Source organism: Micromonospora sp. NPDC005215 (assembly GCF_040607915.1).
Taxonomy (GTDB): domain Bacteria; phylum Actinomycetota; class Actinomycetes; order Mycobacteriales; family Micromonosporaceae; genus Micromonospora.
Map to the genome: position 1 here is coordinate 1 of NZ_JBEXHQ010000022.1, position 57671 is coordinate 57671.

Sequence of the window (57671 nt, forward strand, 5' to 3'; positions counted from 1 at the left end):
TCGACGTCGCGCAGGAGTCGGCGCGGCACCTGGACGTCACCACCATCCCCACCAAGATCGGTCCGCAGGACATGATCGACGCGCTGCCGACGATCGTCTGGCACCTGGACGACCCGGTGGCCGACCCGGCGCTGGTGCCGCTGTACTTCGTGGCGAAGAAGGCCGCCGAGCACGTCACTGTGGTGCTCTCCGGTGAGGGCGCGGACGAGTTCTTCGGCGGCTACACGATCTACCGGGAGCCGTTGTCGCTGGGCACCGTCAACGGCCTGCCCGGCGGGGTGCAGAAGGGTCTGCGCGCGGTCTCCAAGGCGATCCCGCAGGGGGTCAAGGGCAAGAGCTTCCTGGAGCGTGGCACCACCCCGATCGAGGAGCGCTACTACGGCAACGCGCGGATGTTCACCGAGGAGGAGAAGCAGCACCTGATGCGCCGCTACGACCCCTCGGTGCGCTACACCGACGTCACCGCCCCGATCTACGCCGAGTGCACGGAGCTGGACGACGTCACCAAGATGCAGTACGTCGACCTGTACACCTGGCTGCGCGGGGACATCCTGGTCAAGGCCGACCGGATCTCGATGTCGCACTCGCTGGAGGTGCGGGTGCCGTTCCTCGACCGCGAGGTCTTCGACGTCGCGGCGAAGATCCCGGTGGACCTGAAGCTGCCGCCACGCTCCGACGCCACGAAGTACGCGATGCGCCAGGCGTTGCAGGGTGTGGTGCCGCCGGCCATCGTCAACCGCAAGAAGCTGGGCTTCCCGACGCCCACCCGGGTCTGGCTGCGCGGCGAGATGTACGAGTGGGCCCGGCACGTGCTGAGCACCTCCGGCGCCGGCGACCTGCTCGACCTGTCGTACGCGCTGCGGCTGCTCGACGAGCACAAGCGGGAGGAGGCCGACCACTCCCGCAAGGTGTGGACGGTGCTGATCTTCTGCATCTGGCACGCCATCTTCGTGGCCAAGACCCTCGACCCGGGCATCCAGCGCAACCAGTCCGCCCTGCTCACGAAGCCGGTGGTCGGTTCCATGGTCCGCTGACACCCAAATTGATCAAGAGGTTTGCGTCACCGGGAGCTGCCTCGGTGACGCAAACCTCTTGATCGACTAGCGGGTGGTGGTCAGCGGCGGGCGCAGGTGACCGTGGGGATTCCGTTCGTTCCCGTGGTGCTGGCCAGGAAGCCGAACGTGGTGGTGCCCTCCGGTGCGACAGTGCCGTTGTAGGCGACGTTCGTCGCCGTCACCGACGAGCCGGACGACGTCTGGGTGGCACCCCAGATCTGACTGATCGACTGCCCGTTGGGCCAGGCCCAACTCGCGGTCCAGCCGGAGAACGGCGTACTGCCGTGATTCATGATCGTGACTTCGCCCTGGAAGCCACCCTGCCAGGCGCTTGTCACCTTGTAGACCGCCATGCAGTCACCGCTCGGCGGCGGCGTGGTCGGGTTCGGCGGCGGGGTGGTCGGGTTGGGCGGCGGCGTGGTCGGGTTGGGCGGCGGGGTGGTCGGGTTCGGCGGCGGCGTGGTCGGGTTCGGCGACGGCGAACCGGTACCCGGACCCACCCCGGTCACCTGGCCGTTGCCGCCGTCGAAGGTCACGTCGGAGCAGCCGAAGAAGTTCTCCTGCGAGTCCGAGCGCACCCAGCGGGAGTAGATGATGTGCTTGCCGCTCTTGCCCGACGGCAGGTTGCCGCTGAAGTAGTAGTGCCCGTCGTTGGTGCCGACCGCGCCGCGCTGCGGCGGGTTGGTCACAGTGAGGAACGGCTCCTCCAGGTCACTCCAGGCCAGCGCCCGGGTCGGGCTCCAACTGTCCTTTGTCACGTAGAAGTAGAACGTGCCCGGGTGGTGTGCCCAGTTGCTGTACCGGAAGTCCAGCCGGGAACCGGACGTCAGGTGGGTCAGCGGCCAGTCGGTGCGGGGCAGGTCGTAGCCGCGGTAGCCGGTGTTGCCGCCGCTGCACAACTGCCCGTCCGGAATGAAGCCGGTGGTCCGGCCACCGGCGTCGGAGCGCAGCACGCTGAACCAGTTGTAGAGCGAGTTCGCCCCGCTCTGGCCCACGGCTGCGGCGCACGCCGGGTTGTTCGGCTTGATCTCGCCGGTCTGGCTCTTACCGTCCTGCCAGCACAGGTAGGTACGGCTGCCCGGGGTCATCGCCGCGCCGTGCGCGGCGGCCGGCTGGGGACTGGACGCCAGGGCGACAGCGCCCAGCGCGAGGGTCATGGCCGCGGTGAGCAACGCGGCCATACGGGAACGGTTCACGGGTTCTCCTGACTCGCGAGGCGCGCCGCCCGAGCCGTCCCACCGCAAACCGGGTGGGACGTGGCCTGCTCGCCCCGCTGATGTGAGCGGTGCGACGATCACGGCGACGTGCCCCGGCGGAAGAATGGCCGGTGGACGCGCGCCATCAACGGTCCTGTCAGGGACCGGCGCCCTCGCGTGTGACGAACCCGGCAACCGGTGGCGCGGCAGCCCTCGCACCGCCCGGTACCCGCCATCCCATCACGCCACGCCGCCGCTGCGCAATAGCTGTTCCTCGATGGATGAGTTGACCCACCGGCCGCCGTCGAACGCCATATCCTGCGGACGGGGACGACGGAACGGAGAGGCGGCGGCCGGTGCCGGAGGTATTCGACGAGGTGCACCGCCGGTGCCGCGCCGGTGAGCCGGTAGCGCTGGCCACCGTCGTGGCCACCTGGCACTCCGCGCCGCAACCGCCCGGCGCGACAATGGCGGTGGCGATCGACGGCACTGTCACCGGCAGCGTCTCCGGCGGCTGCGTCGAAGCTGACCTCTACGAACGGTCCCGCCGCGTGCTCGACACCGGCGTAGCCGAGCTGATCCGGTACGGCGTCAGCGACGACGACGCGTACACCGTGGGTCTGACCTGCGGTGGCATCCTCGACGTGTTCGTGGAGCGCGTCGACGGCGGCGCCCTGCCGGAGTTGGCGGCGGTCGCCGCCGCCCGCCGAGGCGGCCAACCGGCGGCAGTGGTCACCTGCGTGGCCGCCGATGCCGGCGATCCACCGGGCGCGGTGCCGACCGATCCGGCGCGGCGGCTGGGCCGGCGGCTGGTGTTGACCGGCCAGCGGTCGATCGGCTCGCTGGGTGACGAGCGGCTCGACGACGCCGCCCGCGTCGACGCCCGCGGGCTGCTCGCCGCCGGGCACAGCGGGGTGCTCCGGTACGGCTACCACGGGCAGCGGCGCGGCAGCGGCATCACCCTCTTCGTGACCGTGTACGCCACCCCGCCGCGGATGATCGTCTTCGGGGCGATCGACTTCGCCGCCGCGGTGGCCCGGATCGGTGCGTTCCTCGGATACCGGGTGACCGTCTGCGACGCCCGAGGAGTCTTCACCACCGCACGGCGCTTCCCCGAGGCCGACGAGGTGGTGGTGCAGTGGCCGCACCGCTACCTGCGGACGGAGTTGGACGCGGGCCGCACCGACGGGCGGACGGTGGTGTGCGTCCTCACCCACGATCCGAAGTTCGACGTGCCGGTGCTTGAGCTGGCGTTACGCCACCGGTTGGCGTACGTCGGCGCGATGGGCTCGCGGCGCACCCACGACGAGCGGCACAAGCTGCTGCGCGAGGCGGGGCTCAGTGCGGCGCAGCTGGGCCGGCTCGCCTCCCCGATCGGGTTGGACCTCGGTGGTCGTACCCCGGAGGAGACAGCGGTGAGTGTGGCAGCGCAGATCGTCGCGGCCTGCTGGGGCGGCAGCGGTCGTCCGCTGGCGGCGCTCGACGGGGCGATCCACCGACCGGGGTAGCGCGCGCCGGTGCGCCGCCTTCGGCGCCCACCGGGCCGTGCGCTGTGCCAGCCTGGTGGCACGGCGATCGGCTCGGCGTGCGACGGCCGGTGGTTGGTGACGACGAGAGGATCGGCATGGGGTACGCGGTGGTGCTCGGCGAGGCGCTCGTCGACCTGCTCGACAGCGAGCGCGACGGGGAGCGGGTCTACCGGCAGGCGATCGGCGGCGGGCCGCTCAACGTCGCCGTCGGGGTGGCCCGCCTCGGCGGTGCGGCACAGTTCGTCGGTTCGCTCGGCGACGACGTGCTGGGCGGCCGGATCCGCGCCTTCCTGACCGCGGCCGACGTCGGGGTGGCCGGTGCGGTGACGGTGCCGGCGCCGACCACGCTCGCGGTGGTCACGTACGCCGGACCCGAACCCGACTTCCGCTTCTACGGCGAACCGGCGTCCTACGGCCTGCTCGGCCCCGACGATCTGGATCTCGCGCTGATGGAGGGCGCCGACGTGCTCTCCTGCGGCTCGATCGCGCTGCTCCAGCCCGGCCCGCTGGCCGCCGCCCGGCGCGCCTGGTCGCTCGCCACGGGTCTGCGGGTCCTCGACCCGAACGTGCGCCCCCGAGTGCTGGACGGTCCGGCCGCGCTGGACGGGCTACGCCAGGTGGTGGCCGAGTTCGCCGCCGGCGCGCACCTGGTCAAGCTGAGCGCCGCCGACGCCGGGCTGCTCTACCCGGGTGAACCGGTCGAGGGGGTGGCCGCGTACCTGCGCGAGCTGGGCGCCGCCACGGTGGTGGTGACGCTCGGCGCGGCCGGTGCGGTGCTGGCCGCCGCCGACGCCGACCCGGTCCGGGTGCCGGCCCCGAAGGTCGACGTGATCGACGCCACCGGTGCCGGCGACTCGGTGCTGGCCGCGCTGATCGCCGACCTGCTCGTCGACGGCGAACCAGACTCCCCGCACGGTTGGGTCGAGCGGGTCGCGTTCGCGCTGCGGGTGGCCGGCCTGGTCTGCGAGAGCCCCGGAGGGGCCACCGCGATGCCCACCCGCGCCGACGTCGAACGCCGCTTCGGGGCCTAGACCTCGCCGTTCAGCTCGGCGTAGCCGCGGCGGGCGGCGATCAGGGCGGCGCGGGCGCCGAAGGGACCCTCCGCGGCCACCCTCTCCGGCGGCGCGCTGCCGGTGTGCGCGGCCCGGATCAGCCAGGCCAGCCTCGCCAGCTCGGCATGCTGGGCGCGGACGAAGTCGACGTCCACCGGGTCACCGTGACCCGGCACCACCACAGTGCGCGCGGTGGTCAGCCGCAGCAGGTCCGCGACCGCGTCCGGCCACCGCAGGGGGTACGCGTCCTCGAAGGCGGGCGGCCCGCTCTGCTCCACCAGGTCTCCGGCGATGAGCACATCGGCGTCCGGCACGTGCACCACCAGGTCCGCGTCGGTGTGGCCCCGCCCCGGGTGACGCAGCAGCACCCGCCGGCCACCCAGGTCGAGCGACGTCTCGGTGTGCACGGTATGCGTGGGGGCGAGCAGTGGGGTGTCGGCCAGCTCGGCGGCGAGCGCCGGATGCTCCTCGCGCAGCTCCGCGTACGCCTCCCGGCGCAGCCGCTCCGCATGCGTGCGCAGCGCCGTCGCGGCCAGCTCGTGCGCGTACACCGGGCGGGGCGGGTCGCCGGCCAGGACGGCGTTGCCGAAGCAGTGGTCGTAGTGGTGATGGGTGTTGACAAGCGTCAACGGGCGGTCGGTGACCGCCCGGACGGCGGCGGCCAGCTCGGCGGCCTGAGCGGCCGAGGAGAGCGTGTCCACCAGGAGCGCCTCGTCGTCGCCGACGACCAGTGTGACGTTGACCCGCAGCAGTGGTTCGCGAAGCACGTGCACCCGGTCGGCGACCTCGGCGAAACCGGCGGTCACGACGACCGCCCGGCGCGCTCGACGAAGCGTTGCCGGTCCACCAGGATCCGGTCCACCCGGCCCCGGGCCACCGTCTGGTCACCGTCGCTGACCGTGACCTCGAACGACAGCCGGCGGCCGTCGACTGTCGCCAGCAGGGCCTGCGCCCGGACCGTCCGGCCGACCACGGTCGGCGCCAGGTGCTCCAGCTCGACACGCGTCCCCACTGTCGTCGACCCCGCCGGCATCCCGGTCGCCGTCGCCGCGACGGTGGCGGCCTCGGCCAGCGCGAGCACCCGGGGAGTGCCCAGCACCGGTACGTCCCCGGAACCGACCGCCTGGGCGGTGTCCGTGTCGGTGACTGTCAACTCGACCTGGGCGGTCAGACCCGGCGCGAAGGCCGGCTCGGGCTGCTCCTGCATGGTCGTCAGCCTAGGTGCTCGCTGGAGGCGTCGGGCACGCGCCCGGCGATCCGTGCGCACCCGCCCCGAACGACCGACGGGTGGTCCCCGTCGGTCGATGCCGTACCCGTCGTTAACCTTGACGACGATGGCCGTCGTGACTGACCCCCAGCCCCCCGCCCGGACCGACCCGCCCGCGTCCGGCGACGGGGGTCGTCGGCGCGTCGTCGCCATGAGCGTGTGGGGGGTCGCCTTCGTCACCGCGTGGCTGGCGATCGGGTTGCCCACCGACCCCGCGTACGCCTTCGTCTGGATCTGGGCGGCGACCATCGCCTGGAACAGCGACCGGCCGTGGCGCAGTCACCTGCGCTTCGCCCGGGACTGGGTGCCGGTGGTGCTCCTGTTCGTCGTCTACAACCTCTCGCGCGGGTTCGCCGACAACGGGGCCACCCCGCACGCGATGGAGTTGATCGTCGCCGACCGGTTCATGTTCGGCTGGGCCACCGGCGGCGAGGTGCCGACCATCTGGCTGCAGCAGCACCTCTACCAGCCGCAGGTGCAGTGGTGGGACGTCGCCGCGAGCTGGGTGTACTTCTCCCACTTCGTTGTCGCGTTGACCGCCGCCTCGGTGCTCTGGCTGCGTGACCGCCACCGCTGGGCGGCGTACATGCGGCGCTGGGGTTTCCTCTGCGCCGCCGGCCTGGTGACCTACTTCATCTACCCGGCCGCCCCGCCCTGGTGGGCGGCGCAGAACGGGCTGCTCACCGAGGTCGCCCGGATCTCCACCCGGGGCTGGAAGGCGTTCGGCATGCACGGTGCCGGCAACGTGCTCAACGCCGGCCAGATCGCGTCCAACCCGGTCGCCGCGATGCCGTCGCTGCACACCGCGTGGGCGCTGTTCGTGGTGCTGTTCTTCCTGACCACCACCCGCCGCCGCTGGTGGCCGCTGCTGCTCGCGTACCCGCTGGCGATGACCTTCACCCTGGTCTACTCGGGTGAGCACTACGTGATCGACGTGCTGGTCGGCTGGACGTACGTGGGGCTGACCTTCCTGGTGGTCGGGTTGGCGGAGCGCGGTTGGGCGGCCTGGCGAGCCCGTCACCCAAAGGCCGAACCGCAACCGCCCACCGAGCCCCCATCACCACCCCAGGCACCAGACCCCATCAGCGACCACCCCCACGTCCCCGCCGACCACTAACCCCCACCCCGACCCCCGTCCCGCCGACCCTTGCCCCGCCGACCCTTGCCCCGCCGACCCTTGTTGATCAAGAAGTTTGCGTCACCGCACCCCCGATTCCTGACGCAAACCTCTTGATCAACAGGCGTCGGCGGGACGGGGGCGCGGGGTGGGGGTGGGGGTGGGGTTAGGGGTGGGGGTGGGTGGGGTGGTGGGCTTGGTGGGCGCGGGCGTTCAGTTCGGCTGCCATCGCCCACGCCTCGGCCAGGTCGCGGTCCTGGGCGGTGGCACCCGAACCGCCAGCGGTGTCCGCGTGCACGGAGGCCAACCCGAGGCGGCGCTGCACCGGCCCCTGCACCACCCGCACACTCTGGATGCGGGCGTACGGCAGGATCACCAACTGCCGGGTGAGCCGCCCGGAGCGGGTGACGAACACCTCGTCGAACAGTCCCGCACCGAACGCGCGACGGCCCAGCGGGTGCAGCCATCGGGTGCGGGTCGGTGGAGGGGTCAGCGGCAGGTTGTCGAGGCGTACCCCGGGTAGCACCTCGGCGACGATCATCGTCGCCGTCGGCAGGTCACCGACCGGCAGGAGCCGGTCGGGCCGGTTGCGGTCGTCGGCCTCGGCGAGGGAATACCCCGCCACCTCCAGGCGCAGCCGCAGCCAGCCGTTCACCCGCCAGAGCAGCGGCCAGGTGGCCCGCACGGTCTGTACCCGCGCCAGCGGCACGGCCTGCGCCCGCGTCTCCAGCAGGCCGTTGTGCACCCGCAGCGTGCCGCCGTCGCGGGCCAGCCGGAAGTTCCAGTCGTCGAGGACCCGCCGGACCGGTTGCAGCAGCACGCCCGCCATCGCGGTCAGCGTGCTCGCCACCGCGACGAACGACCACGACCCCGCGGTGACGAACTGCACCACGACGAAGGCCACCCCGAACGGGAGCAGGAACGCCTGCGGGGTGAGCAGTTGGCTGACCAGCAGGCTCTGGTTGCGTACCGCGTGCAGTGGCCGGCCCGGCGCGGCCGTCATCGGTGGCGCCGCCGCCCCCGGGACCACAGCGGGCGCCGCGTGGCCCGGCACGGTCGGCTGCGTCACCCGCCCGGCCAGCGCCAGCAGCCGCTCGCGCAGCCGGGCCGCGTCGGCCACCGCGAGGTACGCCAGCGGCGCCTCGGTCTTGCCGCCGCCGACCACCTCCAGACGCAACTCGGCCAGACCGCTGAGCTGGGCCAGCAGTGGCCGGACCACCTCCACGGCCTGTAGTCGCTCCAACGGGATGGCCCTGGTGCGCCGCCAGAGCAGCCCCTCGTAGACCCGCAGTTCGCGGCCCACCACGTGGTAGCCGGTGTTGTACCAACTGATCACCGACAGCACTGTCGCGCCGAGCGCCAGCACCGCCACCATGGCGGCGAACCAGCCGAAGCCCACCCGGGACAGCGTCGACCACGACAACCCGGCGATGACCACGGCCAGGGACTTGGCGCCGTGCAGCAGCGGGCTGAGCGGATGCAGTCGCTGCCGGGGCTCGCCCTCGCCCGGGGGCGCCGGCCAGGCGGAGGGCTCCGCCGACGGCACCGGCCCGTGCGGCGTCGCGTCGGTGGGTGGCACCGGTGCGTGCGGTGCCGAGTCGGCGGGTGGCACCGGTGCGTGCGGCGTCGCGTCGGCGGGTGGCACGGTGCTCCACTCGGCGGGACCGTCGCTCATCGGGCCGGTCCCGAGCCCGGCCGGTGCTCCGCTCCGGACGTGCCAGGTCTGTCGCGGTGCGGCCCGCAGCGCCACCCCGACCAGCCCGCTCCAGCGTTCACAGCCCCTCCGCCCGGTCTTCGCCGAGCGCGGTGAGCCGGTCGCGGAGCCGGGACGCCTCCGCCGGGCGCAGTCCGGGCACCCGGGCGTCGCTCGCCGCCGCGGCCGTGTGCAACTGCACGGTGGCCAGGTCGAAGGCGCGCTCCAACGGCCCGGCGCTGACGTCGACGAACTGCATCCGCGAGTACGGGACGATGGAGAGCCGGCGGACCAGCAGCCCGTGGCGGACCAGCAGGTCGGTGTCCCTCTCGGCGTACCCCCAGGCCCGGACCGCGCGGACCACCGCGACGGCCCGCCACCCGCCGAGCACCAGCACGACGGCGAGGGCGAGCCCGAACAGCCAGTGGCCGCTCAACGCCCAGCCGACACCGGTTGCCGCCAGCCCGATGGCGACAACGACTGCCAGCCGGATCAGCTCCACCCAGATCAGGTCGGTGGAGATCGGCTGCCAGTGGACCGTGTCGGGCCAGGGCTCCAGCGGCCCTCGGCCCGCCGGTGCGGCCGTCGAGGCGTCGTATCCGGGAGGCGGTGGGGCGCCGGGGGTGCTCACGTGTCGAGCGTAGGCGATCCGGGCACCGGAGTGACGGCACGCAGAAAGCCGCGAGCGTCCAGGAAGTCACCGAGGCTGGTCCGGTGCTCGGCGCAGGCCAACCAGGTCTTGCGCCGATCGGCGTCGTGCAGCCGGGGATTGTTCCACTCCAGGGCCCAGAGAGCGGAGGCGCGGCAACCGCGGGCCGAGCAGACGAGGGGCTCGTCGGCGCTGGAGGGGATGCTCATCCGGGCCAGTCTAGGGCGGCCGGACGGAAAGTTTGATCGCCGGGCGACCACGGGGGGAGCCGCCCGGCGACGGGGTGAATCGTACACGCGGCAGGCCGGTCCTTGTACACCCTCGTCGGGCGATTCTGCTGCTGAGGGCGGCGCGGCGAAAATCGGCTTCTCCCCACCTCGACACTCAGCAAGGCATGCGAGTCTGGATACCGCACGAGCCGCGACGACCGACAAACGCTGTGGAGGACCGGTGGCCCAGCCGACCATGCCCGACGCCCCGACGCCGAACGGGGCGGCACCGCAGACGCCCGCGGCGGTGACCACACCCGCGCAGGACGCCACAGTGTTGGAGCGGGCGCTGTTCGAGATCAAACGTGTGATCGTCGGGCAGGACCGGATGGTGGAGCGGATGTTCGTCGCGCTGCTCGCTCGCGGTCACTGCCTGCTCGAAGGGGTCCCCGGGGTCGCCAAGACCCTGGCGGTGGAGACCCTCGCCAAGGTCGTCGGTGGGTCCTTCGCCCGGGTGCAGTTCACCCCGGACCTGGTGCCCTCCGACATCATGGGCACCCGCATCTACCGGCAGTCCAGCGAGAAGTTCGACGTCGAACTGGGCCCGGTCTTCGTCAACTTCCTGCTCGCCGACGAGATCAACCGGGCGCCGGCGAAGGTGCAGTCCGCGCTGCTGGAAGTGATGAGCGAGCGGCAGGTGTCCATCGGCGGCGAGAGCCACCGGGTGCCCGACCCGTTCCTGGTGATGGCCACCCAGAACCCGATCGAGCAGGAAGGCGTCTACCCGCTGCCGGAGGCGCAGCGGGACCGGTTCCTCATGAAGATCGTGGTGGGCTACCCGACCGACGCGGAGGAACGCGAGATCGTCTACCGGATGGGCGTGTCCGCGCCCGAGCCGACCGCGGTCTTCGACACACCCGAGCTGGTCGCCCTGCAACGCAAGGCGGACCAGGTCTTCGTGCACAACGCCCTTGTCGACTACGCGGTCCGGTTGGTGCTGGCGACCCGCGCCCCCGCCGAGCACGGCATGCCCGACGTCGCCCAACTGATCCAGTACGGGGCCAGTCCACGCGCCTCGCTGGGCCTGGTCCGGGCGACGCGTGCGCTGGCGTTGCTGCGCGGGCGCGACTACGCCCTGCCGCAGGACGTGCAGGACATCGCGCCGGACATCCTGCGGCACCGGTTGGTGCTCAGCTACGACGCGCTCGCCGACGACGTGCCCGCCGACCACATCGTGCACCGGGTGATGTCGACAATTCCCCTGCCGGCGGTCGCGCCCCGGCAGCAGGCCACCCCGTCGCCGACCGCGCCGCCGCCGGGCGCTGGCTGGCCCGGGCAGCGGCCGTGACCTCACCCACCCCTCGTCCCGCCCCCGACCGCAGCGAGGCCGTGCTGTCCCGGCTGCAACTGCTCGTCACCCGCAAGCTCGACGGTCTGCTCCAGGGCGACTACGCCGGTCTGCTGCCCGGGTCGGGCAGCGAGGCCGGCGAATCCCGGGAGTACCGCCCGGGCGACGACGTGCGCCGGATGGACTGGCCGGTCACCGCACGGACCACCACCCCCCACGTGCGGCGTACTGTCGCCGACCGGGAATTGGAGACCTGGCTGGCGGTGGACCTCTCCGCCAGTCTGGACTTCGGCACCGGGCAGTGGCTCAAACGGGAGGTGGTGGTGGCCGCCGCGGCCGCCATCACCCACCTGACCGTGCGCGGCGGCAACCGGATCGGCGCGGTGATCGGCACCGGCGGCGGCGTGTCCGCACCGGCCCGCCGCTGGCGTGCGGCACCACCGCCGGCCGGACCCGGGGTGCTCACCCGGCTGCCGGCCCGCTCCGGTCGCAAGGAGGCGCAGGGTCTGCTGCGTACCGTCGCCGGCACCACCATCCAGCCGGGCCGTGGTGACCTGGGCGCCCTGATCGAGATGCTCAACCGTCCGCCCCGCCGGCGCGGGGTGGCCGCGGTGATCTCGGACTTCCTCGCGCCGGCCGAGCAGTGGGCCCGGCCGATGCGCAAGCTGCGGGTCCGCCACGACGTGCTCGCGATCGAGGTGATCGACCCGCGCGAGCTGGAGCTGCCCGACGTGGGTGTGTTGCCGGTGGTCGACCCGGAGAGCGGCGAGCTGCACGAGGTGCAGACCGCCGATCCACGGCTGCGGCAGCGCTACGCCGACGCAGCGACCGCCCAACGGGCCACGATCGCCGCCGCCCTGCGCGGCGCCGGCGCGGCCCACCTGCGTCTGCGTACGGACCGAGACTGGCTGCTGGACATGGTGCGATTCGTGGCCGCGCAGCGGCACGCTCGTACCCGGGGGACGACACGATGATCCGTTTCATGCAACCGTGGTGGCTGTTGGCGGTTCTGCCGGTGCTCGCACTCGCGGCGTTCTACGTCTGGCGGCAGCTGCACCGCCGGGCGTTCGCGATGCGGTTCACCAATGTGGACCTGCTGCGTACGGTGGCGCCGAAGGGGCTCGGTTGGCGTCGGCACGTTCCGGCGACGGCGTTCCTGCTCTGCCTGCTGGTGTTGGCCACCGCGCTGGCCCGGCCGGCGGTGGACACCCGGGAGCCGCTGGAGCGGGCCACCGTGATGCTCGCCATCGACGTGTCGCTGTCGATGCAGGCCGACGACGTGGCACCGAACCGGCTGGAGGCGGCCCAGGAGGCCGCCAAGCAGTTCGTCGGTGAGCTGCCGGAGAGCTACAACCTGGGTCTCGTGTCGTTCGCCAAGGCGGCCAACGTGCTGGTGCCGCCGGGCAAGGACCGGGACGCGGTGACCAGTGCCATCGACGGTCTGGTGCTGGCCGAGGCGACAGCGACCGGCGAGGCGGTGTTCACCTGCCTGGAGGCGATCCGGTCGGTGCCGGCCGACGGTGCGGCGGGCATCCCGCCGGCACGGATCGTGCTGCTCTCCGACGGGTTCCGCACCTCCGGGCGGGCGGTGGAGGAGGCGGCGGCGGCCGCGCAGGCTGCCAACGTGCCGGTCTCCACCATCGCGTTCGGCACCGACACCGGTCAGGTCGACATCGGCGGGCAGTTGCAGCGGGTGCCGGTGGACCGGTTGGCCCTGGCCGAGCTTGCCGAGACCACCGAGGGCTACTTCTACGAGGCGGCCTCGGTGAGCGAGCTGAAGCAGGTCTATCAGGACATGGGCAGCTCGATCGGCTTCCGGACCGAGCCACGAGAGGTGACCCAGTGGTACGCCGGGTTGGCGCTGCTGCTGGCGCTCTGCGCCGGCGCGCTCAGCCTGCTGTGGTCGTCGCGGATGCTCTGAGCGGTGGACCGGCGGTGGTCACCGACGGCCGCCGGTCAGCACGACCTCAGTGGCCGCCGCCGGCCAGCACGACCTCAGTGGCCGCCGCCGGCCAGCACGAAGACGATGGCCACCCAGACGGCGGCGAGGGTGAAGCCCAGTGGGGCGACGTAGCGGCTCATGGACGGCTCCGGGTGGCGGCTGGACGGTCCGCGTGCGGGGGCGGACCGCAGGGGGTGGGGACGCGCACACGAAGTCGTGACCGGGCGGCTCCCGGCGACCGCCCGAAATCGGACGGCGCGACACACACCTCGGCGTGTGCCGAGGGGCGGGGGAGCGGAGCGGGGTCAGCTCACCAGACTGAGTCGTGGCTCAGCGGGGCTGACCATCGGCCCGGCCACGACTGGGAGGATCGCTATCTCGCACAGCGATCACCTCCTGCAAGTCGGGCGGGCCGGAACGTCGATGATCGTACACCTGCGGCGCCGGCGAGACGCACTCGGCCGACCGGCCGGCGACCCCTCCACCGCCCGGTTGGCGCCGCGCCCGCGGCTGGCCCGCCCGCACGACCGTGACCAGCACCGCGGCGAGCAAGGGCAGCCAGCAGAAACGCGCCAGCACCCAGCCCGGGTCGTCCGGCACGGTGTGCAACCCCGGCAGCGCCAGCCCGCCGCGGGCGGTGAGCGCTGTCACCCCCACCAGTATCGGCTGGTGGCACAGATAGATCCGGAACGCGCAACGGTTCACCTCGGTCACCGCTCGGCCCGGCAACGGCCGGGCCAGCAGCCGTTCCAGCGCCGGCCGGGCGAGCAGGCCCAGCCCGACCTGGGTCACCGCCAGCGCCACGGCCAGCAGCGACGGCGGGTTCAGGTTGGACACCCCGGCCCCGGGCACGCCGACAGCGCTCACCGGGTAGCCCACGGCCAGCAACGCGGTCAGCGCGGCCACCCCGCCGGCCGCGAGCGTGCCCGCCGCCCGTCGGCCGGCCAACCGCCCGTCGGCGTGCGCCACGCCCAGCAGGTACGGCACCGACCAGGCCGCCACCACGCTGACCGGTGGCAGGTGGCTGCCCGCCGGCAGCAGCCGCACCGCCAGGTCCGCCGCGGCGACCACGGCCACCGCCGGTACTACGCAACGGCCCAGCCCCCACCGGCGTACGGCGGTGCGCAGCGGTCCGGTCACCGCGATCAGGAACACCAGCGGCACCAGGAACCACAACGGACTGACCGCGAGCCGCAGCGCGACGGCGAGCGTGTCGTCCGGGGTGCCGACGACGGTGGCGGCGAGCAGCACGGCGGCACCCACCCCCAGCAGCGCCACCGTCGGCAGCAGCAACCGGCGCAGCCGACCGGCCAACCAGCCACCCGGACCGCCCCGGTGGCCGGCCAGCGACCGGGCCGAGCCGAAGCCGGCGGTGAAGAAGAACAGCCCGAGCGTCTGCAACACCCAGGTCACCGGGGCCAGAGCGGGCAACGCGGTCAGCGGGCTGGCCTGGTGCAGCCCGCCGTCGCCGGTCAGCACCAACCCGGTGACCAGCCAGTGCCCCAGCACCACCCCGCCGATGGCGTACGCCCGCAGCGCGTCGACGGTACGGTCCCGGTTCACCGCGCGTCCCCGACCCGGTCGGCGTCGACACCATCCAGCACGACCCCCGCCACCGCCACCAGCGTGGCGCTGCCCGGAGCCAGGTAGCCGTCGTGCCCGGCCACCCCGCCCACCGGCAGGCTGCGGGCGCCGAACGCCGGGTCGCCGGGGCGGCGGCCGAAGCCGAGGCCGAGCAGTCGCACCGGCGGAACCCGACGGATCCAGTCGGTGGCCGCCTCCGCCGCCCAGAACCGCTGCCCGCCCGGCAGATCGTCGGCGCGCTGCACCCCCGCGCCGACGCCGCCGAGGCTCACCACATCGGTGACCTGGGCCGGGGCGTCCGCCGCCGCCAGGGCCACCACCAGCGCCCCGTAGCTGTGCCCGACCAACGTGATCGTCGCCGCCGGACGGCGTGCGGCCAGTTCCCGCAGCAGCCCGGCCAACCCGGCCGCGCCGCGCCGGGCACTGAGGCCACCGGCGGCCGTCCACACCCCGTCGGGCGGGTCGTAGCCGAGCCAGGCCAGCACCGCGACCCGCGCCAACGGCTCGCTCGCCCGCAACTCCCGGTAGAGCTGCCCGGCCTGCACCGCCGGTGCCCGGCGGACCACCCCGCCCAACCCCCTGTCGAAGTCGGCAAGGGTGCTGCCCACCCCCGGCACCAGCACCGCGATCCGGTCCGCGCCGGCCAGGTCGCCGAGCACCTCGACCGCGCGGCCGTCGCCCCGCCTGTCGAACGACAGGAACCGACGCCCGTCGGCCGCCCAGTCCGCGTACGGCGGGCCCGCCGCGCGCATCGCCGCCGCCGTGACCGGGTACGCCTCCACGAACCCCGTCGCCGCGACCGGCTCGGCTCGGGTCGGCAGGACCAGGTTCACGCCGAGCAGCGCGGCCAGCGCCACTCGGCTGGCACCTCGTCGTCGCATCTCGTTCTCCCTCCGGAATGTCGTCCGGAGGCACAGTGCGCGGGTGGGCGGTGCGCGGTCATCGTCCCGGGGAGCCGTGTGCGGGGTGGCTCCGCGGGGCTACTCGCCGGCGGCCACCAGACCCGTCTCGTACGCCAGCACCACGGCCTGGGCCCGGTCGCGCAACCCCAGCTTGGCCAGGATCCGCCCGACGTGCGTCTTCACTGTCTGCTCGGCGACCACCAGGTCACCCGCGATCTCCGCGTTGTTGCGACCCCGGGCGATCAACCGCAGCACCTCGGTCTCCCGGGGGGTGAGCCCGGCCAGATCGGTGGGGCGGGGCCGGCGGCGGTCCGGGCGGGCCGCGAACTCGGCGATCAACCGGCGGGTGACCGCCGGGGCGAGCAGCGCGTCCCCGGCCGCCACCACCCGCACCGCCTGCACCAGATCGGCCGCCGGGGCGTCCTTGAGCAGGAAGCCGCTGGCCCCGGCGCGCAGCGCCTCGTACACGTAGTCGTCGAGGTCGAAGGTGGTGAGGATGAGCACCCGGGGTCGCTGCGCCGACCGGTCGCCGAGCAGCTTGCGGGTGGCGGCCAGACCGTCCATGACAGGCATCCGCACGTCCATCAGCACCACGTCCGGGTCGAGCCGGCGGGTGGCGGCGACGGCCTGCGCGCCGTCGGCGGCGTCACCCACCACCAGCAGGTCCGGTTGGGCGGCGAGCAGCGCGCCGAAGCCCTGTCGGACCATCGCCTGGTCGTCGACGATCAGCACCTTGATCACGCGTCCCCGCCTTCCGCGTCGTACGGCAGTTCGGCCACCACCGCGTAACCCCCGTCGGGCAGCGGCCCGGCGGTGAACGTACCGCCCAGTGAGGTGGCCCGCTCCCGCATGCCGGTCAGGCCGTGCCCGGCCCCGGCCTCGGTGGCCCGGGCGCGCACGTCGTCGGGCGGCGCGTTCCGCACGCGTACCGTCAGGGTGGACCCCTCGGCGCGGACGGTGACGCGCACCGCGGCCCCGGCCGCGTGCCGGGCCGCGTTGGCCAGGCCCTCCTGCACGATGCGGTACGCGGCCAGCCCGACCGGCGCGGGCACCCGCCCGTCGTCAGCGACCGTGGCGTCGAGGGTGACCGGCAGGCCGGCCCGGCACGCCGCGTCCACCATCGCGCCCAGGTCGCCCAGGTCGGGCTGCGGAGCGACCTGCGGGCCGGTGGACTCGCTGCGCAGCACTCCCAACAGTCGCCGCATGTCGGTAAGCGCGTCGCGAGCGGAGGCGGCGATCGCCACGAACTCGGCGGCTGCCGGCGCCGGCACCTCGGTCAACCGGTACGGCGCGGTCTCCGCCTGCACCGCGATCAGCGACATGTGGTGCGCCACCACGTCGTGCAACTCCCGCGCGATCCGGGTGCGTTCCTCCAGCACCGCGCGGCGCTCCTGCTCCCGCTCGCTCAGCTCGGTCTGCGCGGCAAGTGCCCGCCGGGACAACCGGTTGCGCCGGATCAGGTCACCGACGATCGCCAACGCGCCGAGCAGCGCCAGCACCGCGGCCCGGTTCTCCGGGTGCACCAGGATGAGCACCGGCACCGCGGTGATCGCCACCAGCCAGGCCAGCACCGGACGGTCGACCCGCGCGACGACCACCGCGACCACCGCGACCGACCCGAGCGCCAGCGGCGGCGTCCACGGTCCGGGCATGTCGGTCGGCGCGTTGAACGTGCACACCAGCAGGGCCAGCACGGTCAGCCGCCAAGCCAGTAGGGGACGCCGGGGCAGCGCCAGCAGCGGCGCCACTGTCATCGCCGCGAACAGCACCGCGATCGGCGGCGGCAGGCCCCAGTCGCTCTCCACGCTGAGCGTGATCCAGAAGAGGCCGAGCGCGGCGAGCAGCCCGACCGGGGCGGCGGGTCGGGCCAGCCGGGGCCAGCGGGCCAGCAGCGGTCGACCGGGCGGGGCGTCCGGGCCCAGCAGGGTCTGTCGCAGGGCCCGCAGGGCCACGACGATCGGTTGCCGGTTCACCATCGGGAGGCTACGGGCCGAGCCCGTCACGGGGCGTGCCACCAGGGGTTGATCCCGGTGTCGTACCTCAGTGTGACGCGGCTACGGTTAGCGCTTACCTGCCGGTAACGCCTAGGCTCCGACGCGTCCGTGCTGAGCATTCGCAAGGGGGAACAGTGGCCCGTACCGTGCTGGTCACCGGGGGTAACCGGGGTATCGGCCTGGCCATCGCGCAGGCCTTCGCCAAGCAGGGCGACCGGGTGGCGGTCACCCACCGCAGCGGCGAGGCGCCCGAGGGGCTGTTCGGCGTACGGGCCGACGTCACCGACGCGGCCTCGATCGACGCCGCGTTCACCGCCGTCGAAGCCGAGTTGGGGCCGGTCGAGGTGCTTGTCGCGAACGCCGGCATGACCGCTGACACGCTGCTGCTGCGAATGACCGAGGAGCAGTTCACCGGCGTGGTGGACACCAACCTCACCGGTGCGTTCCGGGTCGCCAAGCGGGCCTCCGGGAAGATGCTCCGCGCCAAGTGGGGCCGCATGATCTTCATCTCCTCGGTGGTCGGCCTCGCCGGCGGTGCCGGGCAGGTCAACTACGCCGCCAGCAAGGCCGGTCTGGTCGGCGTGGCCCGCTCGATCACCCGGGAGCTGGGCAGCCGCAACATCACGGCCAACGTGGTGGCGCCCGGCTTCATCGACACCGACATGACGGCCGGCCTGCCCGAGGACCGCAAGGCGGAGATCCGCAAGTCGATCCCGGCCGGCCGGATGGCCAGCCCGGACGAGGTCGCCGGGGTGGTCACCTGGCTGGCCTCCGACAGCGCCGGGTACGTCTCCGGCGCCGTGATCCCGGTCGACGGCGGCCTCGGCATGGGCCACTGACCCATTTTTTGAGTACGGAGGAAAACTGCGATGTCCGGACTGCTCGCCGGTAAGCGGCTGCTCGTCACCGGTGTCATCACCGACGCCTCGATCGCCTTCTCGGTGGCGAAGCTCGCCCAGGAGAACGGCGCTCAGGTCGTGCTCACCGGCTACGGCCGGCTCTCCCTGGTCGAGCGGATCGCCAAGCGGCTGCCCGAGCCGGCCCCGGTCATCGAACTGGACGTCACCGACCCGGCGCAACTCGCCGGGCTGGCCGACCGGGTACGCGAGCACGTCGACGGCCTCGACGGCGTCGTGCACTCGATCGGCTTCGCCCCGCAGAGCTGCCTGGGCGGCGGCTTCCTCGACGCCCCCTGGGAGGACGTCGCGACAGCGCTGCACGTCTCCACCTTCTCGTACAAGTCGCTGGCCATGGCGGCGCTGCCGCTGATGTCGCCCGGCGGCGCGGTGGTCGGCCTGACCTTCGACGCGACTGTGGCGTGGCCGGTCTACGACTGGATGGGCGTGGCAAAGGCCGGTCTCGAGTCGGCGTCCCGCTACCTCGCGATGCACCTGGGCAAGCAGGGCATCCGCAGCAACCTGGTCGCCGCCGGGCCGCTGCGCACCATCGCCGCGAAGTCGATCCCCGGCTTCGACGAGTTCGAGGACGCCTGGTCCGGGCGGGCCCCGCTGGGCTGGAACCTCAGCGACCAGGTGCCCGCCGCCAAGGCCTGCCTGGCGCTGCTGTCCGACTGGTTCCCGGCCACCACCGGCGAGATCGTCCACGTCGACGGCGGCTACCACGCCATCGGCTCCTGACGTTCCCCCGACGACGCCCCCGACCGCCGCCGACGTGACCCACGCGTCCGGACCAGGGGGCGTCGCCGGGTGGTCCCGGCCGACCGGCAAGAATGACCCCATGTCGTACGACGCGGTGGTGCTGGTGTCCTTCGGCGGGCCGGAGCGGCCCGAGGACGTGATGCCGTTCCTGCAGAACGTGACCCGGGGGCGAGGCGTGCCGCCCGAGCGGCTGGCCGAGGTCGCCGAGCACTACCAGCACTTCGGTGGGGTTTCCCCGATCAACAAGCAGAACCGCGAGCTGTTGGCCGCGATCCGCGCCGACTTCGCCGCGCACGGCCTCGACCTGCCCGTCTACTGGGGCAACCGCAACTGGGACCCGATGCTCGCCGACACCGTGACCCAGCTGCGCGACGACGGGGTCACCCGGGCGCTGGCCTTCGTCACCAGCGCGTACGGCGGTTACTCGTCCTGCCGGCAGTACCAGGAGGACATCGCCGCCGCGCGGGCCGCGGTAGGCCCGGACGCCCCGGTGATCGAGAAGCTACGCCAGTTCTGGGACCACCCTGGCTTCGTCGAGCCGCACATCGACGCGGTCCGGGCGGCCCTGAGCCACCTCGACCCGGCGCGGCGGGACACCACCCGGTTGGTCTTCACCGCCCACTCCGTCCCCACCTCGATGGCGGCGAACGCCGGCCCGCACGGCGGCCGGTACGAGGCGCAGCTGCACGAGACCGCCCGGCTCGTGGCCGCGGCCGCCGCCCCCGACCTCGCGTACGACCTGGTCTGGCAGAGCCGCTCCGGCCCACCGCAGATGCCGTGGCTGGAGCCGGACATCAACGACCACCTGGCCACCCTCGCGCAGGGCGGCACCACCGCGGTGGTGGTCAGCCCGATCGGGTTCGTCTCCGACCACCTGGAGGTCGTCTGGGACCTGGACACCGAGGCGCTGGAGACGGCCAAGCAGCTCGGCCTGGACTTCGTCCGGGCCGCCACCCCGGGCACCGACCCGCGCTTCGTCACCATGGTGCGGGAGTTGGTCACCGAGCGGACCGACCCGGACGGCGCGCAGCTGCGCCGTCGCCTGGGCGAGCTGCCGATGTGGGACAGCTGCCCGACCGTCTGCTGCGTACCGACCCGCCGTCCGACGCCTGCTGGGAGCACCGATGCATGACCGCAACCCCGTACAGAGTTGGCTGACCGACATGGACGGCGTGCTGGTGCACGAGGGCCAGCCGGTGCCCGGGGCGCCGGAGTTCATCAACCGGATGCGAACCTCCGGCAAGCCGTTCCTGGTGTTGACAAACAACTCGATCTACACCCCGCGTGACCTGACGGCCCGCCTGAGCCGGATGGGGCTGGACGTGCCGGAGGAGTCGATCTGGTCGTCCGCGCTGGCCACCGGCCAGTTCCTCGCCGACCAGCGGCCGGGCGGCACCGCGTACGTCATCGGTGAGGCCGGGCTGACCACGGCGCTGCACGCGGTCGGCTACGTGCTCACCGACTTCGCCCCGGACTACGTGGTGCTCGGCGAGACCCGCACCTACAGCTTCGAGGCGATCACCAAGGCGGTCCGCCTGATCAACGACGGGGCGCGGTTCATCTGCACCAACCCCGACGTGACCGGCCCGTCCGTGGAGGGTGCTCTCCCGGCCGCCGGCTCGGTCGCCGCGATGATCTCGAAGGCGACCGGGGTGGAGCCGTACTTCGTCGGCAAGCCCAACCCGATGATGATGCGCTCGGCGCTCAACACGATCAACGCGCACTCGGAGAGCACCGCGATGATCGGCGACCGGATGGACACCGACATCCTCTGCGGCCTGGAGGCCGGGTTGGAGACCATCCTGGTGCTCACCGGGATCAGCAGCCGTACCGAGGCGGAGCGTTACCCGTACCGCCCGTCCCGGATCATCAACTCGGTCGCGGACCTGCTCGACGAGATCTGACCCGCGGCACGATAGTGGATTGGCGGGGCGGTGTTCCGCCACCGCTGGGTTTCGTCAGGGGCGCAGTGGGGCGTTGCAGGCGGCCACCAGCGCCTGGCGGCAGGCCGTGGTGAGGGGGCGCAGAGCCGCGTCGCGCTGCTGGGCCTCGTAGTTGTTGATCGCGCCGCCGGGCGCGGCGTGCCCGGCCAACGCGAGCACCCGGTCGAGCACCGCGGCGCGGGCGAAGAGTCGGCGGGCTCGCGGGTCGAAGCCCGGTGGCAGGTCGGTGGCGCCGTCCGGGCGGCGCAGCGCGGCCAGCGCACCGGCCAACTCGGGTCGCCACTGGGCCACGTCGAGTCGGGTCAGCGCGGCGGTCGTCTCGGCCAGCGCGGCGGCCAACTCGGCCTCCGCCTCGGCGGCGCCGGGCAGCGCGAGTGAGGCGGCGGGCGCGTTGGCCGGCAGCGGGTACACCCGCCAGAGCACCGTCTCGAAACAGTCCCCCGAGCCGGAGGTGTGTGTCCGCACCTGGGGGATCAGGCCGAGCCCGCCGGCGACCACCGCCTCGCCCGTAACCAACGCCGCACCGGCGAAGTCGCCCGGGCCGGGCAGCCCCCGGGGGTCGCCCGGCGCGGGCAGCACCAGGCGGATGTCGTCCGGGGAGAGCTTGGCCAGGGTGGGCAGCGCGGCGCCCAGCGGGACGTCGGTCCAGGTGCCGGGGGCGTCCGCGACGAGGTGCTCCTCGTCGCCGGCGATGGCGTCGGCGACCTCGTCGTACGGCACCAACCCGGCGCGCCATGCGCGCACCCAGGCAACGAACCGGCTCGACCGGCGCGGCGTGAGTGTGGCCGCGCCCGTTGCGGGGGTGGACATGCCGAAAGGGTACGTGGTCCCGACCGGCCCTGTCTCGACTGCCGCTCCGGTCGCCCGGCCTGCCCCGAACTACCCTGTTCGCCCCGAATCACTGCCTCGGCGCCGGTCTGTGCGTGTCCGGCGGTCGGGGCGGGCGGTGTGTCGGGGCCGGGGGCGGAGCCGCGGGGGTTAGCGTGATCGACATGGCGGGGCGATACGGCGAGGACGTGTTGGCGGGAGACTGGCGGAGACGGAAGGTCACCCCCGAGGTGGACGCCGAACCCGATCTCGTGGTGGAGGACGCCGACTCCGGGTTCTGCGGGGCGGTGGTGGGTTTCGAGGCCGGCGCCGTGGTCCTGGAGGATCGGCATGGCCGGCGACGCAACTTCCCGCTACTGCCGGCGGCGTTCCTGCTCGACGGCCGCCCGGTGACGCTGCGCCGCCCGAGCCGCGCGCCGGTGCCGGCGGCCCGTCGACGGACGGCATCCGGTTCGGTGGCGGTGGACAACGTCCGCGCCCAGGTGGCGAAGGCCAGCCGGATCTGGGTGGAGGGCATCCACGACGCCGCGCTGGTCGAGCGGATCTGGGGCGACGACCTGCGGATCGAGGGTGTGGTCGTGGAGCCGTTGGACGGCATCGACGCCCTCGACGCCGAGGTACGCGGCTTCGACCCCGGTCCGACCCGACGCCTCGGCGTGCTCGTCGACCACCTGGTGCCGGGCAGCAAGGAGAGCCGGATCGTCGCCCGGGTGAACTCGCCGTACGTGCTGGTGACCGGCCATCCCTACGTGGACGTCTGGCAGGCGGTGAAGCCGGCGGCGCTGGGCATCGCGGCGTGGCCGGTGGTGCCGCCGGGGCAGCCGTGGAAGGAGGGGGTCTGCGCGGCCCTCGGGGTGGCCGAGCCGGCGGCGATGTGGCGGCACATCCTCTCCCGGGTGGGCAGCTTCGCCGACGTGGAGACGCCCCTGATCAACGCGATGGAACGCCTGATCGACTTCGTCACCGAACCGGTGGGCTGACCGGGCCGGGCCCCGGCGTGCCCTCGGTCACCAGCGCGCGGACCAGCCGGGTGACGACCGCCTCCGGGTCGGTCACGTCGCCGGTGAGCAGCAGGTGGTGCACCGTCCCCACGATGGCGAGCGCGACGGCGCCGCTGTCGGTGCCGAGGGGCAGCCGCCCGAGCTGTCGCTCCCGGTCGAGGTAGTCGCTGATGGAGGTGGTCACCTCGGGGAGCCCGGGGGCGCCCTCGGACATCACGGCTTCGACCCGGGCGCGCAGGGTGGGGCGGGCGATGACCAGGTTCGCGATGCCCAGCGTGCGAGGCTCGAACAGGGTGAGCCCGGCGCGCGTCAGATTGCCCACCACGTCACCCGTGCCCGCCAGTGGCGGGAGGGCCGCGGCCAGCTCGGCCTGCTCGCGGAAGCGTCGCACGATCAACGCGGTGAGGAACCCCTCCAGGTCGCCGAAATGGCTGTGCAGGAGCCCGGTGGCGCAGTTCGCCTCGCGGGTGATCGCCCGTCCGGTGAGGGCTTGTGGCCCGTCTCGCAGCAGTACCCGCTCGGCGGCGTCGAAGAGCTGTTCACGCAGCTCGGGGTTGGCGATTCCGCGGGGCACGCCGGCAGCCTAACCCAGTCGGGTGAACCGTTACCCATGTGGGCGTGCCCCGCTTGACAGGTATGAACACTCGCTCATAGCCTGATGAGCGCTCGTTCATTCTACCCGAGGGGCTCACCCGTGCAGCAGACCTTCCACCTGGTCATCGCGATCCTCGGCCTCGTCGCCCTGCTCGTCTTCGGCGCTTTCCAGGTCGTCCGTCGGCGTCGCAACGGAGGAACAGGCGGCACGCGTGGCTCGGGGACCAAGCCGTGACGGTGCGGGACGATCAGCCGGGCGTCGCCCCGACCAGCGCGGCGACGCCCGCTGGGCCGGACGCCACCCGCCCGACCCCGTGGACCGTCCTGGTCGTCCTGGCCTGCGCGCAGGCCATGGTCGCGCTGGACGTCACAGTGGTCAACGTCGCGCTTCCCGCCATCGACGCGGATCTGCGTTTCGGCCTGGGGGACGTGCAGTGGGTGGTCTCCGTCTACGTGCTGGCTACCGGCGGTCTGCTCCTCCTGGGGGGCCGGTTGGCGGATCTGTTCGGCGCCCGACGGGTGTTCCTGGCCGGGCTGATCCTGTTCACCGCGGCGTCGGCGGTGAGCGGCCTGAGTAACACCTCGGCGCTGCTCGTCGCGTCCCGGGCGTTGCAGGGCGTGGGCGCGGCGCTGCTCTCTCCGGCGGCCCTGTCCATCATTGCGCTCGTCTACGACGGTGGGCGGCGGGCCAAGGCGCTCGGCGCATGGGGCGCGATTGCCAGTGGCGGAGCCGCGGCCGGGCTCCTGGTGGGCGGCGCGCTGACCACCTGGCTCGATTGGCGCTGGGCGTTCTTCATCAACCTGCCCGTCGGGCTGTTGGTCCTGATCCTGGTGCCACGACTGATCTCCCGGTCTCCCCGCGTCGCCGCCGCCGGGCAGCTCGACCTGATCGGCGCCGTCGTCGGCACCGCCGCGTTCGCGGTCACCATCTACGGCATCAGTGACGCCGACCGACACGGCTGGGGCGCCCCGCGCACCGTGCTCCTGCTCGCCGTGGGAGTCGCGCTGCTCGGTGTCTTCGCCGGGGTCGAACGACACGTCCGACGCCCGCTCGTGCCGCCGGCGCTCTGGCGGCAACGGAGCCTCGCGGCCAGCACCGTCGGCATCTTCGGCGCCACCATCACCCTGGTCGGCGCCCTGTTCCTCGGCGCGTTCATGTTGCAGACGACGCTGCGGGCCTCCGCCCTGGAGACCGGCTTCGCGCTGCTCCCGATGGTGTTGGCGATCGCCCTGGCGGCGCACCTCGGGGGCGCGCTGCTCGGGCATCTCGGCCCCCGGTGGGCCAGCGCGTCGGGCCTCGCGGTGGCGGCGGTCGGCGCCCTGCTGCTGAGCCGCGCCTCGACACCGGTCAGCTATCCGGCCGACATCCTTCCCGGGCTCGTACTGCTCGGTTTCGGCCTGGGGCTCAGCTTCGTCGTCTTCTCGGTCACCGCGTTGTCGGGCATCGAGGGCGACCGGGCGGGCAGTGCGTCGGGTCTCTACATGACCTCACACGACATCGGTGGCGCCTTCGGCGTGGCCATCCTGTCGTCCGCCGCGGGTGCCGTCTCGGGCGGCAGCCTGATGGTCCTGGCGGGTCAGCAGCGGGGCTTCCTGGTGGCGGCGGGCGTGACGGCCGGCTTCGCGATCGCCGCGGCGCTGACCATGCCGGCCGGCCGCCCCGTGGCCGGATCCGCGGCGGGTCTACACGGCGGGCACGGCTTCACACTGCACGGTTGATCCAGAGAGGCGTGGCACGAAGCGATGAGCACAGTGCATGGCGACGGCACCACCGAGGCCGGCAACGGGATCCGGTGCGTCCGACTCAGCAAACGTTTCGGCGACGTCGTCGCCGTCGACGACCTGTCGTTCGACGCCCCGATGGGCGCGGTCACCGGTTTCGTGGGGGCCAACGGCGCGGGCAAGACCACGACGATGCGGATGCTTCTGGGCCTGGTGCAGCCGACGTCGGGTGAGGCGCTGATCGACGGCCGGTGGCTGCGGGACATTCCGAACCCGCGGCTGACGGTCGGCACCGTCCTGGACAGCCCCGGCGCCCACCCGGGTCACACGGCCCGGGCGTACCTCGGCATCCTGGCCCGTGCCGGCGGGGTCCCTCAGCGCCGGATCGGTGAGGTGCTGGAAATGGTCGGCCTGGCGGACTCGGCGCAGCGTCGGGTCGGCGCGTTCTCGCTGGGGATGAAGCAGCGCCTGTCTCTCGCGGCCGGGCTGCTCGGGGATCCGCGGATCATCATGCTGGACGAGCCGACAAAGGGCCTGGACCCGCCCGGGATGCTGTGGCTGCGCGGGCTGTTGCGCGACCTCGCCGCGGAGGGACGCTGCGTCTTCCTTTCGAGCCACCATCTGGCCGAGCTCGACGCGATCGCCGATCACGTGGTGGTGCTACACAAGGGGCGGTTGATCGCCAAGGGCGGCCTGAGCGAGCTGATGAGCCGGCGGGGCCAGGCGGTCGTGGTCCGCACCGCCCACAACGGCATCCTCGAACAGTTGATCCGCGGTCGGGGCGGCAGCAGCAGCGTGGATCCGGACGGCGGGCTGCGGGTGGTCGGGCTGACCGCTCCCGAGGTCGGCGAGCTTGCCCTGGCCGGCGGCGTCGCGGTGCATCACCTCAGTGCGGAGCGGGCGGAGCTGGAGGACGTTTTCCTCGAGCTGACCGCGTCGGCCGAGGAGAAGTCCCTGGAGCGTGTCCGGTGAACCGTCTGCTCGGCAGTGAGCTCAGAAAGCTCTGGGCGACGCCCACGATCTGGTGGCTGCTCGTCGGCACGACGCTGCTGGCCATCGCCTCCACCATCGGGGCGATAGTGCTGGCCAACGCCAGAGACGTCTCCCTGGTCAGCGAGGAGGCCCTCCGGGGGGACCTGCACTCGGTGGGCAGCGGTTCGATCCTTGTCGCGATCGCCGGGATCATCGGCATGGCGGGCGAGTTCCGGTTCGGGCAGGCCGACCAGACATTCGTCTCCGAACCGCGGCGCGGGGTCGTGCTGGCCGCCAAGCTGCTGCTCTACACAGTGCTCGGGGCTGTCTTCGGGGTGATCGCGGGCGCTGCCACGCTGGGCACCATGTGGGTCGCCATCAGCAGCGAGGGGCTCACGCTCCAGCTCGGCCAGTCGTTCATCTGGACGACCCTCGGTGGGGCGGTCGCCTCGGCAGCGCTGTTCGGGGCACTCGGGGTGTGCCTCGGGGCTGCCACCAGGAACCAGGTCGTCGCGATCGTGGCCGCCCTGGCCTGGCTGATCGTCTTCGAGCCGATCGTCTTCGAGGCCTCCACCACGGTCGGCCGTTGGCTACCGGGCGCGGCGGCGCAGTCCCTGCGGCGCATCCCGCAGGACGGACTGCTCTCCATGGACACCGGAGCTGCGGTCTTCGGTGGGTGGATTGTATTGATCTTCGTCTTCGCATATTTGAGAAATTCTCGCTCGGATATTGTCTGAAATCTGCTGTTGCGGCCGAGGTCTCGCGGGTTGTTGCCACCCGTGGGCCTCGGCTTTTTTGGCAGGCGGACGAGACTGATTTGCGACCTGTCCCAAGGGGTGAAATGCGCGCACGTCCAGCGCGGCGGGTGAGTGCCGAAATTCGTCCGGTTTGCCCCGGCGTTGGGCGGCTCGCAATTGCAAAGTATTTGCATTAAGGTTGTTGACCTCTTGTTTACAGGTCTCACTTCTTGACGCCGGATTGAATGCTCTGGCAATCTGGTGCGGACAAGTGATCCTCGGGGGAGGAGATCCAGCGATGGACAAGGATCATCATCAAAATCTCTGCCGCTCGTACGGGCCGCGCGCAGGTCGCGCTGTCGAGGCGGGCCGCCTGAGCTGGTTCCGGCACGTCTGTGAGCTGCTGGTTCAGCCTTAATTGCAGTCCAGTTCCCGCTGCTGCTCCACGTGTCAGCGCGCGACGGGGACGGGTGCGGCTCGTGACAGTTGCCGCTCGTCATTCATTGATCGGACGACCGGCACCCTTTCCGGACGCAGCCTGCTGATTGTCGCCAGTGAGCGACGGTGACCCGTATGTCCTCACTGGATGCTGCAATAATCATGGGGGAATCGTGTCTACTTCCGGCAGTCGGGGGTGCGATGTTTTCGCGCTCGCCAAAATTGGCCAACGCGTTGCGGAAAGTCCGGACAAGCCGGCACTTGTCATGCTTGCCGATGGCGAGGATGAGGTTGCCCGACTGAGCTACGCGGAATTGGACGAGCGCTCTCGCGATTTCGCCCGGTACCTGCAGGAACAACACATGCGCGGCGAGCGAGTGCTGATCATGTTGCCGCAGGGTGTCGAATACGTCATCGCATTTCTCGGCTGTCTCTACGCTGGCGCGATCGCCGTTCCGGTATTTCCTCCGAGCGGCAGTCGCAACGGCGAGCGGGTGAGTTCCGTCGTCGCGGACTGCCAGCCCGCGCTGGCGGTGGTCACCGCCCGCCAGGAAGCGGCGATCCGCCGACAGCTTCCCGAATCCTGCCGGACCCTCGTCCCCGCGAACGTGCTCGCCGAGGGGCTGCCGCCGCTGAAACCGGTGGAGCCGGCCGCGGACGACGTCGCCTACCTGCAGTACACCTCCGGATCGACCTCGGCCCCACGGGGGGTGATGGTCACCCAGGACGCCCTGGCGCAGCAGATGCGGCTCCTCGCCCGCGCCTGGCGGCTGTCGAACGACGAGGTGGTGGTGTCCTGGCTGCCCATGTTCCACGACTTCGGGTTGGTGGCCGCGACGATGTACTCGCTGGTCTCCGGGGCGACGAACGTGATGATGGCACCGGTCGCCTTCGTCCAGCACCCGTTCCGGTGGCTCGACGCGATCAGCCGCTACCGCGCCGCCGTGACCTTCGGACCCAACTTCGCCCTCGACATGTCCTGCGACCGAGTCGATGACGACTCGCTCCGGACGCTGGATCTCACCAGCCTCCGTCTGATTGTCGTCGGTGCCGAGCCCGTGCGGCCCCGCTCCCTGCGGCGCTTCACCGCGCGGTTCGGCGCGGCGGGGTTTCGCGCCAACAGCTTCAACATCGGGTACGGCCTGGCCGAGGCGACCCTCGCGGTCGCGCTCTCGCCGGCGGGGCAGGAGCCGACGGTCACCCGGTTCGACCCGGTCGAGCTGGGCCGCGGGCGGTTGGTCGAGGCGCCCGACGCCGGCGAGGCCCGGGAGTTGCCCGACAACGGGGACGGGCTGCTCGACACCGAGCTGTTGATCGTCGACCCGGACACCCTCCAACGCTGCCCGGACGGGCGGATCGGCGAGATCTGGGTGGCCGGGCGGACGGTGGCCGCCGGGTACTGGCAACGCCCCGACGAGACGGAGGCCGTCTTCGGCGGTCAGCTCGCCGACGGGCGTGGGCGCTACCTGCGCACCGGTGACCTCGGTGCTCGGCTGGGCGGGCGCACGTACGTCACGGGCCGGCGCAAGGACGTCATCATCATCCGGGGCGTCAACCACTACCCCCAGGATCTCGAACTCACCGCCGCCGACGCGCACCCGGCCGTCGCCACCGACCGGGTGGTCGCCTTCGCCGTCGAGATCGACGGCGAGGAACGGCTCGCTCTGGTCGGTGAACTCACCCGGGCGACCTGGACGACCGCGGACCCGGACGAGGTGTTCACCCGACTCCAGCGGGCCGTGGTCGAGGCACACGACATCAGCGTCGACGTGATGGTGCTCCTGCGACCCGGTCAGCTGCCCCTGACCTCCAGCGGCAAGGTGCGGCGGCGGGAGTGTCGGCGGCAATACCTCGCCGGTGAGCTCACCGGGGTGCGCGCGACCTGGCAGACCCGGGAGGCCGAGCCCGCCGTTGCCGGGCCGGCCGCGGGGCGGACCGGCCGTGGCCGGGCCGACATCGTCGGGTGGCTGGTGCGTTGGATCGCCGCGGCGCGCCGGACCGACCCCGTCACCATCTCCGTGGACGAGCCCTTCGGCGGTCTCGGCCTCGACTCGGCCACCCTGGTCCGCCTCTCCGGCGAACTCGGCGTTGAACTCGGCATCCGGCTCTCCCCCCAGGACCTCTACGACCACCCCACCGTCGCGCGCCTGGCCGGCGCGCTCACCTCGGAATCCGCTCCGCCGGCGGTCGCCTCGTCCCGGTCCGGATCGACCGAGCCGGCCGACGCCACCTCGGTCGCCGTGATCGGAATGGCCTGCCGGGTGCCCGGGGCCGACTCGATCGAGGAGTTGTGGGAGCTGCTGGCCGGCGGTCAGCACGCCATCCGTGCCGTGCCCGCCGAGCGTTCGGCGCTGGGTTACCGCTTCGACGAGGGGACCGTCGTCCACGGCGGATTCATCGACGGCGTCGACGCGTTCGATCCGATCTTCTTCGGCATCTCCCGGACCGAGGCCGACCGGATGGACCCGCAGCAGCGGGTGCTGCTCGGGGTGGTCTGGCGGGCACTGGAGGACGCCGGAATACCGACGGATTCCCTGGCCGGCAGCCGAACGGGTGTCTTCGTCGGCATCAGCGGCACCGACTACCGGCAGCTCCAGACGCGGGCCGGCACCGGCGCGACGGCGTACGACGGCACCGGAAACGCGCTGACTGTCGCCGCCAACCGAATCTCGCACCTGCTCGACCTGCGCGGGCCGAGCCAGGCGGTGGACACCGCGTGCTCCTCGTCCCTGGTCGCCCTGCACGCCGCCAGCGCGAGTCTGCGCCGGGGCGAGAGTGACATCGCCATCGTCGGCGGGGTCAACCTCCTGCTCGACCCCGCCCTGACGACGGGCTTCACCGCCGCGGGGATGTTGTCTCCCGAGGGCCTCTGTCGGACCTTCGACGCCGCTGCCGACGGGTACGTCCGCGGTGAGGGCTGCGCCGTCGTGGTGGTGCGCCGGACCACCGACGCGGTCCGGGCCAACGACCGGATCCGAGCGTTGGTCCGCGGCTCAGCCGTCAACTCCGACGGCCGCAGCAGCACCCTCACCGCACCGAACGGACCCGCCCAGGAGGCGGTGCTGCGCGCAGCCCTGACCGACGCCGGGATCAGCCCGGGGCAGGTCGGCTACGTCGAGGCGCACGGCACCGGCACGCCCCTCGGCGACCCGATCGAGATGGGGGCGATCCGGGCGGTGTACGGCGGTCCCGCGTCCCAGCCGCTTCTGGTGGGATCGGTCAAGACGAACATCGGTCACCTGGAGGCCGCGGCCGGGGTGGTCGGCCTGGTGAAGACCGTGCTCTCCCTGGAGCGCGGGCTGGTGCCGCCGTCCCTGCACTTCACCCGACTCAACCCGTACATCGACCTGGCGGGGTCGCGGTGCTCCGTCGTGACCGAGTCGACCCGGTGGCCGGGCGACCCGGCGCAGCGTGTCGCGGCGGTGAGTTCCTTCGGCTTCGGCGGCACCAACGCCCACGTGGTGCTCTCCGCGGCACCCCGCCGGGCGCCCGTCTCGCCGGTCGGCGACGGGCAGAGCTGGTCGGTGCTTCCGGTCTCCGCGAAGACGCGGGACGCCCTGCGGCAGTCCGCGCGAAGGTACGCGGAACTGCTCACCGACCCCGGTCCTGGCCGGACACTCGCCGATGTCGCCCACGTCGCCGGGACCCGCCGGACCCGGTACCCGCACCGACTGGCCGTGCTGGCCCGCACCGCGGGGGAGGCCGCCGACGCGCTCACACGTTTCGTCGACTCCGGCACGGACCCCCTCAGCGGCGTCGCCCCGTCGGTCCCGCCGCCGGTCGCCTTCGTCTTCACCGGTCAGGGATCGCAGTACGCCGGCATGGCCGCTGCCTGGTACTTCCGCTACGCGGCGTTCCGGGCGGCGCTGGACCAGAGCGACGCGGTGGTCCGGGCCGAACTCGGGGTGTCCCTGCTACCCACCCTCTGCGACGTGCCCGGGGACCGGGTGGACCTGGCCGAGACCTTGTACGCCCAACCCGCCGTCTTCGCCGTCGATCACGCGCTCGCCAGCCTCTGGCAGTCCTGCGGAGTGCATCCGAGCGCGGTGCTGGGGCACAGCCTCGGCGAGTACGTGGCGGCGTGTGTGGCCGGTGTGCTGGACCTGTCGGACGCGCTTCGGCTGGTCATCGCTCGGGCCCGCTGGATGCAGATGGCGCCGCCCGGGGCGATGCACGCCGTGCACGGCAGCCCGGAGACGCTGGCGCCCCTGCTGAAGGAGCTGGCGGACACCGACGAGGTGTCGCTGGCGGCGTACAACGGCCCCGAGGACGTCGTCGTGTCCGGTGAGCCCGGTCGCCTGGCCGAGTTGGCCGCCGACTGGTCCCGTCGGGGGGTCCGGCTCACCCGGCTCACCGGCAACCGGGCGTTCCACTCGCCGCTCATGGCGGCGGGCGCCGAGGAGTTCGCGGAGACGGCGCTGCGGGTCACCTACCAGCCGCCGCGAATACCGCTGGTCGCCAACCTGACCGGTCAGCTGACGGCAGAGGTGAGCGCCGAGGCCCTGGTCCGGCACGCACTGTCCCCGGTGCGGTTCGGCGACGGGCTGGCGACGCTGGCCGGGCTCGGCTGCCGGGTGGTGGTGGAGTGCGGCAGCCGCCCGGCGCTGAGTCCGCTTGTGGAACGGGCGATGCCGGACGCCACCTGCCTGCCCAGCCTGCACCAGGGCGACGTCGACGACCAGCGGTTCCAGCGTGGGCTGGCGTACTGGTACGCGCACGGCGGCGACGTGGACTGGACCGGGCTGCGCCAGGCGCGTCTCGGCCCCGACACCCCTGAACCCGCTCCGGTGGACCTGCCCGGCCACCCGTTCTCTCCCGGTCGGCACTGGTTCACCACGCAACGCCCGGAGCATCATCCGTTGCTCGGCCGCCCCGTCGAGTTGGCGGGGACCCGGCAACGTCGGTTCGCGGCGACGCTGCACCCGGAGGCGGTGCTCTCCCTGGGCCAGCACCGGCTGCCCGGAGGGCCGGTGCTGCCCGCCGCGGCGATGGTCGAATGGGCCCGGTCCGCGCTCGAGGCGTGTGGCGGAACCACGTCCTGGCGCCTCGACGAGGTGGAGTTCGTCGCCGTCCGGTCGGTCCCCGAGGGGCATCCGGTCGAGTTGCAGGCGACGGTGGAGCCGACGTCCGACGGCTACACGGTCCGCTGCTTCGGTCGCGGCGAGGGCGAGGACAGCTGGACGGAGCATTGCAGGTTGCGGGCCGCCCCCTTGCTCGGACCCGTCGCCGACGGGGCCGCCCCGGACCACCGGGGCGCACCGTGGCCGGAGCAGGACGTCGCCGCCCTCTATGCCCGGCTGGACCAGGCGGGCCTGAGCTATGGACCTGACTACCGGGCCCTGCGCCGCCTCTGGCGACACGGGGACGAGGCGCTCGGCCTGGTCGAGCTGGCGCCGTCGGTGGTGGACGACGGGTACGGCCTGCACCCCATCCTGCTGGACGCCTGCCTGCACGTCGCCGGCGCGTTCGTCGGGCCGGACACACCGCTGATGCTGCCGGTCGCGATCCAACGACTGGACGTGTCCGGCCGGCTGCCCGCCGCGGTCTGGTGCCGGGCCCGCTGGCACGGTGTCGACGACGGTGGAGACGCCCGCGTCGACCTCACCGTGCGGCACCCGGACGGGACGGTCCTCGTGACGGTCTCCGGCCTGGTGCTGCGGCCGGTCAGCGAGCGGCCCGGCGGGCGGGTCCCCGAGCGGTACGACATCACCTGGCAGCCCGTCGCGTCGGTGGACGGGAAGACCAGCCTCGCCCCGGTGCCCGTCAACGCCGAGGTCGCGGCGGCTTCCGGCACCTGGCTGGTCGCCGGTGTCGATGCCGACATCGTCCGTACCTGGGGCACGCAGCTGCGCTCCCTGGGCGGCGACGCCACGGGCCTGGTTTTGAACGCCGAGGGTCGCGCCCGCCTCGACGGCGAGCCGGCGGACGAGGCGACGGCCAGCGCGGTGTCGCGACTTGCCGAACGGGTCCGTGCACGCCAGGGCCGGGTAGCTGGCGTGATCCTGCACGCGGACGGCGCCGACCTGCCCGGTGACGAGCCGGAGCGGACCGAGGAGTTGGCCGACCGCACGTTCCTCTTCGTCCGGGCAGTCCTCACCGAGTTGGCCGCAGACCAGCCGCGGCTGGTGCTCTGCTCGGTCGGCGCAACCGGCCCCAGCGGTCCGGTCGCCCCCGACCTGCCGGGCACGGCGGTCGCCGCCCTGGCTCGGTCCGTCGCCGTGGAGTACCCCGACCTGGCCTGTGTCCACGTGGACCTCCCGCCGGCCGGGCCGGTACCTGCCGTGACGACAGTGCTGTCCCTGCTGGGCGACGGCGAATCCGGGCACCTCGCCCTGCGGGAGGGCTGCTGGTACCGAGCCGCCCTGGTCCGTTCCCCCCTGCCCGACGGCCCGCCCGCCAGGCTGCGGGTCGACGCCACGTACCTGATCATCGGCGGGTTGGGCGGGCTCGGCCTCGCCGCGGCCGGTCGATTCGCCTCGTGGGGCGCGCGGTGTCTGGTGCTTGCCGGGCGGACGCTGCCCGCCACGGTGCCGGCGGAGGTGGAGCGGCTCCGGCGCGCCGGGGTACGGGTCGAGCTGCGTCGACTGGACGTCGCGGACGGGCCGGCCGTGGTGGCGCTGCTCGACGAGGTGCGGCGGGCACTGCCCCCGGTCCGTGGCGTCCTGCACGCGGCCGGTTCGACGGCGGACGCGCTGCTGCCGGACATGGAGGCGGATCGCTTCCACTCGGTGCTGCCGGCCAAGGTGCGGGGGGCCTGGAACCTGCACCTCGCGACCACCGAGGACCCGCTGGACCTCTTCGTGACGTTCTCCTCGTTCGCCGCCGTGACCGGCTCGGTCGGGCAGGCCAACTATGTCGTCGCGAACGCGTTCCTCGACGGCCTCGCCCGCTGGCGCCACGCCCGTGGCCTTCCCGCCCTCAGCATCGGCTGGGGGCCGTGGCGGGAGCGGGGGCTTGCCGCCCGTGCCGACGTGCTGGCGGGCCTGGGTCACCGGGGGATCGGCGCACTCGACGACGCTGACGCGCTCCGGGCGCTCGATGCGCTGCTCGGTGCGGCGGACACCCCGACGGTGGCGGTGGCCTCGGTCGACTGGTCACGCTTCGTCGATGCGACCGGCCATCCCGGCCGTGACACCCTGCTGGCCGGGCTGGTGCCGGCCGCCTCCGCGACCCCCACCGGGCCGGAGCCCCGCGGGCCCGACACGGCCGCCGTGGTCCGCCGGCGGCTCGCCCAGTTGGCCGTCGAGCAGCCCGGTGCGGCCCGGGAGGCCGTGCTGGCCGCGCTCCTCGACCTGGTCGCCGAGCTGGTCGGCATGAGCGAACGGGACCGCGCCGACCTTCGGCCCACGTTTCCCGCCACCCGACTGAACTCCCTTGGGCTGGACTCGCTGATGGCCGTCCGACTGCGCAACCGCCTCCGAGCGGATTTCGCCACGGATGTGCCACCCCGACTGCTGCTGGGTGGCGGATCCGTGGCGGAGGTCGTCGGCCTGATCTGTCGGCAGATCGTCGTACGCCACGTGATGGCGCTGGCCGACGAGCCGGTCGGCGCGGAGGACGGCGACGTCGAGGTGCTGACCCTCTGATCGCGACCCCACCACCACAAGACCGGCCCCACCCCTACTGCGAGGAGTTGCCATGAGCACGCGAAACGAGCCGCTGATCGACCGGTTCGAGCAGTTGAACGCCGACCTCGTCGCGTTCGTCAGTGACCTGTCGACCGACGGCCTGTCCGCGCCGAGCGCGAACGGCGACGGATCGACGGTCGGTGACGAACTCGCGCACCTCGCCAAAGGTGCCCCGGAGGTTCTCGGCTGGCTGGTCCGCACGACCGACACCGGCGCTCCGGCGCCGCAGCACCTCCACTCCCACTCCCACCCGCACCCGCACCCGCACCCGCACCCGCACCCGCACCCGCACCCGCACGGGTCGGGCCAGCACGACAACGGCGCCGCCGACGGGGACCTGCTGGCCGGCATGCAGGAGTCCCTCGGCGGGGCTGTCGACGTGCTGCGGAAGCTGACCGACGAACAGTTGGACATCGTGCCCCCGGCCGCGCCGGGCATCACGGACGGCACCAGATCCCTCTACCAGATCGTCGACATGATGATCGACCACCAGGGCGAACACCTCGCGCACATGCGGTCGTCGGTGGCCGGCCGGACCGGGCAGGCGCCGGCATGAGCGACCTGGACGGGCTCCTGACGCACCTGCCCGCGGACCCCTACCCGCTGTACGACGTCCTCCGGAACAAGGGTCGGGTGCTCTGGCTCGACGGTGCGCAGCGGTGGCTGGTGACAGGTCACGAGGAAACGCTGGCGGTGCTCCGGCACCCGCGGATGTCCAGCGACCGGTCCCGGTGGGACGGATACCAGCCCGCGCCGGGGTACGACCGCAGCGCGGGCATGTTCACCATGGACCCACCAGGCCACACCCGGCTGCGCGGCCTGGTCCAGCGTGCCTTCACCGCCCGGGTCGTGGAAGGGCTGCGTCCCCGGATCCAGCAGCTCGTCACCGAGTTTCTGGACACCGCCGAGAAACGCGGGGAGATCGATCTCATCGCCGACTTCGCCGGGCCGTTGCCGGCGATCGTGCTCGCTGAACTGCTCGGCATCCCGTCCGAGGGACAGCACCGCTACCGCCGGTGGGCGACGACCATGATGGGGGCCATCGACCCGGTCTCGCACGCGACCACACCGGAACAGGCAGCCGCTGGGCAGCAGGCGGACGACGAGCTGACCGCGTACCTGGGCGAGATCATCGCGATGCGTCGCAGAGACCCTCGGCCAGATCTGATCTCGGCGCTGCTGGCCGCCGAGGAGTCCGGGCAGCGGCTGACCGGGATCGAGCTGCTGGAGATGTGCATCCTGCTGACCGTGGCGGGCCTCGAAACCAGCGTCAACCTGATCGGCAACGGGGTCGGCGCGTTGCTGGCACACCCGGCGCAGCTGGCCCGGCTGCGCGCCGAGCCGGGATTGCTGAACAGCGCGATCGAGGAGTTGCTGCGCTACGACGCACCCATCCAGCTCTCCGGACGCGTACCGGTGGAGGACATCGAGATCGACGGGCAGACCCTGCGCAAGGGACAGATGGTGGGGGTGGTGCTCGGCGCGGCGAACCGCGACGAGCGGGCGTTCACCGATCCGCACGAACTCGACCTGGGGCGGGCGCCGAACAACCACGTCGCCTTCGGCCGCGGCGTCCACTTCTGCCTGGGCGCGCCGCTGGCCCGGATCGAGGGCGCCACCGCCATCGGCGAGTTGGTCCGCCGGTTCCCCGAGCTACGTCCCGCCGGTGAGCCGCAGCGCCGGACCAACCCGCACGTGCGGGGCTTCACCAGCCTGCCGGTGGCGCTGAGATGACAATGACTCCGCCGACGCGGAACGGGAGGGAGGCGGTCGCGACCGAGCCCGACCGGCCGTCCGGCAACGCGTTCGACGTCGCGGCGGCGACCCCCGCCCTGCTGGCCCGTCTCGCCCGCGACGGTGTCCGGCTCCGCCTGTTGCCCGACGAGCGGTTGGAGGTGGTGGCGCCGGCCGGAGGGATGAGCACGGAGCTACGCGCCGAACTCGTCCGGCACAAGGCGGACCTCGTGCGCTGGCTGACCTCCGCCGGCGACATCGCCCGCGACGCCGAGGCGTTGCCTGTGATCGTGCCGGAACCTGACCGGCTCCACGAGCCCTTCACCCCGTCCGACCTGCAGATCTCCTTCCTGTTGGGTGGACGGGAGGAGCTGGAGTTCCACGTCCGGCCGCACCAGTACCTGGAGTTGGACTTCGCCGACCTCGACCCGGAGCGGTTCGAGGCCGCCCTCAACGCGGAACTGCGCCGCCAGCGCAAGAGCATCGTGGTGGTCGGCGACGACCTTGAGCTGCGTACCGTGCGCGATCCCGCGCCGCTGCGGGTGACCATCGAGGACAGCCGGCACCTCGATGAGGCGCACAGCGCTGAGGTCATCGCCCGGGTACGGGAGCAGATGCGCCGTGCCGAACTGCCACTGGACCGGTGGCCCTGGATGGACGTGCGGCTCACCCGCTACGGCAAGGACCGCGTCCGGCTGCACTACAACAACAACAACTTCTTCAGCGACGGTCCGGGAACGGGCCGGTTCCTGGAGTCCGTGCTACGCCGTTACCGCGATGCCGGGCTCGTCCTGCCCGAGCTGGAAATCGGATACCGCGACTGTGTGCTGGCGCTGGCCGAGCTGGAGCGGTCACCGCTGGGCGAGAGGTCCAGGACCTACTGGTGCGATCGGATGGCCGCCTGGCCGGACGCCCCGGCCGTTCCGCTGGTATCCGGGGTGGAGACGCGGACCAGGGCCCGGCTGAGCCGGCGGGAGTTCGTCATCGACACCGCCACCTGGGACGCGTTCAAGCAGCGGGCGAGTGCCCGCGGGCTGACCCCCACGAACGCGCTCTACGGCACGTACGCGGAAGTGGTCGCCCAGTGGTCCGGGTCGCGACACTTCCTGCTCAACAACATGGTCACCCACCGCCTACCGATGCATCCCCAGATTGGCGAGGTGGTCGGCAACTTCGCGTCCCTCTACCCGCTGGAGGTGGACTGGCGACACCGGGAGAGCTTCGCCCAGCGGGCGCTGCGCCTTCAGGAGCAGGTGATGTCCGACCTGGACCACGTCTACTGGAGCGGGGTCAAGGTCCTCCAGGCGCTGAATCAGGTCCGTCGTACCCCGGGTCGGGCGGTGTGCCCGTTCGTGGTCGGCAGTGGCCTGTTCATGGGTGAGCTGGACCGCCCCGTCGTCAGCCATCTGGAGACGCCCCAGGTGCTCCTCGACAACCAGTTCTGGCAGCAGGGCGACGGCTCCCTCTGGATCGTCTGGGACCTGATCGAGGAGATGTTCCCTGCCGGCCTCGTCGACGCCATGGCCGCGGCCCTGCGTACCGCGATCGAGCTGCTGGCGGGGAAGGACCAGGCGTGGGAACGGGAGCACCTGGACCTGCTCCCGGCGGCGCAGCGCGAGCGGCGTGATCGGGTGAACCACAGCGATTCGGTCGTCCCGGCGGGGCTGCTGCACGACGCCCTGACGGGTTGGGCCGCGGAGCGGCCGGACCACCCGGCCGTGGTCGGGCCCGATGGCACCGTCAGCTATCGCGGACTGGCCGAGCGGGCGACGGCCGTGGCGGGCCAGCTCGTCGAGTCCGGTGTCCGGGAAGGCGACATGGTGGCGGTCGTCATGACCAGGAGCGTCGCCCAGGTGGCAGCGGTGTACGGCGTCCTTGCCGCGGGTGGGAGCTACCTGCCGATCGACCCGGGGTGGCCGGCGGACCGCATCCGGTACCTGCTGGAACAGGCCGGGGTGCGGGCCGCGCTGACCGCCAGCGACGGACGGTCCGCCATCGCCGACCTCACTGACCGCCCGGTGATCGCGGCCGACCGGCCCCCAACCGCGACCGACTCCCCGGCTCCGCGCGTCGTCCGGCGAACCTCGACGGACACCGCGTACGTGATCTACACGTCGGGGTCCAGCGGCGCACCGAAGGGCGCGGTGCTGGACCATCGCGGGCCACTCAACACCGTCCTGGACGTCAACCGCCGGTTCGACGTCGATGCCGACGCCATCGTGTTCGGCGTCTCGTCGCTCTGCTTCGACCTTTCCGTCTACGACATCTTCGGCACCTGCGCCGCCGGGGGCACCCTGGTGCTGCCGCCAGGGTCGGGCACCGACCCGGCGGCGTGGGTCGAGCACGTGATCGCGCACGGCGTCACGGTATGGAACTCGGTACCGGCGATCATGCAGCTCTTCGTCGAGGCGGCGCTCTCCGCCGGGCGTACGCTGCCGCGGCTGCGAACGGTGCTGCTCAGTGGTGACTGGGTGCCGGTGTCCCTGCCCGACCAGATCCGCCAGGTCGCGCCGTCGGCGCGGGTGGTCAGCCTGGGCGGCGCGACCGAGGCGTCGATCTGGTCGATCCACCATCCGGTCGACGAGGTGGACCCGTCCTGGGCGAGCATTCCCTACGGTCGGCCGCTGAGCCACCAGCCCTGGCGGGTCGTCGACGCCTTCACTCGCGACCTTCCCGACTGGGTCACCGGTGAGCTCCTCGTCGGCGGCGTGGGTGTCGCCCGCGGTTATCTCGGCGACCCCGACCGTACCGCCGCCGCGTTCTGCACCGATCCCACGACCGGGATGCGGTATTACCGCACCGGCGACCTCGGGCGCTACCTGCCAAACGGGGAGATCGAGTTCCTCGGCCGCGCCGATCTGCAGGTCAAGATCCAGGGTTTCCGGGTCGAACCCGGAGAGGTCGAGCACGTGCTTGCCGCGCACTGTGAGGTCCGGCAGGCCGCTGTCATCGCACGGCGGGTCGGCTCGGCGCAGCAACTGGTCGCCTACGTGGTGGCAGAGCAGGGCTGCGCGCCGGAGCCGGCGGGCCTGCTCGCCCACCTGGCGGGACTGCTCCCCGGTTACCTGGTGCCGAGCGTCGTCACAGTGCTGGACGACCTGCCGCTGTCTGCGAACGGGAAGGTCGACCGCGCGGCACTGGCCGGCCTGGCCCCGCTGGCGGAAACGGCCCGCCGCCCGCACACCGGGCCGCGCACCGCCACCGAGGCGGCGCTGGCCCAGATCTGGTGCGGGCTGCTCGACCTGGAGTCGGTAAGCGTGCACGACGACTTCTTCGATCTTGGCGGGCAGTCCTTCGTCGCCCTCCGCGCGCTGAACCTGATCCGCCAGCGCCTGGGCGCGGTGGTGCCGCTCGGTGCGCTGCTGGAGCGGCGGACCGTGGCGGGGTTGGCGGAGTTCGTGGACGCCGGGCAGGTCGGCTGGTCCCCGTTGGTGCGGTTGCCCGGTCGGGACGTCGGCGAACCCTGGTTCCTGGTGCACCCTGCCGGCGGTGACGTGCTGTGCTACCGGGAGTTGGCCGAGCACCTCGACGGTCCGTGCCACGCCTTCCAGGCACCGGGGCCGGCCGTCGGACGAGCACCGCTGCGGGCGATCGACGCGTTCGTGGACTCCTACCTCGACGCCCTGGTGAAGATCCGACCGCACGGGCCGTACCGGCTCGGGGGTTGGTCCTCGGGCAGCGCCATCGCGCTGGAGTTGGCGCACCGCCTCGAGCAGCGGGGCGAGACGGTGGAACGGCTCGCGGTGATCGACGCGCCGGCGCCCGGCGTGCCGTTCGTGCCGGACGACGCCACGTTGCTCCTCTGGTTCGTCGAGGACCTGGGCCTGGGGTTCGACCCGGCCAGCGTCGACATCGAGGAGCGGCGCCGGTTGGCGGCCCTGCCGGCCGCCGAGCAACTCGACCGGGCGCTCGCCATCGCCCGGCAGAGGCTGGGCCGGGATCTCGGCGTCGGCCCGGCGGACCTCGCCGCCACCTGGGCGGTGTTCCGGGGGGTGGTGGTGGCCTGCCATGCCTACTCGGCGCCGGTGGTCTCCGCCGACCTGGTGCTGCTGCGGGCGGGGCGGGGACGAGTCAGCGAGTTCCCCGAGTACGGGGCGAGCCCGGCCGGTCACTGGGGCTGGGCAGCCCGGACGACCGGCCGGATAACCGAACAGGTGCTCGACGCCGACCACCGAGGCGTGCTCACCGGCCCGTACGTACGGGCGGTCGCCAACGCGCTCACCGCCCCCCGACCGGTCGACCGATGAAAGGAGGGGAATCAACCATGGAACAGGACCTGTTGGTCGAGTTGCACCGGCGGCGTATTCGGCTGCAACTGGTGGACGACCGGATCCAGGTGCAGGCGCCCCCGGGCGCACTCACCGCCGAGTTGCGCGAGCAGATCAGCGGTCGCCGCGACGAGCTGGTGTCGCTGCTGCGCGTGGCCGGCACCGCCGAGGAGCACATCCTGGTGCCCCGTCCGGAGGATCGGTACCTGCCCTTCCCGCTGACCGACATCCAGCACGCCTACTGGGTTGGGCACAACCGGGCGTTCGACCTCGGCGGTGTGGCCACCCACTTCTACTTCGAACTCGAACGCGAGGGCCTCGACGTGGCGCGGCTGGAGACCGCCCTCGCGACGGTGATCCGGCGACACGACATGTTGCGCGCGGTGATCGATTCCGACGGCACCCAGCGGGTGCTCAGTGACACGCCGGCCTACCGGATCCGCTTCGACGACTTCGCCTCGGCCTCCGCCGGGGCGTACGGGGCGCACGTCGCGGGGGTACGGGCCGAGATGGCGCACCAGGTCCTTCCACCGGATCGGTGGCCACTGTTCGAGATCCGCGCCTCGCGGCACGAATCGAGGGTGCGGCTGCACATCAGCCTCGACTTGCTGATCATGGACGCGTACAGCTTCGAGTTGTTCTTCCGGGACTGGCGCGCCTGCTACGAGAACCCGGACCAGGTGCCGCCGCCGCTGGCCATCAGCTACCGGGACCACGTCCTTGCCGAGCGGGCCGAGCGCGAGGGACCGCGCTACCGGGCAGCCGAGACGTACTGGCTGTCCCGGGTGGACGACCTTCCGCCCGCACCGGAGTTGCCGCTGCTGCGGCAACCGGCCCAACTGGACCGCACGGAGTTCACCCGGCGGCGGGCGGCCCTGTCCGCGGACCGGTGGCGCGCCATCAAGCAGCGTGCCCGTGAGCGCGGCGTGACGCCGTCCGCCGTCCTCCTGGCCGCCTTCGCCGACGTCCTGCGGCTCTGGTCCAAGCAGCCCGACTTCACCGTCAACGTGACCCTGTTCAACCGTCCGGAGACCCACCCGGACCTCGCGCAGGTCATCGGCGACTTCACCTCGCTCACCCTGCTGGAGGTCCAGGACACGTCCGACCTGCCGTTCGCCCATCGGGCCAGGGCCGTGCAGGACCAGCTCATGCGAGATCTGGAGCACCTGTCGTTCAGCGGCGTCCGGGTGTTGCGGGAACGGCTGCGGCGTAACGGCCCAGGTCCGGGCTCCTCGATGCCGGTGGTCTTCACCAGTGCGCTCGGGCTCAACGGCGAGTCGGACGCGCCGAACAACATGGCCTGGTTCGGTGCCTACACCTACGGCATCAGCCAGACCCCGCAGGTCTGGCTGGACCACCAGGTGACGGAGGAGGCGGGACAACTCGTCTACAACTGGGACGCGGTGGAGGCGCTCTTCCCTGCGGGCCTGCTCGACGACATGTTCGCCAGCTATGCGGCGTTGCTGGAGCGGCTGGCCGGACCGGACGGCGGCTGGGAAGACCCCGACCTCGCGCCCGCGCCACCCGACGCGCACCTCGCCGAGCGGCGCGTGGCCAACGAGACGGCCGGCCCGCTCTCCGACCGGACCCTGGTCGACCTCTTCGTGGCGCGGGCCCGGCAGGATCCGGAGCGGAACGCCGTGCTCTCGGACAACGGCTGCCTCACCTACGGCGCCCTGCTCCGGCGGACGGAGGAGCTGGCGTGGCGACTGGTGGCGCTCGACGCCACCCGGGACCAACCGGTCGCGGTGGTCCTGCCCCGGCACCCCGACCAGGTCTGCGCGGTCCTCGGCGTGGTCGCCGCCGGCGCGCCCTATCTGCCGGTGGACCCGCAGTGGCCCACCGCCCGCCGGGACCAGCTCATGAAGTCGGCCGGGGTGCGGGTCGTGGTGACGGACCGTCGGCACCGCGACGACCTCGACTGGCCCGAGGGAGTGACGGTCCTGGCGGTGGACGACCTCGGGCCCGGGTCCGCGCGGGCTGGCACGTTGCCTCCCGGACCGGCCGTCTCCGACCTGGCGTACGTCATCTTCACCTCCGGTTCGACGGGCACGCCGAAGGGCGTGATGATCGATCACCGGGGCGCGGTCAACACCGTCCTCGACATCAACGACCGGTTCTCCGTCACCGGGCGGGACCGGGTGCTCGCGGTGTCCGCCCTCAGTTTCGACCTGTCCGTCTACGACATCTTCGGACCACTGGCCGCCGGTGGCGCCGTGGTGGTGCTGACCGCCTCGGCGGCTCACGATCCCGTCCACTGGTCCGAGCTCGTGGCCCGGTTCCAGGTCACGGTCTGGAACTCGGTGCCGGCGTTGATGCGGCTCTGGCTCGAGTCGGAGGGCGCCGCCGCGGCCGGTCCGCTGCGGCTGGCGCTGTTGAGTGGCGACTGGATCCCGGTGGGCCTGCCCGACGCCGTACGAGCGCACTTCCCGCAGGCGCAGGTGGTCAGTCTGGGCGGCGCGACGGAGGCATCCATCTGGTCCGTCTGCTACCCGGTCGCGGCAGTGCCCGAGGACTGGGTACGGATCCCGTACGGCCGGCCCCTGCGCAATCAGAAACTGCACGTCTACGACCACCGGCTCGGTGAGCGGCCGATCTGGGCGGTGGGCGAGATCTTCATCGCCGGCGTCGGCCTCGCCCGCGGCTACCGGGACGACGCCGTTCGGACGGCGGAGCGCTTCATCACCCACCCGCGCACCGGTGAACTCCTCTACCGCACCGGCGACCTCGGGCGGTACCTGCCGGGCGGCGACATCGAGTTCCTCGGCCGGGAGGACTTCCAAGTAAAGATCAACGGATTCCGCATCGAGCTCGGCGAGGTGACGGCCGCCGTGGAGAAGCAGCCCGGGGTGGGCGAGGCACTGGTCCGCGTCGACACCAACCCGGCGACCGGGCGACGGCACCTGGTGGCGTACGTGGTGCCGACGGCGGGCGAGGCGCAGGTGGCTGGCGCGCTCGACCCGTACGGCTGGCAGCAGCTGCTGGATGGTGGACGGGATGCGCTGGCGAACGAGTCGGAGCTGCGCAAGACGGACCTGGTGGAGTTCGACGGGGTCTGGGCGTCCCTGACGTCGCTTTGTCTGCCCGTGGTTGCGCGCACCTTCGCCCAACTCGGGGCGTTCGACCGGGCCGGCGCGGAGGTGACGGCCGAGGAGATCGTGGCGGGCGGCGGCGTCCGGACCGAGCACCGGGGCCTGGTGTGCCACTGGCTTGAGGCGTTGGCCGGCGAGGGGCTGCTCGACCGAACGGGGTCCGACCGGTACCGCTGCCGGGAACCGTTCGACCTGGCCGCCCTGGACGCGACGGTTCGGGCGGGCTTCGCCGACCTCGCCGCCACCGGGCCCGGCCGCGTCCTCGCCGACTACCTGGCGGCCTGCGCCGAGCGGCAACTGGACCTGCTGCGGGGGCGGGTCAGCCCGCTGGAGCTGCTCATGCCGGAGGGCGGCTTCCACGTCACCGGGATGCTCTACGCCGACAACCCGGTCTCCCTGGTGCAGAACGCCGTCGTCGCCGCCGTGGTGGCGCGGGCCTGCGCCGCCGGGGCGACCCGCGTCCTGGAGGTCGGGGCCGGCACCGGGGCGACCACGGCGCACGTGCTTGCGGCGCTACCGGGGGAGGGCGTGCGGTACCGGTTCACGGATGTCTCGACGTTCTTCACCGAGCGTGCTCGGCGTGCGTTCGCCGACTACCCGTTCGTCGACTTCACCCCGTACGACGTGGACCGCGAGCCATCTGGTCAGGGCATCGCGCGGGGCTCGATGGACGTCGTCGTCGCGGCCAACGTGCTGCATGACGCGCGAGACCTCTCGTTGACGCTGCGTCACCTGCGGGGTGTGCTCTCACCCGGCGGCGTTCTGGTGCTGCTGGAAGGGACCGAGAACACCCTCCTGCAGACCATCACCGTCGGTTTCCTGGAGGGGTTCTCCCGACATGCCGGGCAGCGGGATCTTCCGCTGCTCACCGCTCCCGAGTGGCGGGAGGAGCTGACCGCGGCCGGCTTCGCCCAGGCGGCGGCCATCCCCGGCGACCGGCCGGTGACCGCGGCCCTGGCCCAGCACGTCCTGGTCGCGGTGGCGCCGCACGGTGGTGGCGTCGACGCGGCGAAGCTGCGCGCCGGGGTCGAGGAGCTGCTGCCCGACTACATGGTCCCGCACCACTACCTGCCCATCGACCACATCCCGCTGAGCGCCAACGGCAAGACCGACCTCGCCGCCCTGCCGGACCCCTGGAACGTGGTGGAGCCGACGACGGCGACGCCACCGCGTACCGGCACGGAGGCGACCTTGGTGGAGATCTGGCGGGACGTGCTCGGGCGGGCGGACTTCGGCGTGGAGGACAACTTCTTCGAGTTGGGCGGGGACTCGCTGCACGCGGTGCACATCCTCACCCGGGTGCGGGACGCCTTCGCCCTGCTGCCCGAGGCGGAGGCGGGCCTGCAGGTGTTGTTCGAGAACCCGACCGTGGCGGCGTTCGCGGCAGCCCTGGACGGGCGTTCGGTCCGATGACGACGATGGCCGTTCAGGAGTCGGAGTGGGACGACGTCGTGGTCGGCGCCGGCAGCGCCGGCGCGGTGCTCGCCGCCCGCCTCTCCGAGGACGCCGGGCGACGGGTCCTGCTGCTGGAGGCCGGCCCAGCGGGCCCCGTGGACCGGACCGGACACCCCGTGCTCAGCGGCGCCAACTGGGAGCACCCGGCCTGGCAGCGGGAGGCAGGGGGACGGCGGGTGCCCTACCCGCTGGGGCGCGGACTGGGCGGCTCGTCGACGGTCAACGGCGCCATGGCGTTCCGTGGGTCCGCCGCGGACTTCGACGGGTGGGCCGGCGCGGGTAATCCCGAGTGGAGCTGGGACCGGGTCGAGCCCTATTTCGCCCGCCTGCTCGCGGACGGGGGGCACGGGTACGGCCGGGTCCCGGCGGCGCGCCCGGCGCAGGAGCAGCTGAGCCCGGTGTCGTCGGCGTTCCTCCGGTCCTGCGCGGCACTGGGATTGCCCCGGGTCGAGAACCTCAACGCCGGTGACGAGCCGGGCGCGGGCGTGGTGCCGCGCAACCTTCGGGAAGGCCTGCGTGTTTCGGTGCTGGACAGTCACCTGCTGGCGGCCGGTGATCGACCGGGCCTGACCGTGCGGACCGAGAGCACTGTGGATCGGGTGCTGCTCGCCGACGGCCGGGCGGTGGGGGTGCGGGTCGTCTCCGACGGGCGCGCGCACCTGGTCGGCGCGCGGCGGGTGACGCTGTGTGCCGGTGCCGTGCACACCCCGGCCATCCTGCAGCGCTCCGGGATCGGCCCTCGTACGGTGCTTGACGAGTGCGGCATCGAGACCACTGTGGACAGTCCGGGCGTCGGGGCGAACCTCGCCGACCACCCGGCCGTCGCCCTCTGGGCCCGGCCCCGCCCCGGCGTGTGCCACGACGGTGGGGAGTGGCACGAGGTGATGGCCCGGGCGTCCACCACCGGTGGCTCGTGCGACGTCGCGCTGTTCCTGCTCGGCAACGTACCCGCCGAGGGGCTGCCGCTGGTGGGGCAGGCGCTCGGCGGCGGTCTGGCGGTCGGGGTGTCGACGATGCTGATGCGGCCGACGTCCCGTGGCTCGGTCCGGGTCGTCGGGCCGGACCCGCAGGCGCCCCCGGACATCCGGCTGGGCCTGGCGGCCCGGACCGAGGACGTCGATCGGCTGATGGCCGGGGTGCGGCTGGCGTGGGCGACGTTGACCGGCCCGGCGATGTCGCCGTTGGTGGACCGCGTCATCGCCTGGACCGATCGGATGGTCGGTGACGATGCGCTGCTGCGGCCGGCGGTGAAGACATTCGTGTCGCCGACCTGGCACCCGGTGGGCACGGCCCGGATGGGGCCGGCCGAGGACCGGACGGCGGTCGTCGACCAGTACTGCCGGGTGCACGGTGTGGGCGGGCTGCGGGTGGTTGACGCGTCGGTGATGCCCGCGGTACCCGGTGTCCCGCCGAACCTCATCTGCATCTGCCTCGCGGAACGGGTGGCCGTATGGATGGCGTGATCAACGCGGGGCGGACCCCGCGTCCGGAGCGGTGGGCCGTCCGCTGGCGGCCGGCCCCGCGCGCGGCGATGCGGCTGTTCTGCCTGCCGCACGCCGGCGGTGGCGCGGCCACCTTCCGGCGGTGGGCCCAACTGCTCGCCCCCGACATCGAGGTGGTGGCGATCCGCTTGCCGGGCCGGGAGTCGCGGCTCGCCGAGCGACCCTTTCAGCGCATCGATCAGCTCGTGCCAGCCCTGGTGCGAGACCTCGAACCGTGGCTCTACGAGCGGCACGCCTGGTTCGGTCACAGCATGGGCGCCGGGGTGGCCTTCGAGGTGTGCCGACTGATGCGCCGTCTCGACCTGCCGCCCGCGGAGCGTCTGATCGTCGCGGCGGCACCGGCGCCGCAGTTGCCGCGTCGCGAGCCGCCGGTCCACGATGCCCCGGTGGGTGACCTGCTCGGTCGCCTGCGGGAGCTGAATGGGACGTCGGTCGAGGTGCTCGACGAGCTGCCCCTGCTCATGCCGCTGATACCGATGCTCCGGGCCGACTTCGCGATCGCCGAGAACCACACCTACCGGCCGGAGCATCCGTTGCGCCTACCGATCTCGGTCTACGGAGGCACCGCGGACGAGTCGGTGAACGACGAGGAACTGGCTGCCTGGAGGCACCAGTCGAGCCTTGACACCTCGGTCCGGCTCTTCGATGGGGGCCACTTCTTCGTGCATGACGCCGACGGGGTGGTGCCGCACGCCATCGCCGCCGACCTGCTCCAACCGGATAGATCAGACCATAACGAGAACAATGGGGGAGTTCATGTCTCGTACCAGTGTTGACCGGAAGGGCTGGCGGGCGGCATGTTGGGTGACGGCCGTGACGGCTGTCTCGCTGGCTCTCGGTGGCTGTTCCGGGGAGCCGGCCCGCAAGAATGGCGAAAAGCTCCAGGTGGTCACCACGGTGGCGCCCCTGACCAGCATCATCGCCAGCGTCGGCGGAGGCCGGATCGAGGTCGACGGCCTGGTGCCGGAGGGGGTCAACAGCCACACCTTCGAACCGCCGCCGAGCGCCAGCCGGTCCTTCGCCAACGCGGACGTCATCTTCATCAACGGCCTCAAGCTGGAGGATCCCACCCGGGAGTTGGCCGACCGGACCAAGCGCTCGGATGTGGCGGTGGTCGAGTTGGGCACGAGCGCGCTCCCCGAGACGGACTACATCTTCGACTTCTCGTTCCCGAAGGAGGACGGCAAGCCGAACCCGCACCTGTGGACCGACCCCACGTACGCGGTCAGGTACGCCGAGAAGGTCCGGGACGTGTTGACCGAGCTGGACCCGGACGGGGCGACGGTCTATCGCGAATCCACTGCCACCTTCGTGGCCCAGGCCAACGCCCTGACCGAGGCGATCCGGGCCGACCAGGAGTCACTCCCCGCCGACCAGCGTGAGCTGCTGACGTACCACGACGCGTACGCCTACTTCGCCCGGACGTTCGGTTGGCGCGTCGTCGGCGCGATCCAGCCCCGAAACTTCGAGGACCCCACCCCCCGCGAGATCGTCGGCCTCATCGACCAGGTGCGGCGGGAGGAGGTAAAGGTGATCTTCGGGTCGGAGGTGTTCCCATCCCGCGTGCTGGAACAGATCGGCAAGGCCACCGGCGCCCGCTACGTCGATGTGCTGCGCGACGACGACCTACCCGGAAAGCCCGGTGAGTCGGAGCACTCCTGGCTCGGGCTGATGCGCTTCGACTACCTCACCATGATCGAGGCGCTGGGTGGCTCCGCGCCCCGGCTGCGGGCCCTCGACGTGAACCAGGCAGGGGCGGACCATGCCCGCTACGCCCAGTAGTCCGCCGGCCTCGCCCGTGCTCGCCAGCCTGCGCGGCGTCGAGGCCGGGTACGACGGTCGACCGGTCCTCACCGACCTGGACCTGACGGTGCCCGCGGACGCCTTCATCGGTCTGGTCGGCCCGTCCGGCTCCGGCAAGACGACGCTGCTGCGGCTGCTGCTGGGCACCGTCCGGCCCACCCGTGGCGAATTCTTCCGCGCACCCGGGCTCACCGTTGGCTACGTGCCACAGCTGGAGAACGTGAACTGGGACTTCCCGGTCACCGTTGGCGAGTGCGTGTTGATGGCCCGGCGCCAGTCCCGGTGGTGGCCACGCCCGACTCGGCAGGAGCGGAACGAGGTCCGTGAGGTGTTGGAGCGCCTCTCCATCGACCACGTCGCGCACCGCAAGATCAGGGAGCTCTCCGGCGGTCAGCAGCAACGGATGTTCCTGGCCCGCGCGCTGCTACAGAATCCCCACCTGATCCTGCTCGACGAGCCCACCAGCGGCGTGGACGTGGTCACCCGGCACGACATCCTGCACCTGCTGGCGACCCTGAACCGGGACGGCCTTGCCATTCTGCTCACCACGCACGACCTGAACGGCATCGCCAACCACCTTCCCCGGGTGGTCTGCGTCAACAAGACCGTGATCGCTGCCGGCTCTCCGGTGGAGGTGATGACGCCGCGGGTGCTGGAGCGCACGTTCGGGGCGCGGATGGAGGTGCTCGAACACCTCGGCATGCTGGTAGTGATCGACGAGGCCAAGCCGAGGCCCGACGGTCAGGAGGTCACCATCTCGTGAACGCTCTCGAAGCCCTCCTCGACCCCTTCCGGTATCAGTTCTTCGTCAACGGTTGCATCGTCGCCACCGTGGCCGGTGCGCTCTGCGGGATGACCGGTGTCTTCATCACCCTGCGAGGAATGTCCTACATCGGTCACGGCCTGTCGCACGCGGTCTTCGGCGGGTTCGCCGCCGCCTCGATCATCCAGTTCAACTACTACATCGGCGCGGGGGTCTGGGGTCTGGTCAGCGCCGTGATGATCAACCGAGTGGCCCGGGGACGCGGGATCGGCTCGGACGCGGCGATCGGGGTGGTCACCACCGCCTCGTTCGCCCTCGGCGTGGCTCTGCTGACCGCCTTCGGTAGCCGAGGGCCGTCCTTCGACGCCGCGCTCTTCGGTTCGATCATCGGCGTCCGCGCGGTCGACGTCTGGGTGGTCGTCGGGGTGACCGTGCTCACCGCCGCATTCATCACCGCCCGCTACCGGGCGCTGCTGTTCACCACCTTCGACCCGGAGGTGGCCAGCGCGACCGGTGTGCGGGTCGGTCGCATGGACGCGATGCTGATGGCGGTCCTGTCGCTCGCGATCCTGTCCACGTTGACGGTCATCGGGGTGACGTTGGTCGCGGCCACCCTGGTCGTGCCGGCCGTCACGGCGCGGATGCTGGCGCCGACCTTTGGCCACATGGTGCCGCTGGCGATCGGCATCGGTTCCGTCACCGGCTTCCTCGGCATGAACGCCAGCTACCACGCCGACGTCCCCAGCGGCACCACCATCGTGCTGGTCGGGGCGGTGTTCTTCGTGATCGCCTACGTCGCCACCGCGTCGCGGGTGCGGCATTGGCGGATGGCTCGGTGAGCGCGGCGGCGGCCGTTCGACAGCGGACCGCGGAGCGGCTTCTGCTGGTGTTGGTCACCGACCGACCGGCACTGGTGGACGCGGCGCGGATCGCACTGCGGGACCTGACCGACGGCTCGTCCCGGGTCGTGCGCACCGACGTCACCGGGTTGGTTCCGCCGTCACCGGACGAGCCGGGCTACCGGCTGGCGGTGGACCGGGCGCGCCGCTACCTCGACCAGGTGCTTCCGGCCGCGGAGCTGCGGTTGTGCGTACTCGATTCGGTGGCCGACCTGGCGATGCTGCGCGCCGGCGGCACCGGGCGTTCGCTGCTCGCGTTGCTCGTGATCGATCATGCCGAGCATCGGCGGCCCGCCATCAGCGGCGACGACCTGGACCGACGGTTGCGTAGCGCTGCCGCCGGTCTCGACGCTGTCGAATTCCGTCCCTCACCGGGAACGGTCCACCGCTATGTCGAAGCGGACGACCAGGTGGCTTTCGCCGCCGGGCTGTGCACGATCCGGTGGCCACCGACGCGGCCGTGGGTGGTGGCGGCCGACCTGGTCTGCTCGTTCACCGACGCGCTGCAACTGGACGGGTTCAGTCGGTTCCATGGCACGCCCCCGACCGGCTTTCTCGCCGAGGCACTCGCCGGATTCCTGACCCGGCAGGCCGGCGCCGGCTGGGGCCTGCACAGCTACACCGGGTCGGTGGTGTCACCGGTCATCGACACCCTGGAGAGGTACGCGGCCCGCCACGGCAACCCGGTGGTGTCCGGCCCGAGCGAGCACAGTCTGGCGTGCTCCGCCCTGGCCCGCTGGCAACTCGACGGCCACCCGTTCCTGATCGTGGTGACCAGCGGGATGTCCGACGAGTTCCGGGGCACCCTGGCGAACCTCCGTGCGGCCCGGGCCCGTGGATTCATCCTCTGTGCGGAGTCGCGCGCCGCCCAGTGGCACCCGTTCCAGGGCACCGTGCACACCACCGAGGACACTCGCGCGGTTTTTCGGGCGCGTGGCCTCCAGGTGGCGTATCTGGACGATCCGGCGACCGTCGAGGCGGCAGTGGACCGGGCCGTCGCCGCGTACGAGCGGGACGAGGGGCCGGTCGTCCTGCTCGCCACCCGGGAGGTGCTGGAGACGCCCGGGACGGCCACGGCCCGGCCGACGTCGGTGGCCCGGCCGGCTCCGGCGGTGGTCGCGGGGGACATCGACGAGCTGGTACGGGTGGTCAACCAGGGGCCGGTACGGGTTCTGTGCCAGGCCGGACCGCTCAGCCCGACCGGTCGGGAGCTGTTGCTGACGCTCGCCCACCGGGCCGGGCTGGCGCTGGCCGACAGCCTCACCCATCCCGGCACCGTCTCCCGATATGTCGACGGCGTGCCGGTGCCGCAGTACCTCGGCACGCTGAGCCTCTACGGGCACTCGGCGCAGGTGTACGACTTCCTGCACTCCGACGGCCGACTCCGCCCCCCTTCGGAGCAGGCGCTGATCTTTCTCAACACCCGGATCGCCGAGATCGACACTCCGTACTCGCCGCTTCTGCTGCGCCGCAGCCGCCCGATCCAGGTGTACGAGCGGGCCGAGGACCGGGCGCCGTTCATCGCCGCCGGCCTGCATGGCAAAGCCGAGGAGGTGCTGCGGATCGTCCTCGACCGTCTCGACGTGCCGGACGACCTGCTGGCGCGGCGCAGGGCTGCCATCGACGCGGGGCGGGTCCACGCGGCCGACGTGATCGGGGCGATCCCGGTCCGACCGATGTCGCCGAACTACTTCTTCCGGCAGTTGGGTGGCGTTCTGGAGCACCTGATCGACGACCTGGGGTATCGCTACACCGGCGTCTTCGACGTCGGTCGTGCGGGGCTGAGCGCGGTGTGCAACCTGCCGCGCACCGGTCCCGGGTTCTCCGGCTGGTTCGGGCGGGCGCTGATGGGCGACGCGCTCCAGGCGCTGCCCGGTGTGCTGTGCCACCGGCCCGACAACGTGCTGGCCGTGGTCGGGGACGGCGCTGCGGCGCTGGTTCCGGACATCGTCCCGACGCTGGTCCGGCAGGTCGTCGTCGATGGGCACGCACTGCGCGGCAACGTGAGCATCTTCCGGTGCGTCAACGGCGCGCACTCGGTGATCCGGACGTACCGGGAGGGGCTCCAGCCGGCGGTCGTCAGCGGACAGACCGGGGTGCTGAGCCTGCTGGACGGTGACTGGGTCCGCCAGATCGGCGGGCAGACCGTACGACACCGGGTGGTGCTGGACGTCGCTGAGGTGGCGCTGGCGGATCGGCTGACCACCCCCGGGGTCATCGATCTGTACTCGGTGCTGCTCGGGCACAACAACGAGGGCGACGGTCTGAGTCGCCTCGCCGCCCTCAGCTGGCAGCGTCCCACCCTGGCCGGCACCCGCCCGGCTGGTCGCTCGACGAAGGACAGCGGATGAGGTTTGGCTTTCTCGCGCACGCGGTGACGGTGGAGCAGCGGGCTCAGGTGCGCGCCATGGCGCTGGTCGGTGACGTGTGGGCCGACCGTGCGGGTCGGCCGGCACGTCTGGGGCCGGTACGGCTGCCGGCCTTCACCACAGTCGAGTCGGACGCCGGAGGTCGCTGCACCGGCGACGTCAGGTACCTACCGCACAGCGCCGCCGAACTGCTGGGCCGGCCCGGCGAGGCGTCCCGTTTCGTTGCCACGCAGGTCCGTCGACTCGCCGACGCCGGCGCCGAACTGGTCGGCCTGGGCGGTGCGACGTCCATCGTGGGTAGCCGGGGTGTCGCCACGGCCCGGCGCGCCGGGGTCGCCGTCACCAGCGGCAACTCGCTGACCGCGTACGCCGCGCATGCCCTGGTCACGACCGTGTTGGCACGACTCGCGGTGCCCGCGGAGGAAGCGGAGATCTGCGTGGTGGGCTGGCCGGGGACGGTGGCCGGGGCGATCGCGAACCGGCTGATCGCCGACGGCTGCCGGCTCGTGCTGGTGACCCGCCCGGGCCGGCCCCCGGGGTCCGAGCGGGAGCGGCTGCCGGCGGTGGGCCGGGCCACCGTCACCGAGGACCTGGCCGGCAGTCTCGCTCGCACCCGGCTGGTGGTCGCCGCCTCCTCGGCGGGCGGGCTGATCGATCCGGCGGTGCTGCTTCCCGGGACCGTGGTGGTGGACGTGGCCCTACCCCGCGACGTCGCGCCCGGCGCCGGGCACCGCTCGGACATCCTCGTCCTGGACGGCGGGCTGGTCCGGACCGACGAGCGGATCCGTTTCGACGGCAGCAACCTCGGACCGACCACCCAGTTGAACGGCTGCCTTGCGGAAACCGTGGTGCTCGCCCTGGACGGGAGGGCCGAGTCCTGGTCGCTCGGACGGCACCTTGAGCCCGGGGCGGTGGCGGAGATCGGGGAGATGGCCCGGCGGCACGGTTTCTCGGCGGCCCCGCCGGCCCGGCACGGGCGTGAGGTGCCCCTGGAGCGGATCGAGGGGTTGGCCCGCTGGCACGGGGGCCGCCGGCGGTCGACCGAGGATGCCGCGCACCAGGCCCGCCGTCAGTTCCGGTCCTGGGTCAATCCGCCGCTGGCTGGGCTCTACGCCGCGCACGGCCTGGACCGGGTCTTCGTGAGCGGGCGTGGGTCGCGCCTCACCGATGCCGAAGGGAGGGACTACCTCGACTTCGTCGCCGGCTTCGGCAGCCTCAACCTGGGGCACAACCATCCGGCGGTGGTCGGCGCGGTCCGCCAGTTTCTGGACTCGGCGGCACCCACCTTCGTGCAGTACACGTCCGTGCCCGCGGTGACGGCGCGACTGGCGGAGCGGCTGTGCGAACTCGCCCCGGGGGAGATGGGCCGGGTCTTCTTCAGCAACTCGGGCGCCGAGGCCGTCGAGGCCGCGCTCAAGGTGGCCCGGGCGGCGACCGGCCGCACCCGGTTGGTCTACACGGCGAACAGCTACCACGGCAAGACCTTCGGGGCGCTGTCGGTCAGCGGTCGGGAGTCGTACCAGGAACCCTTCGCGCCGCTGCTGCCGGAGTGCGTGGCTGTCCCGTACGGGGACGAGGCGGCGCTGCGCGGGGCCGTGGTCGGGGCGGCCGCCTTCATCGTGGAGCCGGTGCAGGGGGAGGGGGGCGTGGTTCTGCCGCCGCCCGGCTACCTCGCCGCCGCGGCGCGCATCTGCGCGGCGGCCGGCGCGGTGCTGATCGTCGACGAGATCCAGACGGGTCTCGGCCGGACCGGGACGCTCTTCGCCTGCGAACGCGAGGGGGTCCGTCCGGATGTGCTCTGTCTGGCGAAGTCTCTCTCCGGCGGCCTGGTACCGATCGGGGCGACCCTGGTGACCAGTGAGGTGTGGGACGCCGCCTACGGCAGTGCCAGCCGGTCGTTGCTGCACACGTCCACCTTCGGCGGCGGAAATTTCGCCTCGGCCGCCGCGCTGGCGACCCTGGACGTCCTGCTGGCCGAGGACCTGCCGGCCCGGGCGGCCACGGTCGGTGCGCGGCTGCGGGCGGGACTGGCCGAGGTGCGCGCGGAACATGATTTCGTGGCTGACGTCCGTGGCGTCGGGCTGATGAACGCGATCGAATTCGACGGCGGGTACGCCGGGGCGATGACCGCCCTGACCGACGAGGTACTCACCCGGGCGCCCGGCGACCTGCACGCCCTGGCGGAGACCCTCCCCGACGACGTGCGGACGGCGCTGCGCCGGGCCGCCCGGGCCGTGGAGGGCGCCCTGGGCGACCTGCTGTGCCTGCGGTTCGTCGCGAACCTCGCGCGGGACCACCGGATGCTCACCTTCGTCACCGCCAACCGCAACCAGGTGGTGCGGATCCAGCCACCCCTGGTGCTCACCGAGGACGAGGCGGACCGGTTCGTCGAGGCCGTCAGTCTCGTCTGCCGTTCGCTCGACCAGACCACTCTGCTCTGAAGGAGTTTCCCGTGGACCGTCAGCAAGCCCTCGCCTGTCTCAAGGACGTCATGTGCGACGAGTTCGGATATCCCGCCGACGGGATCGTCGAGACCGCCAGCCTGCGCGACGACGTCGGCATGGACTCGCTCGACCTGATCGACCTGGTCTCCGCGCTTGAGAACCGCTTCGACGTACCGGCCGCGTCGGCGGAGATCAGCAGCGTGCGCACGGTCGGGAACGTCGTCGACACCATCCTCGCCCTGGATTCGGCGCTCCCACCGGAGTGAACCTCAACCGATCTCGTCCGGGTCCCGGGTGTAGACGAAGGTGGCGATGTCCAGCGCGACCGCCCGGCCCTGCTCGTCGCGGCGCACGGTGAGGATCTCGCCGTCCTGCCGGCCGGTCCGGCCCCGCCAGCGGTCCGGACCCTCGGCGACGAAGCGGAGGTTCGGCGCGCCGACCGGGCCGGCGTGCAGGTCGCCGGCGGCGTCCGCGTACACCTCGATCGTGGTGCCCATCCACCACCAGCGGCCGGTCAGCTCGGCCAGTTCGGCGGGCGGCGGGGCGGCGGCCGGCCGCCACGGGGTGACCGGCGCGGGCTCGGCGTCCAGCACCAGGGTGAGCAGCTGTCGTCCGAGCGCGCCGAGGTGCACGGTGCGCAGGGTGTACGCGTTGACCAGGCCGACCACTGCGGTGCGGGTGGGTCGGTGCACGGCGAGCGAGGCGCCGTAGCCGGGCATCGAGCCGCCGTGGCCGACGTACACCCGGTTGCCCTCCCGGAAGAGTTCCAGCCCGAGCCCGTGCCCGTGGGTCCAGGACTCCAGATCGCTGACCACGACGGGGGAGCACATCTCGGTCAGCGTCTCGGCGGCCAGCACCGACGGGTCGGGGTCGGCCAGGAACGCGGCCCACCGACCGAGGTCCTCGATCGTCGACCAGAGCTGCCCAGCGGGGGCCATCGCACCGGTGTCCGTACGCGGCTCCTCGCGCAGGGTGTCGTGCCAGGGGTGGACGACGTAGCCACTGGCGAACGGCTCGGTGGCCGCGTACGTGGTGCGGCGCAGGTCCAGCGGGGTGAGGATCCGTTCGCCGAGCAGGTCGGCCCAGGGTGTCCCGGTGAGCCGTTCGAGGACTCCGCCGAGCAGCCCGTACGCCAGGTTGGAGTAGTGGTAGGTGGCGTGCGGCGGATAGGCGATCTTGTCGGGGGTGACCCCGGCCAGCAGGGTGGCCAGGTCGGCCCCTGCGGTCCGCTCCCACCAGTCGCCCTCGGGCTCGCGCTGGATGCCACTGGCGTGCCCGAGGAGTTGGCGCAGGGTGAGCGCGCCGACGCTGGTGCCGGGCAGGTGCTCCTCCAGCGGGTCGTCGACGGCGAGTCGGCCGGCGTCGCGCAGTTGCATGATCAGGGTCGCGGTCATCGTCTTGCTGATCGAGCCCAGCCGGTACTGCAGGTCGGCGTCCGGGCGGGGGTGCTCGCCGGCGGTGGCCAGGTGGACCAGCGCGCCGTCGCGGACCACGCCCAGGACCAGCGACGGGGCGTGCCCGTCGAGCTGCGCCTGGGCGACCCGGGCGTCGATCCGTCGGGCGGTCTCGGGCAGCAGGGTCAACGGGATCTCCTCGGATCGGGCGTTCGGATCATGGGAATCGAGCCTTCGGATCATGGCCGGAAAGGGCCTCGCCGAGGCTACTGATCTTCCTGGGGAGGCCGCGCGTGCATTTGCGTGTCACGATCGTGGTGTGGACGCCGTGGTGTGGATCGTATTGGGTGTGCTGCTGGCCGTCGCCGAGATCTTCACGACGACGCTGTTTCTGATCATGTTCGCGGCTGGCGCGTTCGCCGCTGGCGGTGCCGCCGCTCTGGGCGCGCCGGTGGCGGTGCAGGCGCTGGTCTTCGCGGTGGTGTCGGCGCTGAGTCTGTTGGTGGCCCGGCCGGCCCTCCGGCGGCAACAGCGCTCGTCGCTGGAGAGCGGCGAGCAGCCGTTCGGTCTGGAGGCGATCGAGGGGGCCACGGCGCTGGTTCTGGAGCGGGTGGACGCTGACCATGGCCTCGTCAAGATCGACGGTGAGCTGTGGAGTGCCCGCTCGTACGACACGACGCAGACGTTCGACACCGGTCAACGGGTACGGGTGATCAAGGTCCGGGGCGCGACCGCCCTGGTCTGGCAGGACGATATTTCTTCCGCCGGCGAGCTGCCGGAAGCGAGAGGGTGAACGGGATGACCTTAATCGGGGTGGTGGTGATCGCGGTGGCGTTGATCGCCGTGATAACGCTGGCCAAGGCGGTGCGGATCGTGCCGCAGCAGCGCCA

At 72.4% G+C, this 57671-nt stretch carries 44 protein-coding genes (1 of these 44 running past the window's edge); 31 read left to right on the forward strand and 13 right to left on the reverse strand.

Annotated features, from left to right (window positions below; genetic code table 11):
• The coding region (locus ABZU25_RS17805; RefSeq protein ID WP_355030429.1) for an asparagine synthase C-terminal domain-containing protein at window positions 1-1034 on the forward strand (1034 nt) is incomplete at its 5' end.
• 80 nt (window positions 1035-1114) lie between these two features.
• Here the strand turns inward: ABZU25_RS17805 and ABZU25_RS17810 are convergent.
• The gene (locus ABZU25_RS17810; protein ID WP_355030505.1) at window positions 1115-2236 is read right to left on the reverse strand and encodes a lytic polysaccharide monooxygenase; all 1122 of its coding nucleotides are present in this window, start codon (window positions 2234-2236) and stop codon (window positions 1115-1117) included.
• Between the two features lie 371 nt (window positions 2237-2607).
• Between ABZU25_RS17810 and ABZU25_RS17815 the strand changes: the two genes are divergently transcribed.
• Both ABZU25_RS17815 and ABZU25_RS17820 read left to right on the forward strand, forming a co-directional pair.
• Window positions 2608-3759, forward strand: a complete 1152-nt coding sequence (locus tag ABZU25_RS17815) for an XdhC/CoxI family protein (RefSeq protein WP_355030430.1) — start codon at window positions 2608-2610, stop codon at window positions 3757-3759.
• 116 nt (window positions 3760-3875) lie between these two features.
• Window positions 3876-4811 carry a PfkB family carbohydrate kinase gene (locus tag ABZU25_RS17820; protein ID WP_355030431.1) on the forward strand — a complete coding sequence of 312 codons (936 nt, stop codon included), beginning with the start codon at window positions 3876-3878 and terminating at the stop codon, window positions 4809-4811.
• Here ABZU25_RS17820 and ABZU25_RS17825 read toward each other — a convergent pair.
• Together ABZU25_RS17825 and ABZU25_RS17830 are read right to left on the reverse strand one after the other, a co-directional pair.
• The gene (locus ABZU25_RS17825) at window positions 4808-5638 is read right to left on the reverse strand and encodes an MBL fold metallo-hydrolase (RefSeq protein WP_355030432.1); all 831 of its coding nucleotides are present in this window, start codon (window positions 5636-5638) and stop codon (window positions 4808-4810) included. The genes ABZU25_RS17820 and ABZU25_RS17825 overlap by 4 nt on opposite strands.
• Window positions 5635-6039, reverse strand: coding sequence for a hotdog domain-containing protein (locus tag ABZU25_RS17830; protein ID WP_355030433.1), 405 nt, complete (start codon window positions 6037-6039; stop codon window positions 5635-5637). Before ABZU25_RS17830 ends, ABZU25_RS17825 begins: the two co-directional genes overlap by 4 nt.
• A 127-nt stretch (window positions 6040-6166) precedes the next feature.
• Here ABZU25_RS17830 and ABZU25_RS17835 point away from each other — a divergent pair, with 127 nt between their 5' ends.
• Window positions 6167-7216, forward strand: a complete 1050-nt coding sequence (locus ABZU25_RS17835; protein WP_355030434.1) for a phosphatase PAP2 family protein — start codon at window positions 6167-6169, stop codon at window positions 7214-7216.
• Between the two features lie 166 nt (window positions 7217-7382).
• Here the strand turns inward: ABZU25_RS17835 and ABZU25_RS17840 are convergent, their stop codons facing one another.
• The 3 genes from ABZU25_RS17840 to ABZU25_RS17850 all read right to left on the reverse strand — a co-directional run bounded on the left by ABZU25_RS17840 (window position 7383) and on the right by ABZU25_RS17850 (window position 9767).
• Window positions 7383-8891 carry a PH domain-containing protein gene (locus tag ABZU25_RS17840; RefSeq protein WP_355030435.1) on the reverse strand — a complete coding sequence of 503 codons (1509 nt, stop codon included), beginning with the start codon at window positions 8889-8891 and terminating at the stop codon, window positions 7383-7385.
• Between the two features lie 97 nt (window positions 8892-8988).
• Window positions 8989-9468: a PH domain-containing protein gene (locus ABZU25_RS17845; protein ID WP_355030506.1), complete on the reverse strand. Its 480-nt coding sequence runs from the start codon at window positions 9466-9468 to the stop codon at window positions 8989-8991.
• Window positions 9469-9536: 68 nt separating this feature from the next.
• Window positions 9537-9767 (reverse strand): hypothetical protein, encoded by a 231-nt coding sequence (locus tag ABZU25_RS17850; protein WP_355030436.1) that lies wholly within the window; start codon window positions 9765-9767, stop codon window positions 9537-9539.
• A 241-nt stretch (window positions 9768-10008) separates the two neighbouring features.
• Between ABZU25_RS17850 and ABZU25_RS17855 the strand changes: the two genes are divergently transcribed.
• From ABZU25_RS17855 to ABZU25_RS17865, 3 genes are read left to right on the forward strand one after another with little or no spacing between them, the layout of a single operon-like run.
• Window positions 10009-11115 carry a MoxR family ATPase gene (locus tag ABZU25_RS17855; RefSeq protein ID WP_355030437.1) on the forward strand — a complete coding sequence of 369 codons (1107 nt, stop codon included), beginning with the start codon at window positions 10009-10011 and terminating at the stop codon, window positions 11113-11115.
• Complete coding sequence (locus ABZU25_RS17860; protein WP_355030507.1) at window positions 11094-12089, forward strand: DUF58 domain-containing protein; 996 nt, start codon at window positions 11094-11096, stop codon at window positions 12087-12089. Before ABZU25_RS17855 ends, ABZU25_RS17860 begins: the two co-directional genes overlap by 22 nt.
• Complete coding sequence (locus ABZU25_RS17865; protein WP_355030438.1) at window positions 12086-13036, forward strand: VWA domain-containing protein; 951 nt, start codon at window positions 12086-12088, stop codon at window positions 13034-13036. The genes ABZU25_RS17860 and ABZU25_RS17865 overlap by 4 nt, the downstream gene beginning before the upstream one ends.
• A gap of 351 nt (window positions 13037-13387) precedes the next feature.
• On the opposite strand, the gene ABZU25_RS17870 is transcribed toward ABZU25_RS17865, so the two are convergent.
• The 4 genes from ABZU25_RS17870 to ABZU25_RS17885 all read right to left on the reverse strand — a co-directional run bounded on the left by ABZU25_RS17870 (window position 13388) and on the right by ABZU25_RS17885 (window position 17516).
• Window positions 13388-14620 carry an acyltransferase gene (locus tag ABZU25_RS17870; protein WP_355030439.1) on the reverse strand — a complete coding sequence of 411 codons (1233 nt, stop codon included), beginning with the start codon at window positions 14618-14620 and terminating at the stop codon, window positions 13388-13390.
• Window positions 14617-15522 (reverse strand): alpha/beta hydrolase, encoded by a 906-nt coding sequence (locus ABZU25_RS17875; protein ID WP_355030440.1) that lies wholly within the window; start codon window positions 15520-15522, stop codon window positions 14617-14619. Before ABZU25_RS17875 ends, ABZU25_RS17870 begins: the two co-directional genes overlap by 4 nt.
• A 99-nt stretch (window positions 15523-15621) precedes the next feature.
• Window positions 15622-16284, reverse strand: a complete 663-nt coding sequence (locus ABZU25_RS17880) for a response regulator transcription factor (protein WP_355030441.1) — start codon at window positions 16282-16284, stop codon at window positions 15622-15624.
• Window positions 16281-17516, reverse strand: coding sequence for a histidine kinase (locus ABZU25_RS17885; RefSeq protein ID WP_355030442.1), 1236 nt, complete (start codon window positions 17514-17516; stop codon window positions 16281-16283). Before ABZU25_RS17885 ends, ABZU25_RS17880 begins: the two co-directional genes overlap by 4 nt.
• Before the next feature lie 155 nt (window positions 17517-17671).
• Between ABZU25_RS17885 and fabG the strand changes: the two genes are divergently transcribed.
• The 4 genes from fabG (at window position 17672) to ABZU25_RS17905 (ending at window position 21099) form a co-directional block, all read left to right on the forward strand.
• Entirely contained in the window at window positions 17672-18376 is a 705-nt protein-coding gene (gene fabG, locus ABZU25_RS17890) for a 3-oxoacyl-ACP reductase FabG (RefSeq protein WP_355030443.1), read from the forward strand.
• Window positions 18377-18406: 30 nt separating this feature from the next.
• The gene (gene fabI / locus ABZU25_RS17895) at window positions 18407-19174 is read left to right on the forward strand and encodes an enoyl-ACP reductase FabI (protein WP_355030444.1); all 768 of its coding nucleotides are present in this window, start codon (window positions 18407-18409) and stop codon (window positions 19172-19174) included.
• A 100-nt stretch (window positions 19175-19274) separates the two neighbouring features.
• Window positions 19275-20327: a ferrochelatase gene (locus ABZU25_RS17900; protein WP_355030445.1), complete on the forward strand. Its 1053-nt coding sequence runs from the start codon at window positions 19275-19277 to the stop codon at window positions 20325-20327.
• Window positions 20320-21099 (forward strand): HAD-IIA family hydrolase, encoded by a 780-nt coding sequence (locus ABZU25_RS17905; RefSeq protein ID WP_355030446.1) that lies wholly within the window; start codon window positions 20320-20322, stop codon window positions 21097-21099. The genes ABZU25_RS17900 and ABZU25_RS17905 overlap by 8 nt, the downstream gene beginning before the upstream one ends.
• A gap of 54 nt (window positions 21100-21153) precedes the next feature.
• Here the strand turns inward: ABZU25_RS17905 and ABZU25_RS17910 are convergent, their stop codons facing one another.
• On the reverse strand, window positions 21154-21948 hold the full coding sequence (locus ABZU25_RS17910) for a hypothetical protein (protein ID WP_355030447.1): 795 nt from the start codon (window positions 21946-21948) through the stop codon (window positions 21154-21156).
• A gap of 182 nt (window positions 21949-22130) precedes the next feature.
• Here ABZU25_RS17910 and ABZU25_RS17915 point away from each other — a divergent pair, with 182 nt between their 5' ends.
• Window positions 22131-22946: a DUF3097 domain-containing protein gene (locus ABZU25_RS17915; RefSeq protein ID WP_355030448.1), complete on the forward strand. Its 816-nt coding sequence runs from the start codon at window positions 22131-22133 to the stop codon at window positions 22944-22946.
• On the opposite strand, the gene ABZU25_RS17920 is transcribed toward ABZU25_RS17915, so the two are convergent.
• Window positions 22927-23541: a TetR/AcrR family transcriptional regulator gene (locus ABZU25_RS17920; protein WP_355030449.1), complete on the reverse strand. Its 615-nt coding sequence runs from the start codon at window positions 23539-23541 to the stop codon at window positions 22927-22929. The two genes, ABZU25_RS17915 and ABZU25_RS17920, sit on opposite strands and share 20 nt — an antisense overlap.
• A gap of 84 nt (window positions 23542-23625) precedes the next feature.
• Here ABZU25_RS17920 and ABZU25_RS17925 point away from each other — a divergent pair, with 84 nt between their 5' ends.
• The 17 genes from ABZU25_RS17925 to ABZU25_RS18005 all read left to right on the forward strand — a co-directional run bounded on the left by ABZU25_RS17925 (window position 23626) and on the right by ABZU25_RS18005 (window position 55653).
• Window positions 23626-23796, forward strand: coding sequence for a hypothetical protein (locus tag ABZU25_RS17925; RefSeq protein WP_355030450.1), 171 nt, complete (start codon window positions 23626-23628; stop codon window positions 23794-23796).
• Window positions 23793-25280, forward strand: coding sequence for an MFS transporter (locus ABZU25_RS17930; protein WP_355030451.1), 1488 nt, complete (start codon window positions 23793-23795; stop codon window positions 25278-25280). Before ABZU25_RS17925 ends, ABZU25_RS17930 begins: the two co-directional genes overlap by 4 nt.
• 24 nt (window positions 25281-25304) lie before the next feature.
• Window positions 25305-26255 carry an ATP-binding cassette domain-containing protein gene (locus ABZU25_RS17935; protein WP_355030452.1) on the forward strand — a complete coding sequence of 317 codons (951 nt, stop codon included), beginning with the start codon at window positions 25305-25307 and terminating at the stop codon, window positions 26253-26255.
• Window positions 26252-26992: a hypothetical protein gene (locus ABZU25_RS17940; RefSeq protein WP_355030453.1), complete on the forward strand. Its 741-nt coding sequence runs from the start codon at window positions 26252-26254 to the stop codon at window positions 26990-26992. The genes ABZU25_RS17935 and ABZU25_RS17940 overlap by 4 nt, the downstream gene beginning before the upstream one ends.
• A 611-nt stretch (window positions 26993-27603) precedes the next feature.
• Window positions 27604-35016 (forward strand): SDR family NAD(P)-dependent oxidoreductase, encoded by a 7413-nt coding sequence (locus ABZU25_RS17945; RefSeq protein WP_355030454.1) that lies wholly within the window; start codon window positions 27604-27606, stop codon window positions 35014-35016.
• A 52-nt stretch (window positions 35017-35068) separates the two neighbouring features.
• Window positions 35069-35614, forward strand: coding sequence for a DinB family protein (locus tag ABZU25_RS17950; RefSeq protein WP_355030455.1), 546 nt, complete (start codon window positions 35069-35071; stop codon window positions 35612-35614).
• Window positions 35611-36792, forward strand: a complete 1182-nt coding sequence (locus tag ABZU25_RS17955) for a cytochrome P450 (RefSeq protein ID WP_355030456.1) — start codon at window positions 35611-35613, stop codon at window positions 36790-36792. The genes ABZU25_RS17950 and ABZU25_RS17955 overlap by 4 nt, the downstream gene beginning before the upstream one ends.
• Window positions 36789-41039: an amino acid adenylation domain-containing protein gene (locus tag ABZU25_RS17960; protein WP_355030457.1), complete on the forward strand. Its 4251-nt coding sequence runs from the start codon at window positions 36789-36791 to the stop codon at window positions 41037-41039. Before ABZU25_RS17955 ends, ABZU25_RS17960 begins: the two co-directional genes overlap by 4 nt.
• Window positions 41040-41056: 17 nt before the next feature.
• A complete protein-coding gene (locus ABZU25_RS17965; protein ID WP_355030458.1) occupies window positions 41057-45565 on the forward strand; it encodes an amino acid adenylation domain-containing protein in 4509 nt (1502 codons plus the stop codon).
• A gap of 5 nt (window positions 45566-45570) precedes the next feature.
• Window positions 45571-47070, forward strand: a complete 1500-nt coding sequence (locus ABZU25_RS17970) for a GMC family oxidoreductase (RefSeq protein ID WP_355030459.1) — start codon at window positions 45571-45573, stop codon at window positions 47068-47070.
• Window positions 47058-47885, forward strand: a complete 828-nt coding sequence (locus tag ABZU25_RS17975) for an alpha/beta fold hydrolase (protein ID WP_355030460.1) — start codon at window positions 47058-47060, stop codon at window positions 47883-47885. The genes ABZU25_RS17970 and ABZU25_RS17975 overlap by 13 nt, the downstream gene beginning before the upstream one ends.
• A 37-nt stretch (window positions 47886-47922) precedes the next feature.
• A complete protein-coding gene (locus ABZU25_RS17980; protein ID WP_355030461.1) occupies window positions 47923-48891 on the forward strand; it encodes a metal ABC transporter substrate-binding protein in 969 nt (322 codons plus the stop codon).
• On the forward strand, window positions 48872-49675 hold the full coding sequence (locus tag ABZU25_RS17985) for a metal ABC transporter ATP-binding protein (protein ID WP_355030462.1): 804 nt from the start codon (window positions 48872-48874) through the stop codon (window positions 49673-49675). The genes ABZU25_RS17980 and ABZU25_RS17985 overlap by 20 nt, the downstream gene beginning before the upstream one ends.
• A complete protein-coding gene (locus tag ABZU25_RS17990; RefSeq protein WP_355030463.1) occupies window positions 49672-50514 on the forward strand; it encodes a metal ABC transporter permease in 843 nt (280 codons plus the stop codon). Before ABZU25_RS17985 ends, ABZU25_RS17990 begins: the two co-directional genes overlap by 4 nt.
• Window positions 50511-52925: a hypothetical protein gene (locus tag ABZU25_RS17995; RefSeq protein WP_355030464.1), complete on the forward strand. Its 2415-nt coding sequence runs from the start codon at window positions 50511-50513 to the stop codon at window positions 52923-52925. The genes ABZU25_RS17990 and ABZU25_RS17995 overlap by 4 nt, the downstream gene beginning before the upstream one ends.
• Window positions 52922-55384 carry an aminotransferase class III-fold pyridoxal phosphate-dependent enzyme gene (locus ABZU25_RS18000; RefSeq protein WP_355030465.1) on the forward strand — a complete coding sequence of 821 codons (2463 nt, stop codon included), beginning with the start codon at window positions 52922-52924 and terminating at the stop codon, window positions 55382-55384. The genes ABZU25_RS17995 and ABZU25_RS18000 overlap by 4 nt, the downstream gene beginning before the upstream one ends.
• An 11-nt stretch (window positions 55385-55395) precedes the next feature.
• Entirely contained in the window at window positions 55396-55653 is a 258-nt protein-coding gene (locus ABZU25_RS18005) for an acyl carrier protein (protein WP_355030466.1), read from the forward strand.
• A gap of 3 nt (window positions 55654-55656) precedes the next feature.
• Here the strand turns inward: ABZU25_RS18005 and ABZU25_RS18010 are convergent, their stop codons facing one another.
• Window positions 55657-56970, reverse strand: coding sequence for a serine hydrolase domain-containing protein (locus tag ABZU25_RS18010; RefSeq protein ID WP_355030467.1), 1314 nt, complete (start codon window positions 56968-56970; stop codon window positions 55657-55659).
• A gap of 130 nt (window positions 56971-57100) precedes the next feature.
• Between ABZU25_RS18010 and ABZU25_RS18015 the strand changes: the two genes are divergently transcribed.
• Complete coding sequence (locus tag ABZU25_RS18015) at window positions 57101-57574, forward strand: NfeD family protein (RefSeq protein WP_355030468.1); 474 nt, start codon at window positions 57101-57103, stop codon at window positions 57572-57574.
• 5 nt (window positions 57575-57579) lie between these two features.
• Window positions 57580-57671: the 5' end (the start) of an SPFH domain-containing protein gene (locus tag ABZU25_RS18020; RefSeq protein WP_355030469.1), read on the forward strand. Its footprint extends 1015 nt past the window's final position; only the first 92 of its 1107 coding nucleotides appear in the window; the start codon lies at window positions 57580-57582; its stop codon lies beyond the right edge, outside the window.

Excerpts from the sequence above, each read along its gene's own strand:
- ABZU25_RS17985 (WP_355030462.1), top strand. The coding sequence starts at position 48,872 with ATGCCCGCTACGCCCAGTAGTCCGCCGGCCTCGCCCGTGCTCGCCAGC.
- ABZU25_RS17970 (WP_355030459.1), top strand. The coding sequence starts at position 45,571 with ATGGCCGTTCAGGAGTCGGAGTGGGACGACGTCGTGGTCGGCGCCGGC.
- ABZU25_RS17950 (WP_355030455.1), top strand. The coding sequence starts at position 35,069 with ATGAGCACGCGAAACGAGCCGCTGATCGACCGGTTCGAGCAGTTGAAC.
- ABZU25_RS17830 (WP_355030433.1), bottom strand. The coding sequence starts at position 6,039 with ATGCAGGAGCAGCCCGAGCCGGCCTTCGCGCCGGGTCTGACCGCCCAG.
- ABZU25_RS17840 (WP_355030435.1), bottom strand. The coding sequence starts at position 8,891 with ATGAGCGACGGTCCCGCCGAGTGGAGCACCGTGCCACCCGCCGACGCG.
- ABZU25_RS17820 (WP_355030431.1), top strand. The coding sequence starts at position 3,876 with ATGGGGTACGCGGTGGTGCTCGGCGAGGCGCTCGTCGACCTGCTCGAC.
- fabI (WP_355030444.1), top strand. The coding sequence starts at position 18,407 with ATGTCCGGACTGCTCGCCGGTAAGCGGCTGCTCGTCACCGGTGTCATC.
- ABZU25_RS17865 (WP_355030438.1), top strand. The coding sequence starts at position 12,086 with ATGATCCGTTTCATGCAACCGTGGTGGCTGTTGGCGGTTCTGCCGGTG.
- ABZU25_RS17960 (WP_355030457.1), top strand. The coding sequence starts at position 36,789 with ATGACAATGACTCCGCCGACGCGGAACGGGAGGGAGGCGGTCGCGACC.
- ABZU25_RS17850 (WP_355030436.1), bottom strand. The coding sequence starts at position 9,767 with ATGAGCATCCCCTCCAGCGCCGACGAGCCCCTCGTCTGCTCGGCCCGC.
- ABZU25_RS17910 (WP_355030447.1), bottom strand. The coding sequence starts at position 21,948 with ATGTCCACCCCCGCAACGGGCGCGGCCACACTCACGCCGCGCCGGTCG.
- ABZU25_RS17975 (WP_355030460.1), top strand. The coding sequence starts at position 47,058 with ATGGATGGCGTGATCAACGCGGGGCGGACCCCGCGTCCGGAGCGGTGG.
- ABZU25_RS17905 (WP_355030446.1), top strand. The coding sequence starts at position 20,320 with ATGCATGACCGCAACCCCGTACAGAGTTGGCTGACCGACATGGACGGC.
- ABZU25_RS17965 (WP_355030458.1), top strand. The coding sequence starts at position 41,057 with ATGGAACAGGACCTGTTGGTCGAGTTGCACCGGCGGCGTATTCGGCTG.
- ABZU25_RS17810 (WP_355030505.1), bottom strand. The coding sequence starts at position 2,236 with ATGGCCGCGTTGCTCACCGCGGCCATGACCCTCGCGCTGGGCGCTGTC.
- ABZU25_RS17835 (WP_355030434.1), top strand. The coding sequence starts at position 6,167 with ATGGCCGTCGTGACTGACCCCCAGCCCCCCGCCCGGACCGACCCGCCC.
- ABZU25_RS17935 (WP_355030452.1), top strand. The coding sequence starts at position 25,305 with ATGAGCACAGTGCATGGCGACGGCACCACCGAGGCCGGCAACGGGATC.
- ABZU25_RS17915 (WP_355030448.1), top strand. The coding sequence starts at position 22,131 with ATGGCGGGGCGATACGGCGAGGACGTGTTGGCGGGAGACTGGCGGAGA.
- ABZU25_RS18000 (WP_355030465.1), top strand. The coding sequence starts at position 52,922 with ATGAGGTTTGGCTTTCTCGCGCACGCGGTGACGGTGGAGCAGCGGGCT.
- ABZU25_RS17955 (WP_355030456.1), top strand. The coding sequence starts at position 35,611 with ATGAGCGACCTGGACGGGCTCCTGACGCACCTGCCCGCGGACCCCTAC.
- ABZU25_RS17900 (WP_355030445.1), top strand. The coding sequence starts at position 19,275 with ATGTCGTACGACGCGGTGGTGCTGGTGTCCTTCGGCGGGCCGGAGCGG.
- ABZU25_RS17925 (WP_355030450.1), top strand. The coding sequence starts at position 23,626 with ATGAGCGCTCGTTCATTCTACCCGAGGGGCTCACCCGTGCAGCAGACC.
- ABZU25_RS17875 (WP_355030440.1), bottom strand. The coding sequence starts at position 15,522 with ATGCGACGACGAGGTGCCAGCCGAGTGGCGCTGGCCGCGCTGCTCGGC.